Genomic DNA, 55,612 nt, shown 5'->3' on the forward strand with positions numbered 1-55,612 from the left:
GGCCGAGGAGAGCCGCGTGCTCGACCGCTGGCCCGACACCCCGGCCCAGCGGCTCCAGTCGTACAACTTCCCGGACCGGTACGTGCGGCACGCCGACTTCGACGTGCGCATCGACCAGAACGTCACCGGTCCGGACGCCCAGTTCCGGCTGCGGCGCGGCCTGGCGGGCTCCGGCACCGTCTCCTTCGAGTCGGTGAACTACCCCGGTCACTTCCTGCGGCACTCCGGCTACGACTTCCGGCTCGCCCTCGACGACGGCACCTCCCAGTTCGCCGCCGACGCCACCTTCCACCAGGTCGCCGGGCTCGCCGACGCGGGCTGGTCGTCGTTCCGGTCGTACAACCACCCCGACCGCTACATCCGCCACTACGCCTACGAACTCCGCCTCGACCCGGTCACCACCGCGACGGCCCGCAGCGACGCCACCTTCCGCGTGACGAGCTGACCCGCCGACGCCGAACGCGCCGCCTTCACCTCCGTCCCCGGCCCTGCCGACGCGTGCCGCTCGTTCCGTGCCGCGCCCTCGACCACCTGGAAGGACGTATGAGATTCCTCCGACGACGCGGGGCGGGAGTCGCCGTCGCGGCCGCCGCCGTCCTCGCCGGCACGGGCCCGGTCACCGCGGTGCCCGCGTCCGCCGCCACGCCGGGCAACTGGACCTCGGTCCAGCCCGGTGTCGCACAGACCGGCTGCGACGGCGTGCGCGCCACCGTGGCACTCGACGCGAACGGCGCCCTGTCGCTCGGCGCGACCTGGAACTGCCGCCAGGCCCTGGCGCCCGCCCCGATCGGACTCGTCACCGGCCAGACCGACTTCACCACCGGCATGGAGTTCGTCGGACGCACGGACACGCCCGTCTCGTACCGCTACGAGGTCGCGGCGGGCAAGTCCCGCGTCCGCACGCGGTCCGCGACCGAGACGAGACTGGTGTTCGCGAAGGGCTCCGCGCAGATGACCGTGCACGTCCGCACGTCCGCGGACGGTATGGCCCTGCGCTACGAGCTGCCGTCGGGTGCGACCGTGCTGCGCGAGGCGACGTCGTTCCAGCTGCCGGCCGACGCCCAGCTGTCCCGGCAGGTCTTCAGCCCCGATCACGAGCGGGGGTACGTCACCTCCACGGTCGCCGACACCCCTACCGGGTCCTACGACATGGGCATGTTGGCCCAGCAGTCCAACGGGGCCCGGGTGCTGCTCGCCGAGTCCGGTGTGGACGGCGGCTATGCGGGCGGCTGGTTCACCCACACCCAGGGCACCGGCCGGTTCACGGTCGCGCTGGCCGACGCGCAGATCGTGCGGACCGGCGCGTTCAGCACCGCGTGGCGCACCGCCGTCATCGGCAGCACGGCGACGGTCGTGGAATCCACGCTGGTCGACGACGTCGCACCCGCGTCGAAGGTCTCCGACACCTCGTGGATCAAGCCGGGGGTCGCCGCGTGGCCGTGGCTGGACGGCATGTGGGCCACCCAGCGCGACCTGGCCAAGCTCAAGCAGTGGGCCGACTACGCCGCCTCGCAGGGCTGGCCCTATCTCCTGGTGGACGACGGCTGGAAGGACAACCAGGCGATCATTCCCGAGCTGGTGGCCCACGCCCGCGAGCGCGGCGTGCGGATCATGCTCTGGTACCACTGGCAGGACCTGGACACCGCCGCCGAGCGGGACGCCGAGTTCACCAAGATCACCGGGTGGGGTGTCGTCGGCGTCAAGATGGACTTCATGGGATCCGAGAGCCGGGCCCGCCAGCAGTGGTACGACGCGGCCCTGGCCGACACCGCCCGGTACCGGCTGATGGTCGACCTGCACGGCTCGCGCCTGTCCGTCGGCGTCCACCGCACCTGGCCGCACGTGCTGACCAACGAGGCCGTCCGGGGTGAGGAGTACTCCGGCGGCCGGGACATCGGGCACGTGGCCGCGCTCCCGTTCACGCGCGGCGCACTGGGCCCGGCCGACTACTCGCCGATGAGCTTCCAGCAGCGCAACCCCAACAGCGACGCCGCCGAACTCGCCCTCGGCGTGCTCCTGGACAGCGGCATCATGCTGCCCGGCAGCCGCATCCCGGACTACCAGGCCCGGCCCGAGGCACAGCGGTGGCTGCGCATGCTGCCGACCGTGTGGGACGAGACGAAGTACGTCTCGGGCGACCCGCTCACCGGAGGGGTCATCGCGCGCCGCGACGGCGACCGGTGGTTCGTCGGCGCTCTGCGGCGCGGCGGCGCCACCACCGTCAGTTACCCGACCACGTTCCTCGGCTCCGGCACCTGGCACGCGGAGATCACCACCGATGGCTCCGACGGCCTGACCCGCACCAGCAAGGTCGTCCAGGCCGGTGACACGCTGAGCGTCCCGGCGGTCGCGAACGGCGGCCACGTGGTCAGGCTGACCAGGGTCGCGGCCCTCCCGGCCGGGAACCGCACGGTGACCGTCGCCGGCAGCGGCCACGTACTCGACGTGAAGGGCGCGAGCCTCGCGAACGACGCCGAGATCATCCGCTGGCCCGGCTCCGGCGGCGCCAACCAGCGCTTCGCGTTCGTGCCCCTCGGCGACGGCTACACCCGGATCGTCAACCAGGCGAGCGGCAAGGACGTCGTCATCCGGTGGGCCTCCCGCGACGCGGGCGCCAAGGCCGTCCAGTACCCGTACGAGGCCAACGCGAACACCAACGACGAATGGCTGGCGGAAGACGCGGGCAACGGCCGCATCCGGCTCCTCAACCGGCACAGCGGCCTCTACCTCACCGCGGGCGGCGCCCAGGGCGACCAGGTGGAGCAACGCCCGTTCGACGGCGCCGACCACCAGCTGTTCACCGTCTCGTGACGCCCGGCGCCGGGCCGCTGCACTGACGTGGACCTGCCTCACCCCTGTGGTCAGAGCCCACCCCTCACACCGGAGTCGTGGGCTCGAACCACGTGGGTTCGTCGGACAGGGCCTGCTTGATCCTCAGATGCGCGAACCCGTTCAGCTCGGGCAGCGCGTCCACGTCGAACCAGCCGACCTCCAGCGACTCGTCGTCGTTGACCCGTGCCTGGCCGCCGACGGCCCGGCAGTGGAACGAGATGTCCATGTACTGGCACGTGTCGCCGTTGTCGTACGTGACGGGCTGGAGGGCCTGGACGACGAGCACCCGCTCCACCACGCAGTGCACCCCCGTCTCCTCCTCGACCTCCCGCACGGCACACTGGGCGGGCTGCTCACCCGGCTCCGGGATGCCGCCGATCAGGGCCCACTCACCGGTGTCGGAGCGGCGGTTGAGGAGCACTCTGCCGTCGTCGTCGAGGACGACGACGCTGACGCCGGGCAGCCACAGCAGGTCGTTGCCGACGGAGGTCCGGAGCGTACGGATGAAGTCAGGAGTAGCCATGGCCCCGACCCTAACGGGCCCGGTCCGCGGCCCCGTTGCTGCTCCCGGGGCGCACGGCTACACCTGACCGGCGCGTCGCCCGCGCAGACCCGCCCCGATCGCCCAGCCCAGCCCGCCCGCGGCGAGCAGCACCAGCGCGATCTCGGGCAGGATGCCCAGCCGGGTGGCGGGCGTCTCGGAGGAGCGCAGCGGCACCTTCTGCACCAGCGAGTCGGCCACGAACATGCCGGTCCTCTGGGTGATCGTGCCGTCCGGCATGATGATCGCGCTGACGCCGCTGGTCACCGGCACGGTGACGGTCCGGCTGTGCTCCACGGCGCGCACCCGGGACATGGCGAGCTGCTGGTAGGTCATCTCGCTGCGGTCGAAGGTGGCGTTGTTGCTCGGCACCGAGATCATCTGCGCGCCGTCGGTGACGGTGTCGCGCACCGCCCAGTCGAAGGCGGCCTCGTAGCAGGTGGCCAGACCCACCTTGGCGCCGCCGACGGTGAACACGCCCGGCTCGCTGCCGCGGCTGAAGTCCTGGCGGACCATCGACGTCCACTCGGAGTTGATCGCCCCGATGAGGGAGCGCAGCGGCAGGTACTCGCCGAACGGCTGGATCTGCCGCTTGTCGTAGGTCTGCAGCGGGCCCTTGACCGGGTCCCACAGGATCTGCTCGTTCAGCAGCCTGCCGTCGCGCTGCACGACGCCGCCGACGGAGACGGGCACGCCGATCGCCCTGGCCGCCCGGTCGATGACCTCGCGGGCGTCGTCGTTGGCGAACGGGTCGATGTCGGAGGAGTTCTCCGGCCACAGCACGAAGTCGGGCCTGGCGACCTTGCCGGCCTTGACCTCGGCGGCCAGCCGCTCGGTCTCGCGCGCGTGGTAGTCGAGCACGGCCCGGCGCTGGGCGTTGAACTCCAGTCCCGCGCGCGGGACGTTGCCCTGGATGAGCGCGACGGTCACGGTGCCGTTCTCGGCCTCGTCGCTCACCAGCGGCCGGGCGGCCAGGGCGCCGGCCACCGGGACCGCCACGCTGAGCAGGGCGACCGCCGCGGCCGACCGTTGCACGGCCCGGGTGCGCCGCCGCTGCACGGCGAGGCGGGCCGCCTCGTACAGGCCGAAGCCGCACAGGACGACCGCGAAGCCCAGGACGGGGGTGCCGCCCACCGCGGCGAGCGGCAGGAAGACACCGTCGGCCTGCCCGAAGGCGATCTTGCCCCAGGGGAACCCGCTGAACGGCGCACGCGCGCGTGCCGCCTCCGCGGCGATCCACAGGGCCGCCGCCCACACCGGCCATCCCGGCAGCCTGGACATCGCGGCGGCGCCCGCGCCGACCAGTGCGACGAAGACCGCCTCGATCGCGACCAGCGCGAGCCAGGGTCCTGGGCCGACCTCCACGCCCGTCCACACCAGCAGCGGCAGCAGGAAGCCCAGGCCGAAGAGGTAGCCGAGGCCCAGGCCCGCCTTCCAGGTGCGGCCGCGCAGGACCCAGCCGAAGCCGGCGAAGGCCGGCAGGGCCAGCCACCACAGGGTGCGCGGCGGGAAGCTGACGTAGAGCAGCACTCCGGAGAGTGCCGCGGTCAGAGCCGGTACCAGGCGCACGAGTCGCGCCCCGCGCGGGGCGGGCGCGAGCGGCTCCACCTGGTCCGACTCGTCCACGGATGTTGCGGTGACGGTCACTCCGGGAGTGTACGGCGGCCGGGGAGGGCGCCGACAGCGCGGTCCCGGCACCGGCGGCCGCCCCACCTGCCGCAACGTTCCTGCGCTGTACGTCCACAAACCGCCCATCAGCGGTTACGGTGTGCCGGAGCATGTGTCGTACGAGCTGGTCGGGGCCGTGCGGGAAAGGGGTCCCGCGCAGGTCGGGGGCGACCGGGTTGCGGGGGTCGGGGTGGGTGGCACGGGGATGACGGCCGCGTCCGGTCCGGCGGACGAGGGCGACAGACGAAACGTTTCTGATATGGCGGGCGTGGTGGTGCTCGGCGCCTGTGCGGCCTGGGCCCTGATCACCGCCGGGGTGCGGGACGGCCGCCCCGAGGGCGTGCTGCTCGCCATCCTGGCCGTGGCCGCCGGGTACGCGGCGGGACGGATCTGCGGGGCGCTGCTGCCGGTCGCCGCGCCCGCCGCGGCCGCCCTGACCGGAGTGGGTCTGGCCGTCTCCTTCCCGCACCTCGCCCCCGGCCCGCAGTTGGACACGCCGCTCGGCCACGCCGGGGCCATGGCCGCCCTGCTCACCCTCGCCACGGGCGCCGCCTGCTGTGCCGCCTGGGCCGCCGGTGCGTCCGCCCTGCGGCTGGCACTGCGCGCGCTGGCCGTCGCCGTCGCGGTGACCGCGGCCGTCCTCGGCTCGACCACCGGTTTCGTCGTCTGCTTCGCGGTGCTGCTGTGCTCCCTCGCCGCCGGACGGATGCGCAGCCGCGGCCCGGGCATCGCGGGCCTGGCCCTGGCCGCGGCCCTGGTGACCGGTCTGACCTGGGCGGTCGCCGGCCATGCGGTGCCGGCCGGGATGGCCTCGTCCCTGGAGGGGCAGCTGACCGGGCATCGCCTCCGGCTGTGGCACGACGCCCTGCACCTGGCCCGCGAGGACGCCGTTCTGGGCGTGGGCCCGGGACGCTTCGGGGAACTCAGCCCGACCGCGACCAGCACCCTGCTCTCCGACGGCAAGCCGCATTCGGCGCCGCTTCAGCAGGCGGCCGAGCAGGGTGTCGTAGGAGTCGCCCTGCTGGCGGCGGCCTTCTGCTGGGTGCTGTACGCACTGTGGCGCACGCCGCGTCCGACACCCGTGGCGCTCACCGCGGGCGCGGCCCTGACCGGGCTCGCGGCGATCGCCACCGTAGGCAACGCGCTCAGTTTCACCACGGTGTCGGTGGGCGCGGGCCTGCTGGCCGGACTGGCCACGGCCCGCCCCCTGGCCGACGCACCGCCCGCACCGGAACGGAAGGCACGCCCGCGCGGCGACCGGTTGACGCCCTGAGCGGACCTGGCGAGTCCGACCGCGGTTCGGCGGCGCCCCGAAGGGGCACGGGGAACTGCGCGACCGGCCACCACGAGCCCGCGGGCAAGGACGACACACCGCGGCACGTCCGGCGGAGCGCTCAGCCCGCGTCCGGCGTGGCGTCCCTCCTGCCCCGTACGTCGGCGACGGCGTACGGCAGTCCGGGCAGGAGCAGCAGCGCGGCCGCCCACAGGGGCACCGTGAACAGCGTCCCGTCGCCGCCCAGCCACTGGGCGAGCAGCACCACGGGCAGTCCGACCACGCAGCCGACCGCCAGGGTCCTGCCGAACCCCAGGCTGCCGCGTCGCAGCTCCCAGACGACCGTGACCGCGGCTAGGACGGCCCAGAAGACGACGTCGTTGACGCTCACGGCCCGTTCGGTGGTCCACCGGAGCAGACAGGTGGCCAGCAGCAGCCAGCCCATCACGAAACAGACCATGGCCGCCGTGCGCAGCAGGCGGCGGGCGAACGGGGCACGGGCCCGCGCCCAGGAGGCGGCGAACCTCTTGACGTCGTCGCCCACGACGTCCCGGGGCGTACGGCCCGCGGCCGCCGCGTCCTCCAGATGCGCGGAGAGTTCGTCGAGCATCTCCCGGACGGATCCGTCGTCGATGCCCCGGTACTCCCAGTTGCTGCGGCAGACCGCGAGTACCTGCTCGTTCGTCATGGCGCGCTGGTCGGTCATGGTGCGCTCTCCCCCGTTGGTTCTGCGGCGGTCAGAATCCGCCCCACTCGCCCGCTGAAGGCGTGCCACACGGCCCGGCCGCTGGTCAGTTCGGCACGTCCCGCTTCGGTCAGGCGGTAGTACTTGCGCGGGGCGCCACCGCTGGCCGACGGGGCGCGGTACGAGGAGATGAGCTCCTCCCGCTCCAGCCGGGCGAGCAACGGATAGATGCTGCCTTCGCTCACGAGATCGAGCCCGGCGTCGTCGAGCGCGGCCACGAACTCGAAGCCGTAGCGCGGCCGTTCGGCGATCAGCGCCAGCAGGCACAGGTCGAGCACGCCCCGTAGAAGCTGACTGCGACGCTGGTCGCCACCGGCGGGCACCCCCTTTGTCATGCGGTACAAGATAGTCAGCCATTGTCATGCGACACAAGAGTCTTGCGGCGCACGACAACGAGCGGCGGTCAGGGGGTGGGGACGGGCGTGCGAAGATCCCGCCGTGACGATCACCCTGCACAACCTCGACGGCGAGCCTTCGCTGACCTTCCCTGCCGGTACGTCGGCCGCCGATGCCGCGGTGCGGGCTGCCGGGCACGAGCCGAACGGCTACTTCTGGGAAGGGCTGGTGGAGTTCGCCTGGCCGGACCTCGCCGAGCGCCTCGACTTCGACAGCGAGGGCGACATGTTCTGTGCGCTCGGGAGCCCGAAGGACCTCGCGCGGCTCAAGGACGTCCTGGAGCCCGTGATCGTGAGCCCCGACGCGGTGAGCGGGATCGTCGCCCGTGCCGCGGCGGAGGGCTTCGAGTTCGACGACCGACGGCGCCTCCGGCACCGTGGGGCTCAGCGGGTCACGAACGGCTCGGTCAGGTGCGGTGTCGCGAGGTGGAGGGTGCCGTCGGCCGGGTGGTGCAGCATCCTTTCCCGTGAGGACCTGGCCCGCTCGGCGTCCATCTCGTGGGCGTAGGCGAGTTCGGGGTGGAGCAGTTGGACGGCGTGCACGAGCAGGTCACCGGTGACGGCGACCAGGTCCCGGCCGGAGGTGACGAGCACGCTCTGGTGCCCGGGGGTGTGACCGGGCGTGGCCAGCACGCGTTCACCGCCGCGCAGCGGGGTGTCGCCGTCGAGCAGCCGCAGCTGGTCGGCCCTGCGGAGCGGGTCGATCACGGTGGAGCGCAGCTGCGGGTTGATGTCCTCGATCGCGTCGAGCTCGGCCCGCTGCAACAGGTACGCGGCGTTCGGGAAGTACGGCCGCGCCTGCTCGCCGCCGACGACGGCCCAGCCCACGTGGTCGGTGTGCAGGTGGGTGAGCACCACGGTGTCCACCTCGGCCGGGTCGATGCCCGCGGCGGCCAGCGAAGCCGGGAGTTCCCCGGGCACGGGCGCCCATGCGGCCGCCGGGCTGTCGGCCGGGCCGATTCCCGCGTCGACCAGCGTCACACCCCGGTCGCTGCGGATCGCGAACGCGCGGAACCGAAGCCACCAGCGCCCGTCGGCGTCGAGCGCGCCGGGATCGAACCGGTCCGCCGCCGCCCACTGCGCGGCGGTGGCCTCGGGGAACGCCTGCGACCGGGGCGAGAAGAAGGGGCCCGCGCCGTCGGCGAGCGCGATCACGGTGTACGGGCCGGCCTGGAGGGAAGGAGGCATCCTCCAGATGATGCCACCGGCGGGCGGCCCAAGATCGGGCGGGCTGGCCGGAGTTCGTCGACCACGCACGGGCCGGGGTTGCCTCGGTCGTGCGTCCGCTGCGGGAACCCGGTCACCGGACGCGGCCGCTCACTGCGTACGGCGCCGGTTTCAGTGCGCCGTACCCGGCGTCCCCGAGCGCAGCCGGTCCCTGATGACCCGGACCGCGGCCTCGGCGTCGTCGACGGTGACGGTGAAGGTGTGGCCGTCCCACAGCCGCAGCACGATCCCCTCACCCCGCCGTACGACGACGGCGGTGCCCTTCTCGGGCCGCCAGCGGTAGCCCCAGCCGCCCCAGTGGCGCGGGGTGACGACGGGGGCGAACTCGGCGCCCGCGACATGGGACAGGGGGATGCGGCGGCGCGGCACGCCCATGTGGCCGCAGCGTACTTCGAGGGACTCCTTGTCGACCCTCAGAGCCACGTGCACGAAGGCCAGGGTGCCGAAGAGCACCAGCAGCCCGGCCGCGATGCAGCCGACGACGGCCATGGCGAGCGGGGCCACGCCGGAGGTCCAGGCCGAGTCGACGGCCAGCTCGATGCCGAGCGCCATGCAGGCGGCTCCGACGAGCGCCAGCAGCCACTGGATCCGGTTCGTGGCACGCCCGGTCCAGACGTCGGGATGCGGCGTGTGCTCGCCGTGGGGGTGGTCCCTCATGCCTACGAGCGTACTCAGGTTTCGCTGTGCGGGTAGCGCGATGCACAGGGTGACTGGGCCGACCGGACCCCGGCGTGGCCGAAAACGCCGGTCAGGTCACCGGGCGGGGGCGGCCGCCCGCAGCAGCCGCCCCTCCTCGTAGGTGAGGGCGGCCTCGGGCAGCGTGCCCTCGCGTCCGCTCAGCAGCACCGTCAGGGTTCCCTCGGGGTCGGCCTCGGGGGCGGGCAGCTCGCCGAGGCGGCGCAGGGCCTGGGCGGCGACGGCCCCCGCGGAGCCGTGCAGGACCAGCGGCGGGCGGCCGGGGCGCTGCACGGCGGCCCGAATGCGTTCGGCGACCAGCTCGTAGTGGGTGCAGCCGAGAACGACGGTGGTGACGTCGTCGGGGGTCAGGGCGGCGGCCGCGGCGACGGCGGCGTCGATCGCGTCCTCGTCCGCCTGTTCCACGGCCTCGGCGAGCCCGTGGCAGGGCACCTCGGTCGCGGTCACGCCGCCGGCGAACTGCTCGATCAGTCCGCGCTGGTAGGGGCTGGCGGTGGTGGCGGGCGTCGCCCAGATCGCGAAGGGGCCGCCGCCGGCCGCGGCGGGCTTGATCGCCGGGACCGTGCCGATCACCGGGATGCCGGGCTCCAGGCGGGCGCGCAGGGCGGGCAGGGCGTGCACGGTCGCGGTGTTGCAGCCGACGATCAGGGCGTCGGGCCGGCGGGCGGCGGCGGCCTCGGCGACGGCCACGGCACGCGCGGTGAGGTCCTCGGGCGTGCGCGGTCCCCAGGGCATGCCGTCGGGGTCGAGGGAGAGGACGAGATCTGCGTCGGGTCGCAGTCGCCGTACCGCGGCAGTGGCCGCCAGCAAGCCGATTCCGGAGTCCATCAGCGCGATCTTCACCCGGCCACGATAGACGATGGCCCCGTGCGGGCCCCTTCGGTGGGGCAGACTGCGCGGGTGAGCGCCTTCGTGTGGATCGCCGTGGGATCACTGGCCGCCTGGCTGTGGCTGCTGCTGTGCCAGGGCTTCTTCTGGCGTACGGACGTACGCCTGCCCGCCCGGCGGGAACCGGCGCGGTGGCCGGACGTCTGTGTCGTCGTCCCCGCGCGCGACGAGGCGGCGGTGCTGCCCGACAGCCTGCCCTCGCTGCTCGCCCAGGACTATCCGGGCCGGGCGGAGGTCTTCCTCGTCGACGACGGCAGCACGGACGGCACCGGGCGCCTGGCGCGGGAGCTGGCCGAGCGGTACGGCGGGCTGCCGCTGACCGTGGACTCCCCGGGCGAGCCCCCGGCGGGCTGGACGGGCAAGCTGTGGGCGGTGCGCCACGGCATCGCGCTGGCCCGCGCGCGGGAGCCCGAGTACCTGCTGCTCACCGACGCCGACATCGCCCATGCGCCCGACAGTCTCAGGGAGCTGGTGGCCGCGGCGGACACCGGCGGCTTCGACCTCGTCTCGCAGATGGCCCGGCTGCGGGTGGCGAGCATGTGGGAGCGGCTGGTCGTGCCGGCCTTCGTCTACTTCTTCGCGCAGCTGTATCCGTTCCGCCGGATCGGCCGGAAGGGGACGCGGATGGCGGCCGCGGCGGGCGGCTGTGTCCTGCTGCGCACCGAAGCGGCCGAGCGGGCCCGCATTCCGGACGCCATCCGGCACGCCGTCATCGACGACGTGGCGCTCGCGCGGGCCGTGAAGGCCGGTGGCGGGCACATCTGGCTCGGGCTGGCCGACCGGGTGGACAGCGTGCGCCCCTATCCCCTCCTGCACGACCTGTGGCGGATGGTCTCCCGCAGCGCGTACGCGCAGCTGCGGCACAGCCCGCTGCTGCTGGCCGGTACGGTCGCGGGCCTGGCGCTGGTGTACCTGGTGCCGCCCGTGGCCCTGGTGGCGGGCGCGGCGGCGGGGAGCCCTGCGACGGCGGTGGCGGGCGGTCTGGCGTGGCTGGTGATGACCGGCACGTACGTCCCGATGCTGCGCTACTACCGTCAGCCGCTGTGGCTCGCTCCGCTGCTGCCGTTCACGGCGGCGCTGTACCTGCTGATGACGGTGGATTCCGCGGTGCAGCACCGCCGGGGGCGCGGCGCGGCCTGGAAGGGCCGCACCTACGCCCGTCCGGAGGCGGTTCCCGACGAGGGGTGAGCGCTCACTTGCGGCCGGGGGTCCAGTTCATGCCCCAGCCGTAGGCGTAGTCGACGGTCCGCTGCGGGCTCACCCCGCGTTCGGGCACCAGGTAGCGGGCCTCGCGCTGGACGACGAGGTCGCCGCCGTTGTTGGTGATCAGGGCGAGGGCGCACACCGTGGAGGGGACCGTGCACTCGTCGAGGGAGAAGTCGATCGGGGCGCCGAACTGCGGGGTCAGGGTGACCGTGGCGTGCAGGTCGGCGAAGGATCGCGCGCCCTCGTAGATGGTGACGAAGACGAGGATGCGCCGGAAGTACTGCTTGTGGTCGAGGTTGACGGACAGGTTCTCGCCGCTGGCCACGGCGCCGGTGCGGTCGTCGCCGTCGAGGTGGATGAACGGGGGCTGGTGGAGGGCGCCGAAGGCGTTGCCGAGGGCCTGGACGACGCCCTTGCTGCCGTCGGAGAGCTCGTACAGGGCGCACAGGTCGAGGTCGAGGTCGTTGTGCATGGCGACCGGGCGGCCCAGTTTGCTCGCCCATCCCGAGAACTGCTTGCGCACCTCCCAGTTGAGGTTCACGTGCAGGGTGCCGGAGGTTCCGCCCTGCTTGGTCAGCGAGACCGACGGTGCCGCCTTGGTGAGCGTGACCTTGGAGAGGCTGACCGGGGCGGCGGGGGGCGGCGCCTGCGGCATGGGCGGGGCGGCGGGCGGGGGCATGGTGACGGCGGGGGCGGGAGGCGTGGGCGCCTGGGGTGCGGGGGCGGCGGGGGCCGCCTGCTGGGGTTCGTCCACCGTGATGCCGTAGTCGGTGGCCAGGCCCTCGAGGCCGGTGCCGTAGCCCTGGCCGACCGCGCGGAACTTCCACGCGCCCTGGCGGCGGTAGAACTCGCCGAGCACGAAGGCCGTTTCGACGCTCGCGCCCGCGCTGTCGAAGCGGGCGGCCACGGTGCCCTGCGCGGCGTCCTTGACCTCGATGTACAGGTCGGGGACCTGGCCGAAGGAACCGCCGTCCGAGGAGGCGGCGAGGATCACCGTCTCGATCTCGGGCTCCACGCGCGCGAGGTCGACGAGGAGGGTGTCGGTCACCCGGCCGCCGGCGTCCCGCTTGCCCTCGTGGCGGACCGCGCCGGAGGAGTGGGCCGGCTGGTTGTAGAAGACGAAGTCCGCGTCGGAACGGACCTTTCCGCCGACGAGCAGCAGCGCCGAGGCGTCGGCGTCGGGCACCCCCGGCCCCGACCGCCAGCCCAATTCGACGCGCAGCGCCGTCGTCGGCACCGGAACATTCGATCCTTTCGGCATTGACATGTCCGCCCCCATCACGTGTCGGCACGCCAGGTCGGGCCCCGGCAGTCCATTCGTTGCTGTCCTGGGCCAACCTATTCCCCGGCGCGCGGAACTCCCATCAGGGGCACGGCAAGATCCGTGGTCAACCGCCGGTAACCCGCCCGGAACTCGGTCTTTACCCGATCCGAACGCCGATCGGCGCCCCTTTTTGCCAAGTTCGCTCACATTGGGGATCCCACGCCTCTGCCGACACGGAAAACAACCCTCTTATCGGTCTCCCCAACCAGCACATCGTGGGCTTACCTTATGTGCCATGACCTCCCCCCGCTCCACTTATGGCGGCGGCTACTACTCCGCCTCCTTCCCGGACACTCCGATCTACGACTCGCTCGTGGCCGAGCGGGGCACCCCGCAGATCGCCCCGATCCGGGTCCCCGCCGCCTACGACACGGGCAGCAGCCACCTGCCCGCGCTCCCGTCGGCGCTGCCCGCCCTCCCGGCGGCCCCGTCCCAGCCCTCGTACGGCTACCCGCAGGCGGCGCAGCCCGCCCCGCTGCAGCAGGCGCCGGCCGCCTACATCCCGCAGCAGGCGTCCGCGCCCCGCGGCTATCCCGGTCCGCAGGCCCAGCAACCGCGGCCGATGATGCCCGGCACAGGCTACGAGGCGATGCGCCCCGCGGCCCCCCGCCCGGCGCCGACGCCGTATCAGGACCCGTACAACAACCAGCAGTACCGCGGCTACTGACCTCTCCTGCGGCTCCTGAGCGCCTGCTGGCACGATGAGCTCATGGGGAAGGCAGAACTGCAGGCGATTCACGTCCATCCGGTCAAGGCGTTCCGAGGCACCGCGCCGAGGGAGTCCCTCGTGGAGCCCTGGGGGCTGGCCGGGGACCGTCGCTGGACGGTGATCGACGACGGGGGAAAGGTCGTCACACAACGTCAGCAGCCGCGCCTGGCGAAGGCCGCCGCCGAGCTTCTGCCCGGCGGCGGCCTTCGGCTGTCCGCGCCCGGCATGCCGCCGCTGACCGTGCCGGTGCCGCGCCCGGACAGCACCCTCGCGGTCCAGGTCTTCCGCGACAAGGTCGAGGCGGTCCTCGCCGAGGACGACGCCGCGCACGCCTGGTGCAGCACCTACCTCGGCGCCGACGTGCGGCTGGTGCACATGGACGACCCGGCCACCCGCCGGCCCGTCGATCCCGACTACGCGCGGCCGGGCGAGACCGTCAGCTTCGCCGACGGCTATCCGCTGCTGCTGACCTCGGCCGCGTCCCTGGACGCCCTCAACCGCCTGATCGCCCAGGGCGAGCACGCCGACGAGGGGCCGCTGCCCATGAACCGGTTCCGGCCGAACGTCGTCGTCTCCGGCGCGCCCGCCTGGGCCGAGGACGACTGGTCGCGCATCGCCATCGGGGATGTCGTCTTCCGGGTCGCCAAGATGTCGGGGCGGTGCGTCGTCACCACCGTCGACCAGGCCACCGCCGAGCGCGGCAGGGAGCCCCTGCACTCCCTCGGACGCCACCGGCGCAAGGACGGCAAGGTCGTCTTCGGGCAGAACCTGGTGCCGCTGACCGGCGGCACCATCCGCGTCGGCGACCCCGTCACGCCCCTGGCCTGACCGGGAATCTCCCGCTCCCCGCAGCCGGGCGGGAACCGCCGCCGCGGGGCCGGTCGTTGAGCGGGGCGCGAGCAGGTCATGAGAGGCTCCCGGCCGCAGGGGGTATCGCTCTCTCGTCGACCGGGCTCGCGCGTGAACGGCTCCGCCGGGGGCGGTCGCACAGCGGGAAGGGGGTGCAGGAGACGGTGCGAGCGATCAGCGGACTCTGGCGCTGGCGGCACAATCCGCTGCGCCGCGCGACCGACCTGGCCGAGGCCTGGCTGGCCGTGGCCGCCCTGCTGGCCGTGCTGGTCGCGGCCCCCGTGGCGGGCGCCGTCGTCGGCGGCCTCGCCCAGGACGCCCTGCAGGAGTCCGTGCGCCAACAGCGGTCCTCGCGCCACCTGGTGACCGCCACCGTCCTCGCCGAACTGGGCAGAGCGCCCCTGGACGCCGATCCCGAGGCCGCGGCGGGACGCGAGCCGCGCACCCGCGTCCAGGCCGACTGGACCGCCCCGGACGGCACCGCGCGCAGCGGCGCGGTCACGGCCGCCCTCGACGCCCCGCGGCCCGGCGACCGCTTCGCGCTGTGGACCGACCGTCAGGGCCGCCCGGCGGCCCGCCCGCTGGACTCCGCGACCGCCACCACCCACGCCGTGCTCGCCGGGTTCGGCGCGGCCCTGGTGAGCATCGGCCTGGTCGAGACGGTGCGCCGGCTGATCGTCTGGCACATGGTCCGCCGCCGGTACGCACGCCTGGAGCAGGCCTGGATACGCGTGGGCCCCGACTGGGGCCGGGCGGGCACCGGCTGCTGACGGCCTTCCGCCTCTGGTCAACCCGATGCGTGCGCGCACGCTACGGTGGACCGGCCGAGGTCCTCGGCGACCAACCCGCGGACAACGAGGTGGGGGCACAGCAACGCCATGGCACAGGGCACGGTCCAGGTGACGCACACCGGCACGTCGCGGTGGCGGCGCCGCACAGGTGAGTACGCATCGCTCGCCGCAGCCCTGGAGGCGGCGGCCGACGGTGATGTCCTCACCGTCGCCCCCGGCACCTACCGGGAGAACCTCGTCGTGCAGCGGGCGGTGACCCTGCGCGGCCCGGAGAACTCCCCCGGCTCGGTGCGGATCGCGCCCGTGGACGGAGTGCCGCTCACGGTACGGGCCTCGGCGGTCGTCCAGGACCTGCACGTGGAGGGCCAGGACGCGGCGGCGCCCGCCCTGCTCGTGGAGGAGGGCACACCGGAGCTGGCCGACATCCGGATCGTCACCCGCTCCGCGGCCGGCATCGAGGTGCGCGGCGGCGCCCGCCCCACCGTGCGGCGCTGCACGGTCGACAACCCCGCGGGCGTCGGCATCGCCGTACTCGACGGCGGGGGCGGGGTGTTCGAGGAGTGCGAGGTCGTCGCGGCCGGCCAGTCCGGCGTCGCGGTGCGCGGCGGGGCCCACCCCCGTCTGGAGCGCTGCCGGGTGCACCACACCTCGGGCGCGGGCCTGAGCGCGACCGGCGAGAACTCCGCGCTGGAGGCCGTCGGTTGCGAGATCTACGAGGTCCGCGGCAGCGGCGTGCAGATCACCGCCCGGGCCACCGGCCACCTCACCGACTGCGATGTGCACCGCACCACGGCCGACGGCGTCACCCTCGACACCGACGCCGTGCTCACGCTCGCCGACTGCCGCATCCACGACATCCCGGAGAACGCGGTCGACCTGCGTTCCCGCTCCGTGCTGACGCTGACCCGCACCAGCGTGCGGCAGTTCGGGCGCAACGGCCTGTCCGTGTGGGACCCGGGCACCCGCGTCGACGCCAACCAGTGCGAGATCTTCGACAGCACCGGCGACTACCCGGCCGTGTGGGTCAGCGACGGGGCGACCGTGGTGCTGGACTCCTGCCGGGTGCACGACGTGCCGGACGCCCTGTTCGTCCTGGACCGCGGCTCGCGCGCGGACGTCGTGGACAGCGACCTGTCCCAGGTGCGCAACACGGCCGTGTCGGTGAGCGACGGCGCCACCGCGCAGCTCGACGACTGCCGCATCCGGGACGCGGCGACCGGGGCCTGGTTCCGCGACCACGGCAGCGGCGGCACCCTCAACAACTGCTCCCTGGACGGCATGCAGACCGGCGTGATCGTCACCAAGGGCGCCGACCCCACCATCGAGCGCTGCACGGTCGACTCCCCCGCCGAGGCCGGCTTCTACGTCTCCGCCGGCGGCCGGGGCTCCTTCCTCGACTGCCGGGTCACCGGCAGCGCCGGCTACGGCTTCCACGTCATCGACGGCTGCCGCACGACGCTGAAGAAGTGCCGGACCGAGCGCTGCGCACGCGGCGGTTACGAGTTCGCCGACGGCGGCCCCGACCCGGCGTCCGGGACCGGGCCCGTGGTGGAGGACTGCACCGGCGACGAGAGCGGGGGGCTCAGGCAGCCGGCCGCGGTCCGCGAGACCGCCGTACAGACCCTCACGCAGTCACCGGGCCTGCTCGGCACGGTCCCCGGCCCGCGGCCGAGCGAACCGGAGGCGCCGGCCGAGCCGGTCCGCACCTCCAAGGACGTCCTCGGCGAACTCGACGCGCTGGTCGGCCTGGACAGCGTCAAGCGCGAGGTCCGCGCGCTCACCGACATGATCGAGGTGGGCCGGCGCCGCCAGCAGGCGGGACTGAAGGCCGCCTCCGTCAAGCGGCACCTGGTCTTCACCGGCTCCCCCGGCACCGGCAAGACCACCGTCGCCCGGCTCTACGGCGAGATCCTCGCCTCCCTCGGGGTGCTGGACAAGGGCCACCTCGTGGAGGTGTCCCGGGTCGACCTGGTCGGCGAGCACATCGGATCCACCGCGATCCGCACCCAGGAGGCCTTCGACAGGGCACGCGGCGGTGTGCTGTTCATCGACGAGGCGTACGCGCTGTCCCCGGAGGACTCGGGCCGGGACTTCGGCAAGGAGGCCATCGACACACTGGTGAAGCTGATGGAGGACCACCGCGACGCGGTCGTGGTGATCGTCGCCGGCTACACCGCGGAGATGGAACGCTTCCTTTCCGTCAACCCCGGTGTGGCGTCCCGGTTCTCGCGCACCATCACCTTCTGCGACTACGACGCGGGGGAACTGCTGCGGATCGTGGAGCAGCAGGCCGAGGAGCACGAGTACCGGCTGGCGCCCGGCGCTCCGGAGGCCCTGCTGAAGTACTTCACCGACCTGCCCAAGGGGCCCGCGTTCGGCAACGGCCGTACCGCGCGCCAGACGTTCGAGGCGATGGTGGAGCGGCACGCCAGCCGGGTGGCCCAGCTGGCGGAGCCCAGCACCGACGACCTGACCCTGCTCTACGCGGAGGACCTGCCCGAGGTGTCCTGAGCCCGCGGGGCCGGCAGCTCGGGCCGGAGGCGGGCCAGCAGCCGCGCGCGTTCCTCGGCGAACGCCGGGTCGGCCTGGTAGTCGGAGTGACCGAGGATCGGCGCGGGCAGCGGGTGCAGGTCGGTGCGGCCGTACGCCATCGGGTCCTTCAGCGCGGCACGGTCCACCTCCGGTCCGCAGTCGCCGGGCAGCCGCACCGGGCCGCCGATGGGGTCGGTGGGCCGGTGCAGATTGCGCCAGCAGTCCACCTCGTGGTGCAGGGCGCTGAGCGCGGCCGGGCCGAAGTGGGCCGGGAACCAGCGGCCGTACAGGCGCTCCAGGGGGGAGCCGTAGGTCAGCAGGGCGACCCGCTTGCGTACCGAGGGTTTCAGCTGCCAGGCGGCGGCCGCGGCCAGGACGCTGCCCTGGGAGTGGCCGGACAGCACGAGCCGGCCGCCGGTGGCGCGGGTCCAGGTGGCCATCCGCCAGGTCAGGTCGGGCACCGCGCGCTCGGCGTAGCAGGGCGGGGCGAAGGGGTGGGCGGCGCGCGGCCAGAAGGTGCCGACGTCCCACAGGATGCCGATGGTGCGCCGCGCGGAGGCGTCCTTGTAGGCGCGCCGGCCCCAGGTGACGAACAGTATGAAGCCCAGGCCGATCAGCCAGGAGCCCAGCGCCTGCGCGGTCTCGGCGGCCCCCTGGACGAAGTCGTGCGCCGGCTCGGCGGCCTGCGCGGGGGTCTCGTCGCTCGTCAGGGCGCCCACGAGGGCGGCCGCGCCCAGCAGCAGGGTGGAGGCGGAGACGACGGCGACCAGGAGCGGGCCCCGGTCGGTGAGGCCGGCCATCGCGCGCGTGTGGGCGATCCGGCGGGTGCGCGCGGGATCCTTGGGTTCGTCCGGGTAGTCCCGCTCCACCAGGGCGCGTTCGGCGCGGCTCAGTCGCCAGGTGTCCCGGCCGGCCCACAGGCACAGCAGGAGCACCAGGAGCAGCAGCGGCGGGATCACGGACGCCTGCCAGGTGAGCACGACCGGCGGTCCGTCGATGGACGCGCCGGTGCCGTCCAGCCAGTCGGACACGCGTTGGGCGACTCCGCCGGACATCACTCCGCCGAGGGCGCAGGCCAGCATGGCGACCGCGGGCCCGCCCTGGCCGTGCAGCGCCGCCCGCGCGTCGGGGTGAGTGCGGTGCAGGAGGTGGGCGATCACGCCCAGGACGATGACGATCAGGCCCTGCGCGAAGGCGAGGGCGCCGAAGGCCGCGTCGCCCGGCAGCCGGCCGCCGGACTCCCACCCCGGGCGCTCCCAGCCGGCGTACACCAGGGTCAGGGCCAGCAGAGCGAGCGCGGCGAGCGGCAGGCGTCGTACCAGGCGCCGGTCGAGTTCCCGGTCCAGGCGTCGCTCGCTGCGGCCCCGGCGGCACACGACCCACACCACGACGGCCGCTCCGGCGACGAGCGCCGCCTCCAGCAGGCGGCCCAGCGCGTCGAGGGCCGCCGGGCCGCCGGGACGGTGGTCGAAGGCGGCCGCCGAGGTGCCGACGGCCGCGGCGACGGTCAGCAGACCGGCGGCGGTGTGGGCGGCGCGCAGCCGGGCGACCAGGCGCCGGCCGTACCAGAAGCCGGGGCGGCCGAGCGCGGTGCGGTCGGTGTCCTCGTCGGGTTCCCGCTCACGGGTCAGCGGCTGCTGGGACTCGTAGGCGCTCCAGGTGCGGTGGGAGAGGTACCAGAGCAGGCCGGTGAGGGCGAGGGGGATCAGGGCGGCCAGGGCGAGGCGGCGGCCGGGGCGGCTCCACCAGCCGCCGGCGGAGTCCTCGGGGGTGAGGAAGCCCAGCCAGGAGTGCCGGTCGGCGCACGCGCGGGTGCCCGCGCACTGCCAGGCCGCCAGGTCGAGCGCCACCTCGCAGGCCGCCGCGACCAGCAGGACCGTCAGCGAGAGCCCGGCGAGGCGGACCAGCAGGCCGTAGAACCGGACGGTGCGGGCCCGCCCGCGGGTGCTGGGGCGCATCCAGTGGGCGAGGTTCACCACCATGAACGGCAGGAGCAGCAGCCACAGGGCGCGGGCCCCGTTGCCGGAGGTGAGGTTGCACCAGACGTACGCCTCCGGCACGGGCCTGCCGCGGTAGTCCTCCGGCCGGGACTCGGCGTCGGCGTCGTCGGCGCGCCGGAAGACGGCCGCCGTGTCGTCGCCGGTGATCCGCACGGTGCGCGGATCGTCCAGCATCTCCTCGGGGGTGGTGCCGCCCACCCCGTGGACCAGGAGCTCCAGGGCGGTTTCCGCCTTCTCGGTGCCCTCGGTCTTCTCGGTCTTCTCGGTCTTCTCGGTTTCCCCGGTCCGCGGGGCGTTCGAGGCGTCTTCCGGCGCACGCTCCACTGTTCGCACTTCCCCCGTGACGAGCCGTCGGCTTGTGTCCGTGCGGGCACAAGGATCTCCGCTGCGGGGGCGGCGCACACCCGTCGTCACCGAATCTCCCCGATCCGGGTGACCGGCTTCGGGCGGGTGGCATGCGCGCGTCGGGCCGGTCGGTGGCGCGTCGTGTACCACGGCGTGCGAGGATGGGACGCCCGCGCACCCGGGACCGGTGAGAACCTCCTCGTCGGAACAGGCGCGCAGGGCGTGTCGGACGGCCCCAGGCGAAAGGAACCGGAGCGTACGTGAGTGAGAATCAGAACCTCCTCGCGGAGCAGCGGCGCTCCCTGATCCTGGACGAGGTCCGACGCCGCGGCGGGGTCCGGGTCAACGAGCTCACCCGCAAACTCGGCGTGTCGGACATGACCGTCCGCCGCGACCTCGACGCGCTGGCCCGGCAGGGCGTGCTGGAGAAGGTGCACGGCGGCGCGGTCCCGGTGGTCGAGGCCAGCACCCACGAGCCGGGCTTCGAGGCCAAGTCGGGCCTGGAGCTGACGGCCAAGGAGGACATCGCGCGCGCCGCGGCGCAACTGGTGGCCCCGGGGGCGGCCATCGCGCTGTCGGGCGGTACGACGACGTACGCGCTGGCGCATCAGCTCGTCGAGGTGCCCGACCTCACCGTGGTCACCAACTCGGTGCGGGTCGCCGACGTCTTCCATGTCGCGCAGCGCACCTCGGGCCCGCGCCAGGGCGCCGCCACGGTCGTCCTCACCGGCGGGGTGCGCACCCCGTCCGACTCGCTCGTCGGCCCCGTCGCCGACCAGGCCATCGCCGCGCTCCACTTCGACGTGCTGTTCCTCGGGGTGCACGGCATATCGGTCGAGGCCGGGCTGTCCACGCCGAACCTGGCGGAGGCGGAGACCAACCGCCGCCTGGTGCAGTCGGCGCGCCGGGTCGTGGTCGTCGCCGACCACACCAAGTGGGGTGTGGTGGGCCTGAGTTCGTTCGCGGCCCTGGAGCAGGTCGACACGCTGGTGACGGACGGCGGGCTGCCCGCCGAGGCGCGCGCGGAGATCTCGGAGCATCTGCGGCGGGTACTGGTCGCGGGCGAGCCCGAGGACGGTACAGACAGCTGACGCACTGTCAGCTAGGGTGACGCCTCCGGCCACCACCGGCCCTTGAGGGGGTTGCGTCCATGCTCCGCCAACTCCGGCCAGAAGGACCCGACTTCGTCGCGTCCGCCCCGGTACGGCTCGTCTTCGCCCGGGAGATCTCCGCGCCCCCCGAGGCCGTCTTCCACGCCCTCGCCGAGGACACGCCCGGCTGGGCGGAGTGGTTCTCGGCGGTGACACGGGCCGTCCCGGTGGACGACCCCCGTCCCGGACGCGAGATCACCCTGCGCGGCGGCATCCGCTTCCAGGAGCACATCCTCACGGCGAAGGCTCCCGAGGTCTACGCGTACGGCGTCGCCGCCACCAACGCGCCCGGCCTGCGCGCCCTCGTCGAGGAGTGGCACCTCACCCCGGCCGGGACGGGCACGCGGGTGCGGTGGACGTTCGCGGCGGACGGGACGGCAGCCCTGCGGGTCCTTCTGAAGGCCGCCCGGCCGGGCCTCGGACGCGCCTTCCGGGACGCGGTGACCTCGCTGGACCGGCGGCTGGCCGGGTGAGGCGGGGGCGGCGGAAACCCGCCACCCCGGCGGGTCAGGACGGCCAGACGCCCGTCTCCAGCAGGGACTCGATCGCCGTCGTGTAGGGGGCGATGTCCAGATTCTGCTCGGCGAGCCAGGTGTCGGAGTAGTACTTGTCGAGGTAGCGGTCGCCCGGGTCGCACAGCAGAGTCACCACGCTCCCCCGGCGCCCCTCGGCGACCATCTCGGCAACGATCTTCAGGGCGCTCCACAGGCCGGTGCCGGTCGAACCGCCCGCCTTGCGGCCGATGGCCTGCTCCAGCGCCCGTACGGCGGCGACGCTCGCCGCGTCCGGCACCTTCATCATCCGGTCGATCGCCCCGGGCACGAAGCTCGGCTCCATCCGCGGTCTGCCGATGCCCTCGATGCGCGAGCCGCAGTCGCAGGTGACGTCCGGATCGCCGGTGGTCCAGCCCTCGAAGAAACACGAATTCTCCGGATCGGCCACACAAATGCGAGTGTCGTGCTGCATGTAGTGGACGTAGCGGGCGATGGTCGCCGACGTGCCGCCGGTGCCGGCCGTGGCCACGATCCACGCGGGCTCGGGGAACCGCTCCAACTCCAGTTGCCGGAAGATGGATTCGGCGATGTTGTTGTTGCCGCGCCAGTCCGTGGCCCGTTCCGCGTAGGTGAACTGGTCCATGTAGTGGCCGCCGGTCTCCACCGCGAGGCGGGCGGACTCCTCGTACATCGTGCGCGGGTCGTCCACGAAGTGGCACTGCCCGCCGTGGAACTCGATCAGGCGGATCTTCTCGGCGCTCGTCGTGCGCGGCATGACGGCGATGAAGGGCACCCCGATCAGCTTCGCGAAGTACGCCTCGGAGACGGCCGTCGAGCCGCTGGACGCCTCGATCACCGGGCGGCCCGGCCGGATCCAGCCATTGCACAGGCCGTAGAGGAACAACGAACGGGCCAGCCGGTGCTTGAGGCTGCCGGTCGGATGGGTGGACTCGTCCTTCAGATACAGGTCGATCCCCCACTTCTCCGGCAGCGGGAAGCGCAGCAGGTGCGTGTCGGCCGAGCGGTTGGCGTCGGCCTGGACCTTGCGCACGGCTTCTTTCAGCCAGCCGCGGTAGGTGACGTCACTGTGGTCGACATCGAGGGTTGCGCCGGTCCGGGTCTGCCGAGGGGTGCTCACGGCGGGGCTCCTTACGCTTCACGCCGAGGCCGCCTCGCGCGGCCGGCGCCCCGATCATAAACACCTTCCGCACGCTCCTCACCTGCATAAACACGTCTTTGAGCACCTCAAAGACCACCCTGGGGTCACCGCGCCGGGCGGCCGCTGGGGGCGCATTCGCCGAGTGCTCCCTCAGCTGCCGGGGCCGGGCCGTCGCATGCACTGGTGCTGGGCGCCGGGGGCGTGCAGACTGCACCGAACGGGGGCGCACACTGGATCACGACACGAGCCGGACCTCGGGCCACACGGCGCACGGTCCGGGAAACCGACGCGCACAAGGGGGCGGGGCGGCATGGCGGAGCCGGAGTTCACGGCCACGGGCGTGCGGATCGGGAAGCGGCTGCGCTCGCTCACCCGGGCCGGACAGGTCCGGATCAGCGGTGGTCGGCTCGAACTGCTCACCAGCTACGGAAGCGAGATCGACAGTGCGCCCGTGCAAACGGTACGGGCCTCCAAGCCCTGGTTCGCCCCGGACGACCGGGCGCTGGCCGACCTCAACGGCAAGCGGTACCTGCTGACCCTGGGCGACCACGACCCGGCACCGGGCGAACCCGGTCCACCCGCCGCACGCCGGTTCATCGAGGCCGTACGGAAGGCTGCGGGGCGTAGCCGCTGAGCCACCGCGAGTTGCGGGGTTTCACCCCTTGCGTCACGCTGGTAACACGTCACTCTGGGTTTACCGGCGATAACGCTGCGAACCAGCCCGCCGGCCACGACAGCAGGCGGCCGTTGCACTCAGGCACTCTGCTGGTTCGATCCGAACTCCTGTTCTTCCGGACCTCAAGTCGGGGAGTCGCAGCCGTGATCAGTCACCCAAGCAGGCACTGCACGGTGGAGCTTCAAGCCCTGCCGTCGCGGATCGGCCAGGTCCGCAGAATCCTTTCAGCGCAGTTGCGCTACTGGCATCTGGATCCTCTGATAGACCGGGCGGCGCTCGGTGTGACCGAGCTCCTGACCAACGTCCACCAGCACGCACAGCCCGACAAGACGTGCACCGTGGAGATCGAGCTGCTGCTCGACCGGCTCATGGTCTCCGTGCACGACCACGACCCGCGTCTGCCGGTCGTGGAGGACATGGAGGACGTCGCACCGCTCGCCACCTGCGGGCGCGGCCTCGCGATGGTGGCCGCCGTCAGCGAGAGCTGGGGTGTGCGGCCCGACGGCGAGTCGGGCAAGGTCGTGTGGTTCACCCTGCCCACGCCCGCCTCCGCACGGGCCGCGGCGGCCCGGCCGCCGCGCCGCAAGGCCGTCGAGAAGCCCGCGCGCCGGTTCACGGAGGTCGAGCATCGAGTCGATCTGCGCCGCGCTCCGGAACATGCTCCCGCCCGGTCGGCCGTTGCCGGCTGACCGGGCGGTGACAGGTCAGATCTGACGGGCCGGTTGCCCGCGGAGCGCGCGCCCGCCTTCCCGCGGCCACCGGGCCGTGGGCGGCCGTGACCACCGTACGGCCGAGGCGCATGGACGGTCTCGCCGATGACGCAGACGGCCGCGACGGCCGGGGCGCCCAGCCGGTCCCGAGCGAGGCGGCCGTGAGGAAGCCGAGGCGAGGCTGCGGGAGCGCCACCCACCCGCGTCCACCCCTCCGAGTGCGTCTTGCGCGTGCCGCAGCGAGGCGGGCGTGAGGAAGCCGAGGCGAGGCTGCGGGAGCGCCGCTCGGTCGATGGGCGCGCCGACCCGCGTCCACCCCTCCGAGTGCGTCTTGCGCGTGCCGTGCGGTGATGCCGCGAACGACGTCTGCCCCGAACTGCGGCGGGGAACTGGCGGCCAGCCCCCGCCGCACGGTTCAGGGGCGGCCTCTAGCCCCGGCCGGTATGGCGGAGGACGGCGTCGGCGAGGTGGGCGTCCAGGGCAGCGGGCAGGGTGTGCCCCATGCCGTCGATCAGGACCAGGCGGGCGCCGGGAATGGCGGACGCCGTGGCCTCGGCGTGTGCGGGCGGGAACATCGGATCCTCGGTGCCGTGCAGGACCAGGGTCGGTGCGGTGACGGAGGCCAGGTCGGCCGTGGAGTCACCGCCTGCGGCGCCGGCATAGGTGTGGTTGAGCGGCGCCCGCAGGTCGCGGGCCCGTTCGTACACCCGCCGTTCCATCGCGCGGTACTCGTCCTCGTCGAACGGCAGCACCGAGCCGTGCAGGACGCGCCACAGCGGGAGTCTGGTGGCGAGGTACTCCTCAAGACCGGCCCCGGGCTCGGGGAAGGTCGACATGAGGGCGGCGAGCAACTCGGGTGTGGGCGGAGGCAGTTCGCCGGGGAGTGGAGGTTCGCCCGCGAGGGCGCGCTGCACCGCCGCCGCCGTGTCCGTGCCGAGGGGCTGGGACGACAGGCTCGTCAGGGTCAGCACCCGGTGCGGGTGGGTGACGGCCAGCCGCTGGGCGATGACGCCACCGAGGGACGCGCCCACGAGGTGCGCCCGTTCGACGCCGAACGCGTCCAGGACGGCGAGCGCGTCGTCGGCCATGTCGGCGATCGTGTACGGCCGCGTGGCGAAGTCGACGGTGGAGGAGCGGCCGGTGTCGCGGTGGTCGTACCGGATCACCCGCAGCCCCCCGTCGACCAGGCGGCGGACCAGGCCGTCGTTCCACTGGACGCCTTGGGCCTGCGCGCCCATCACCAGCAGCAGCGCCGGGTGTTCCGGATCGCCGAAGTCCTCCGCCCACAGGGTGAGGTCGCCGGCGCGGACGGTGTGCTCGCGGCCGGTCGGGCGGTCGTTCGTCAGTGTATTTTCCTGCATGGTCATTCAGGATAATGGTCAGGGTCCGGAGCCGCACCGGTTTTTCCGCCGGCTCCGTAGGCTGATCTCCATGGCCGGAGTCAAGGGACAGGTGCAGAAGCGGGGCGTGGAGCGGCGCCGCGCCATGGTCGACGCCGCGATCGAGTTGTTCGCGCGGCACGGGGTGCGCGGCACCGGAGTGGCGGCCGTCGCCGAGCGGGCCGGGGTCACTCCCTCCGCCCTCATCCACCACTTCGGCAGCAAGGACGCACTGGTCCGGGCCGTACTGGAGGAGGCCGACCGGCGCGCTCTGGAACGGCTGTCCGCCGCGCCGGACGCCGAGCCCACCCTCGCCCAGGCCTTCGAGTGGTTCGTGCGGGACGCCGAGCACACGGCCGCCGCCGAGCGCGAGCTGGCCGCGCTGCACACCACGCTCACCGCCGAGAACCTGGAGCCCGGCGCCGCGCTCCACTCCTGGTTCCGGGACCGCGGCCGGGCGCTGCGGGCCCATCTGGTCGCCCTGTTCACGCGTGCCGCGGCCGACGGCTCGGCCCGCGCCGATCTGGATCCGGCGGTCCTGGCCGTGGAGACGGCCGCGTTCCTCGAGGGGGCCCATCTGCTGTGGCTGCTGGATCCCGAGCAGGTGGACCTGACCGCCGTGCACCGGAGCTACTTCGCGGGACTGGCCGCGCGGTTGAGGCCCTGACCTCACCGGTCAGCACACCTGCGATCACCGGGATGCCGGCACCGACCACGGACAGGATCCGCACGCTCGCTCAGGCCTACCGGCCGTTCGGCGAGGCCGACGCCACCGGGACCTCGCCGCTGTCCGCGCGCGTCGCCGTTGCCCTGAGCGTGTCCGACGAGGCGCTGCGCGCCATCCAGGCGGCTCCGGCGCGCAGGCGGCACCCCACCGTGATCCTCGCCCCGCTGCACGACCTCGCTCTGGCCGGTCGTGCGCCGCGGCCCATGCCGCCGGGGACGGCGACGCGGTCGCCGAGGCCGCGATCGGCACGCTGCCGCGCATCACCGCCACCGTCGCGGCCGTCGCCGCGCGCCGGCCCCCGCGGACCGACGAGACCGGACGCTGCGCCGTGCTGTATCCGGCCCTTCCCGAAGCGGCACGCCGCGCGGACGCGCCCGCGGTCGGCCTGATCGACGTGGGCTGTTCGGCCGGGCTCAACCTCACCGTCGACCGTGTCGGCATCACGTACAGCGACGGCCGGTCGCCGGCGACCCGTCCTCGCCCGTGCAGTCGTCGGCTTCCCTCGTGGGGGAACGGCCCGTCCCCGCACGGGCGATGCCCGAGGTCGTCACCCGGATGGGCCTCGACGTCGATCCGTTCGACGTGACCGACGCGCACGACGCCCGCCGGCTGCGCACCTGCCCGGGGCTCGACCGGCGGGAGCCGATCGCACGGCTCGACGCGGAACCGGCGTTGGCGGCCACGGCCCCTCCCCTGCTGCCGCGAGGGGATCCCGTCGAGGTCCCGGCACGGCTGCCGGAGCCGTTGGTGAGCCGGACCGTGGCCGTCACCGAGCCGGCGTTCGTCACCGCCCGGGGCCGGGTGGACCCCGGCCTGGACGGGCCGTTCGTGCTGCCTCACCCGGGGGCTGGTCCGGGAGGCCGCGGACCGGTGGTTCCGCGCCCGCGGCCCGGTGCCGGAGGTGGCCTGCGAGCCGGACGGGCACGAGGCGCTGCTGACCCTGGTGGCCCTGGGCTGCGGCACGGGTGTCGTACCCCGGCTCGTGCTGGAGCGCAGTGCCGTCCGTGACCGGCTGTCGGTGCTGCCCGTGGATCCGCCGCCGTAGTCGTTCCCCATCGGGCTGTGCGTACGGCGGGCGGATCTGCGCCGGCCGCTGGTGGCGGCCCTGTGGAGCCTGACGGACGACCAGCGGCCGGGCCGGTCCGCCACCGTCTACCGGGGCGGCGGGCCGTCCGCCGGGAAGTAGCCGCCGGTCGGGCCGTCCGGCCCCGCCCGTGTCATGCGGACGAGGGTCATCGACCGTCCACAGGTGGGGCGGCTGACCCTGGACTGCGACGTCCTCACCGCGCGGGGCGGGGATCTGCGGATCGTGGTCCGCACGGCCGAGCCGGGATGCGCTGATCGGTGTCCTGTGCGGTCGGTCACCTGTCGGCGAGGGCGGACAGCGGGTCGTCCAGCACCGGCTGCCACGCCAGTTCGGCGGCGCCGACGAGGCTGTTGTGGTCCAGGGTGCAGGCGAGGATAGGGACTCCGCCGCTCTGGCCCCACAGGCTGCGGTCCGCGACGACCGCGCGCAGTCGCTCGGGGTCGGCGTCCAGGAGGGTGCGGTGCAGGCCGCCGAGGATGATGCGGTCGGGGTTGAGGATGTTGACCAGGCCCGCCAGGCCCAGGCCGAGGCGGTCGATCAGCGCTTCGACGGCCCGGCGTACGGCCGGCTCGGTGGCGTGGTTGCGGACCAGGTCGTTGGCCTGCTGGAGCAGGGACACCACCGGTCCGGGCTCGCGGCCCGCTGCGGTGAGCAGGGCCAGCGGGTCGGCCTCGACGTCGAGGCAGCCGCGGCTGCCGCAGTGGCAGGGGCGACCCTCGGGGTTGACGGTGAGGTGGCCGACCTCCAGCGCCAGTCCTGAACTGCCCGTGTGCAGGCGGCCGTCCAGCACCAACGCGCCGCCCACGCCCCGGTGCCCGGTGGCCACGCACAGCAGGTCCCGCGCGCCGCGTCCGGCGCCGTGCCGGTGCTCGGCGAGCGCGGCGAGGTTGACGTCGTTGGCGGCGAACGCCGGTCCGGTGATCCCGGCCGCGCGGATCCGCTCGGCGAAGATACGGCGGACGGGCGCGCCCACCGGCCACGGCAGGTGCAGCGGGTTGAGGGCCAGCCCGTCCGGTTCGGCGACCGCCGACGGTACGGCGAGCCCGGCGCCGACGCAGCGCCGCCCGCTGCCGCGCAGCAGTTCGGCCCCGGCTTCCACCACGGAGCCGAGCACCTTGGCGGGGTCGGCGTCGACGGTCTCGCGGCCCGGCGCGGTGGCGACGATCCGCCCGCCGAGGCCGACCAGCGCGGCCCGGAACCCGTCGGAGTGCACCTGGGCGGCGAGGACGACCGGTCCGTCCTCGGCGACCGACAGCCGGTGCGAGGGCCGGCCCTGGGACCCGGCCGCCGCGCCGGGCCGGGCGTCGACCCGGATCAGCCCGAGCGCCTCCAGTTCGGCGGCGACCGCGCCGGCCGTGGCCCGGGTCACGCCGAGTTCGGCGGTGAGCACGGCCCGGGTCGGGGCACGGCCGGTGTGCACGAGCTCCAAAGCGGGCCCGAGCGCACCGCGTCCCCGGTCCAACCGCGTCCTGGAGGTGGTCCCTTCCCCCGCCGGCCGGGGGTCAGCCTTGCCGCTCATGTGGGCGAGTCTCCCATGATCCGCTCGTGGTCCGGTCCGGGGCCCACCCGGCATGATCCGCCGGGCAGGAGCTACAGGCCACTGACCCGGAGCGTGATGTTCAGCCGCCCGGTGAGCCGCAACTCGGGCGGGGCGGTGCCCGGGTGCACGCGGGGCACGCCGTGGTAGGCGAGCCTGGACGCGCCGCCGAACACGAACAGGTCGCCGCTGCGCAGCTCGACGTCGGTGTAGGGGCGGGTGCGGGTCTCGGTGTTGCCGAACCGGAAGACGCAGGTGTCGCCCAGGCTCAGGGACACCACCGGCGCGTCGGCCTGCTCGTCGCTGTCGCGGTGCATGCCCATGCGGGCGTCGCCGTCGTAGAAGTTGATCAGCGCGATGTCGTACGGCTGGGTCGTCGTCCCCAGCGCCTCGCGCACGGCGCTCCGGCCCAGCTCCCCCAGCCAGTGCGGGAACGGCTTCACCGGGGCGCCGTCACCGTCGACGACCGTGCGGGCGTAGCCGTACGGATACCAGTGCCATCCCAGGCACACCTGTCGGGCGGTCATGGTGCCGCCGCCGGGGGTGCGGACCGTGCGCAGGCCTGCGGGCGGGCGGGCCCACTCCCGGCAGGCCTCCACCAGTTCGCGCTGGCGTGTCGCGTCGAGCCAGTCCGGCAGGTGGACGGCGCCCGGTGCGACCTCGGTACGGGCTCTGGGGAACAGCTCTGCGGCCATGGGGCCATGCTGCCCGACCACCGGGGAGCGGGCAGGCCCCCGCGACCTCGCGGGGGAAGCGGGTCTTGCCCCGGCCCCCACGTCGACGCGGCCTGAGCTGCGGCTCCGCTAGCCTTGACGCACGATGAACGACCGTATGACGACCCCCTGGGGCGAGTTCGCGCTGGCCCGTTTCCCCGAGGACCCGCGTGACAGGCTGCGTGCCTGGGACGCCTCCGACGAGTACCTGCTGCGGCATCTCGCGGACGAGGGGACCCCGCTGTCCGGCACGGTCGTGGTCGTCGGTGACCGCTGGGGCGCGCTGGTCACGGCGCTCGCCGCGCACCGGCCGGTGCAGATCACCGACTCGCATCTCGCGCAGGAGGCGACCCGCGCGAACCTGGAGCGGGCGGGCGTCGAGACGGGGGCGGTGCGGCTGCTGACCACGCAGGACCCGCCGCCCGGCCGGATCGACGTACTGCTGGTGCGGATCCCGAAGAGCCTGGCGTTGCTGGAGGACCAGTTGCTGCGGCTGGCGCCCGCCCTGCACGCGGACACCGTCGTCGTCGGCACGGGCATGGTGAAGGAGATCCACACCTCGACGCTGAGGCTGTTCGAGCGAATCGTCGGGCCGACGCGGACCTCCCTGGCCGAGAAGAAGGCGCGGCTGGTCTTCAGCACGCCGGATCCCGCGCTGAAGCCCGGCGACACCCCCTGGCCGTACCGGTATGCGCTGCCCGAGGGCATCGGTGCGGTGTCGGGGCGCACGGTCGTCAATCACGCCGGGGTGTTCTGCGCCGACCGGCTGGACATCGGCACGCGGTTCTTCCTCGCGCACCTGCCGGGCAGCGAGGGCGCCCAGCGGGTGGTGGACCTCGGCTGCGGCAACGGCGTGGTGGGGACGGCCGTGGCGCTGGCCAATCCGCAGGCCGAGGTGCTGTTCGTCGACGAGTCGTTCCAGGCGGTGGCGTCGGCGGAGGCCACGTACCGGGCGAACGGGGTCCCGGGCCATGCCGAGTTCCGGGTCGGCGACGGGCTGGCCGGGGTGCCGGCCGACAGCGTGGACCTCGTACTGAACAATCCGCCGTTCCACTCCCACCAGGCCACCACGGACGCCACCGCGTGGCGGATGTTCACCGGGGCGAAGCGGGCCCTCAAGCCGGGCGGCGAGCTGTGGGTGGTCGGCAACCGGCACCTCGGCTACCACGTGAAGCTGCGGCGGCTGTTCGGCAACAGCCGGGTGGTGGCCGGTGATCCGAAGTTCGTGGTGTTGCGGGCCGTCAAGCGGTAGGCGCGCGACGCCGGGCTCACCGGATCGTCAGGGTGCGGATGAGGTGGGCGACCGTGTGCACCATCGCCTCCCGGCCGACGCTGAGGTACTTGCGGGAGTCGACGGCTTCCGGGTGGGCGGCGAGGAAGGTGCGGATCGCGCCGGTCATGGCAATGTTGAGAGCCGTGCCGACGTTGACCTTGGCGATGCCGCCGGTGACCGCCTTGGTGAGTTCGTCGTCCGGCACGCCGGAGGAACCGTGCAGGACGAGCGGTACGTCCAGGACGGCGGCCAGGCGTTTGAGGCGCTCGTGGTCGAGGGCGGCGGTGCGGGTGGTCATGGCGTGCGTGCTGCCGATGGCGACGGCGAGCGCGTCCACGCCGGAGTCGGCGACGAAGGCGCGGGCCTGGGCGGGGTCGGTGCGGGCGCCCGGGGCGTGGGCGTCGAGGGCGGGCCGGCCGTCCTTGCCGCCGATCTGGCCCAACTCGGCCTCGATCCAGAGCCCTTGGGCGTGGGCCCAGTCGGCGGCGACCCTGGTGGCGGCGAGGTTCTGGGCGTACGGCAGACGGGCGGCGTCGTACATGACGGAGCTGAATCCGGCGCCGGGCGCCTGGCGCAGCAGCTCGTCGCTCTGGACGTGGTCGAGGTGCAACGCCACGGGCACGTCGGCGCGTTCGGCGGCGGCGACGGCGGCGCGGGCGAGCGGCAGGAGGCGGCCGTAGCGGAACTTGACGGCGTTCTCGCTGACTTGGAGGACGACGGGGGTGTGCACGGACTCGGCGCCCGCGACGACGGCCTCGATGTGTTCGAGCGTGATGATGTTGAAGGCGGCTACGGCGGAGTGCTGTGCGGCGGCGCGGGTGACGAGTTCGCCGGTGGTGACGAGGGGCACGGCGGGTCCTTCCGTGGGCGTCAGTCGGCGAGGACGACCGAGCGGGTGAGGTGGCGCGGCCGGTCCGGGTCGAGGCCCCGCGAGCGGGCGACGGCGACGGCCAGGCGCTGGGCACGGATCAGGCCGGCGAGCGGGTCGAGGGTGTCCGCCACCCAGGTGGCGCCGGTGGCGCGGACCTGCTCGGCCAGGCCTTCGGGGGCCTCGCCGAGCATCCAGGTGGCCGTGTCGTGGGTGGTGATGCTGATGGGGCCGTGCCGGTACTCCATCGCCGGGTAGGACTCGGTCCACGCCTGGGCGGCCTCGCGCATCTTCAGCGCGGCCTCGTGGGCGATCCCCACCGTCCAGCCGCGGCCGAGGAAGGTGAACTGGGCGCGTTCGGCGAGGCCTTCGGGCAGCGGGGTGCGCAGGGCGGTGCGCGCGTCGGCGACGACGGCGTCGGTGTGCAGGCCCAGGTGGGCGCGGAGCAGGGTGAGCGCGGTGGTGGCGAACCGGGTCTGCACCACGGAGCGTTCGTCGGCGTAGTCGAGGACGACGACGTCGTCGGCGGCGGCCGTCACGGGGGTGGCCGGGTCGGCGGTGACGGCGGCGGTGCGAGTGCGCCCCTTCAACTCCCCGAGCAGCGTGAGCACTTCGGTGGTCGTGCCGGAGCGGGTGAGGGCGAGGACCCGGTCGTAGGCGCGGCCGTGCGGGAACTCCGAGGCGGCGAAGGCGTCGGTCTCGCCCTGGCCCGCGGCCTCGCGCAGCGCCGCGGCGGACTGCGCCATGAACCAGGAGGTGCCGCAGCCGACGATCGCGACCCGCTCCCCCGGTGCCGGCAGCGCCCCGCGGTGCGCGGGCGCCTGCGCGGCTGCCCGTGCCCAGCACTCCGGCTGCGCGGCCAGTTCCTCTTCGACGTGGGTCATGGCTACCCCTCCCCAACTTTTGCTTGTTCCTGCAACATACTGCGAGGTTTCAAGCAGAATCAAGCAATCAGTGGGTGCGCTAAGGTCGCCGGAAGATCGAGGAACGGAGGCTGCGGATGTCGCGCGACGCCCGCTGGAAGACGCTGCTGGAACTGCTCGTCGAGCGCGGCCGGCTGGACGTCGAGGAGGCGGCGGCCGAGCTGTCGGTCTCGGCCGCGACGATCCGGCGTGACTTCGACCAGCTCGCCGAGCAGCAGATGCTGGTGCGCACCCGGGGCGGCGCGGTCGTGCACGGGGTCTCCTACGAGCTGCCGCTGCGCTACAAGACGGCCCGGCACGCCTCGGAGAAGGAACGCATCGCCAAGGCGGTGGCCGCGCTGGTCGCACCCGGTGAGGCGGTGGGGCTGACCGGCGGCACGACGACGACCGAGGTGGCCCGCGCGCTGGCCGTGCGCGGCGAGCTGGCGTCCGGCTCGCCCGCGCTGACCGTCGTCACCAACGCGCTGAACATCGCCAACGAGCTTGCCGTACGCCCCCAGTTCAAGATCGTGGTGACCGGCGGGGTCGCCCGCCCGCAGTCGTACGAACTCATCGGACCGCTCGCGGACGGCGTGCTCGGGCAGATCACGCTCGACGTGGCGGTGCTCGGCGTCGTCGCCTTCGACGTCACGCACGGCGCGGCGGCCAACGACGAGGCGGAGGCGGCGATCAACCGGCTGCTGTGCGAGCGGGCCGGGCGCGTGGTGGTCGCCGCGGACTCCAGCAAGCTGGGCCGCCGGGCGTTCGCCCGGATCTGCGCCGCCGAGGCGGTGGACACGCTCGTGACCGACACGGCCGCCGCACCGGAGACGGTCCGGCGCTTCGAGGAGACGGGCATCGAGGTCGTCACGGTCTGAGGCCGTTCCCGGCCCGGGGGCGCCCGTTCCCGCCTACGCTGGGACTCCAGGCGCATGTCGGGGGCCACGGGAGGCTGCGATGAGCACAGCACCGAGCGACCAGGAGTTTCCGGGGGAAACGCGGTACCTGCCGATCGCCGAGCACGGACTGATCGGCGATCTGCGCAGCGTGGCCCTGGTGGGCACGGACGGAACGATCGACTGGTACTGCTGCCCGTCCTTCGACGCCCCGAGCGTCTTCGCCGCGATCCTGGACGCGGAGCGCGGCGGCTGCTTCGAGCTGGCGGCCGCCGTCCCGGCCCGCACCAAGCAGTTCTACTTCCCCGACACCAACGTCCTGATCACCCGGTTCTTCACCGAGGACGGCGTCGGTGAGGTACAGGACTTCATGCCCGTCGACGGTGCCTCGGTCGAGACCGAACGCCACCGGCTGATCCGGCGCGTGCTGTGCGTGCGCGGCTCCATCCCCTTCCGCACCCGGGTCGCCCCGCGCTTCGAGTACGGCACCCAGCGGCACAGCGTCCGGATGGACGGCGACGTCGCCGTGTTCGAGTCCGCCAAGCTGTCGCTCGGGCTGACCGCGACCGTGCCGCTGGAGGCCGACGGCCCCGACGTACGGGCGGAGTTCAAGCTCGCCGAGGGCGAGTCCGCGGTGTTCGCGCTCGACCAGGTCGGCGGCGAGGTGTCGCCCCGCCGCTGCCCGAGGGCGGAGGCGGAGGAGCAGTTCAACTCGACGGTGGCGTACTGGCGGCACTGGCTGTCCGCGTCCAAGTACCGTGGCCGGTGGCGGGAGATGGTGCACCGCTCGGCGCTCACGCTGAAGCTGCTGACGTACGCGCCCAGCGGGGCCATCGTCGCCGCGCCGACGACCAGCCTGCCCGAGGAACTGGGCGGGGAACGCAACTGGGACTACCGGTACGTGTGGGTGCGCGACGCCGCGTTCTGCGTGTACGCGCTGCTGCGGCTGGGCTTCACCGGCGAGGCCGAGGCGTTCATGAAGTTCGTCACCCGGCACATCAGTCCCGGCGACGGCAAGCCCTCGGGACCGCTGCAGATCATGTACGGCATCGACGGCCGCACCGATCTGACCGAGCGCGAACTCGACCACCTGGAGGGTCACCACGGCTCCGCGCCGGTACGGATCGGCAACGCCGCCGCCGAGCAGCTCCAACTCGACATCTACGGCGCCCTGATCGACTCGATCTACCTCTACGACAAGTGGGCGCAGCCCATCTCCAGCGACCAGTGGGACGACGTGTGCGCGCTGGTCGACTGGGTCTGCGAGCACTGGGACCAGCCGGACGAGGGCATCTGGGAGACCCGGGGCGGGCGCAAGAACTTCCTGTACTCGCGCCTGATGTGCTGGGTGGCGATCGAGCGGGCCATCCGGATGGCCAACCGGCGCGGCCTGCCCGCCGACATCGTCCGCTGGCGCAACTGCCGGGACACCATCTACCGGCGGATCATGGACAAGGGCTGGTCCGAGACCCGTCAGGCGTTCGTCCAGCACGAGGACGACGACGTGCTCGACGCGGCCGTGCTGATGATGCCGCTGACGAAGTTCATCGCCCCCACCGACCCCAAGTGGCTCTCCACCCTGGACGCCCTGACCGCCGACCTGGTCTCCGACTCGCTGGTCTACCGCTACGACCCGCAGGCCAGCCCCGACGGGCTGCACGGCGACGAGGGCACGTTCTCGATCTGCTCGTTCTGGTACGTCGAGGCCCTGGTGCACGCCGGACGCGTGGACGAAGCCCGGCTGGCCTTCGAGAAGATGCTCACCTACGCCAACCATCTCGGCCTGTATGCCGAGGAGATCAGCCACACCGGTGAGCAACAGGGCAACTTCCCGCAGGCGTTCACCCATCTCGCCCTGATCAGCGCCGCGTTCAACCTGGACCGGGCGCTGGGATGACGAGGCGGGCCGGCGGGCTCGTCCGCCGGCCCGTCAGGGCCCGGGGCATCAGTGTCCGTGACCGGACTCGTCGTGCCCGGACTCCGGCTCCCCCGCCGGGGCCGACGCCTGCGGTGCCGCCGCTCCGGCCCGGACCGTGAAGGCCGCCGTGCGGACCTTCCCGTCGTGCTTGAAGTCGAGGAAGAGGCGGTAGTCGCCGACGCTCGGGGCGGTGGCGGTGAAGGAGATGCCGGGACCGGACGCGGTCCTGCCGTCGCCGGGTTCGCCGTTGGGGTGGACGTGCAGGTAGGCGAGGTCGCCGGAGCGCAGGGCGACCAGGTGGCCGTAGGCGCCGAGGTAGGGCTGGAGGTCGGTGACGGGCTTGCCGTCGCGTGAGACGTTCAGCTTCAGTTCGCTCCCCGCGCCGGGGCGCAGCGTGCCGTCCAGGGTGACCTGGTAGCCGTCGACCTCGGCGGTGGCCCTGGCCGCGGGCAGGCGCTGGGGCTCGTACGACCCGGACGCGGCGAGGTCGGCCCCGAGGGTGAGGTTCTCGGCGCCCTTCTTGGCCGGGGTGAAGTCGGCGAAGACCCGGTAGCCGCCCGCGCGGGGCAGGTCGACGGGGGTGCTCCAGGTTCCGTCGGCGGCGCGGGTGGGGTGCAGGTGCCGGTAGGTGACCAGGTCGCGCGAGGCGATGATCAGGTGCAGTTCCTTGTCGTGCTCGCGCTCGTACGCGGTGACCGCGCGGCCCCTGGCGTCCCGTATGACGAAGCGCAGGTCGGTGCGCTCGCGGGCGGTGACGGCCGGGGTGCGCAGGTCGAGGGTGTAGCCGGCCTCGGAGATCTGGAGTCCGCCGGCCGGTTCCGTGCCGTGCCCGCCCTCCGCCGCGTGCCCACCGCCTTCCTCCGGGGCCGGTGAGGGCTCGGCGTGGCTTTCGTGGCGGGCGGGCGCGGGGTCGTCCGTGACGGAGCCCACGCTCTGGCCGACTCCGTAGGCGGTGCCGAACGTGGCGGCCAGCCCGGCGGCGAACGCGGTGATCTTCAGTCCGGCGTGCATGACGGTCTCCTGGGTGTCAGGGCCTCCCTGCGAGGCCTTTCCATGCGGCTCACCATACCCCTAGGGGGTATAAAGTCAACCCGAGTCCGGGCTTGCGTTCAGTACCCCCCAGGGGTATACATGGTGTCCGGCAAGGATACCCCCAGCCGGTATCCCGCCCCCCATGGACCACGCACTCGGGAGGAACCCCATGTCCACGACCGCGACCTCGTCCTGCTGCTCCCCCTCCGGCACCTGCTCGACCGCCTCCGCGACGCCCGCGCAGACGGCCGCCGCCGTCACCACCACCTACGCCGTCTCCGGCATGACCTGCGGCCACTGCAAGGCCACGCTCACCAAGGTCATCGGCGAGTTGGACGGCGTGACCGGCGTCGACGTCGACCTCGGCACCGGCCTCGTCACGGTCACCAGCACCACGGAGCCGAACGACACCCTCGTCGCCGAGGTCGTCGACGAGGCCGGCTACGAGCTGACCGGCCGGGCCTGACCGCACCGCCCCACCGGGCCTGACCGCACTTCCCCTCCCCCGCCGGGACCCGCCCCGCCCGGGTCCCGGCCTCCGTCCCGTACGAGGAGCAGACATGACCACCAGCGTGACCACCGACGTCGAACTCGCCATCGGGGGCATGACGTGCGCCTCGTGCGCGGCGCGGATCGAGAAGAAGCTGAACCGGATGGAAGGGGTGACGGCGACCGTCAACTACGCCACGGAGAAGGCGAAGGTGAGTTTCGGCGGGGATGTGTCGGTGCCGGATCTCATCGCGACGGTGGAAGCGACCGGGTACACGGCCCAGGAGCCCGTGCCCGAGCCGGAGGCCGTGCCGGAGGCGGTCGTCTCCGACGAACTGCGGCCGCTGCGGGAGCGGTTGGTCACGGCCGTGGTGCTGGCGGTGCCGGTGATCGCGATGGCGATGGTGCCGGCGTTGCAGTTCGAGTACTGGCAGTGGCTGTCGCTCACCCTGGCGGCGCCGGTGGTCACCTATGCCGCCTGGCCCTTCCACAGGGCCGCCTTCACCAACGCCCGGCACGGTGCGGCGACAATGGACACGCTGATCTCGGTGGGCACCTCGGCGGCGTTCCTGTGGTCGCTGTGGGCGCTGTTCTTCGGCACCGCCGGCACACCGGGGATGACCCACCCCTTCGAGCTGACCATCGCCCGCAGCGACGGCGCCGGGAACATCTACCTGGAGGCGGCGGCCGGAGTCACCGCGTTCATCCTGGCCGGCCGCTACTTCGAGGCCCGCTCCAAGCGCAAGGCCGGCGCGGCCCTGAAGGCGCTGCTGGAACTGGGCGCCAAGGACGTCACCGTGCTGCGTGACGGCCGTGAAGTGCTCATCCCGGTGGGTGAGTTGGGGGTCGGGGACCGGTTCCTGGTGCGACCGGGCGAGAAGATCGCCACCGACGGGGTGGTGGTCGAGGGCTCTTCCGCGGTGGACGCCTCCATGCTCACCGGCGAGTCCGTGCCCGTGGAGGTCTCCGTGGGGGACACGGTCACCGGCGCGACCATCAATGCCGGCGGGCGTCTGGTGGTGGAGGCCACCCGGATCGGGACCGACACCCAACTGGCCCGTATGGCACGGCTGGTGGAGGACGCGCAGAACGGCAAGGCTGCCGCCCAGCGTCTGGCCGACAGGATCTCCGCCGTGTTCGTGCCCGTCGTCATCGCCCTCGCGCTGGGCACCCTGGGCTTCTGGCTCGGCAACGGCGCCGGTCTGACCGCCGCGTTCACCGCCGCCGTCGCCGTCCTGATCATCGCCTGCCCGTGCGCCCTGGGCCTGGCCACCCCGACCGCGCTGATGGTCGGCACCGGCCGCGGCGCCCAGCTCGGCATCCTCATCAAGGGCCCCGAAGTACTGGAGTCCACCCGTCGCGTCGACACCATCGTGCTGGACAAGACCGGCACCGTCACCACCGGCCGCATGACCCTCCTCGCCGTGCACACCGCCGACACCGCGGACGAGGCCGACGTGCTGCGCCTGGCCGGCGCCCTGGAGCACGCCTCCGAGCACCCCGTCGCCCGCGCCGTCGCCGACGCCGCCGCGGCCAAGCTCGGCACCCTGCCCGCCCCGGAGGACTTCGCCAACGTCGCCGGTCTCGGCGTCCAGGGCATCGTCGACGGCCACGCCGTCCTCGTAGGCCGCGAGCAGTTGCTCAACGAGTGGGCGATCGAGCTGCCCGCCGAGCTGGCCCGGGCCAAGGCCGAGGCGGAGGCGGCAGGCCGCACCGCCATCGCGGTCGCCTGGGACGGCGAGGCCCGCGCGGTCCTGGAAGTCGCCGACGCCGTCAAGGACACCAGCGCCGAAGCCGTCGAGAGGCTGCGCGCGCTCGGCCTGACGCCGATCCTGCTCACCGGCGACCACCAGGCCGTCGCCGCGTCCGTGGCCGCCCAGGTCGGCATCGACGCCGAGCACGTCATCGCCGAGGTGCTGCCCCAGGACAAGGTGGACGTCGTCAAGCGCCTGCAGGCGGAGGGCCGTTCGGTCGCCATGGTCGGCGACGGTGTCAACGACGCCGCCGCCCTCGCCCAGGCCGACCTCGGCCTGGCCATGGGCACCGGCACCGACGCCGCGATCGAAGCCGGTGACCTCACCCTCGTGGGCGGCGACCTGCGCACCGCCGCCGACGCCATCCGGCTGGCCCGCCGCACCCTGGGCACCATCCGCTCCAACCTGTTCTGGGCCTTCGCCTACAACGTCGCCGCCCTTCCCCTGGCCGCCGCCGGCCTCCTCAACCCGATGCTCGCCGGAGCGGCCATGGCCTTCTCCTCCGTCTTCGTCGTCGGCAACAGCCTCCGGCTGCGCGGCTTCCGGCCCACCCACCACTGACCCACCGACCGGGAGCGGTCGACTCCGTCAGCCCCTTCGAGGCGGCCGGCGGAGTCGGCCGTTCAGTCCGCAGCCGCCACCCGCCCGAGCACCAGCAGGTAGGGAACCTCCAGCACGAGCGTGCCGTCCTGCGCCCGGTTGTTCTCCTCGAACAGCCCGGCCAGAGCGGCACGGGCCCGGTCCCAGCGCCCGGCGGCCTCAAGGGCCGCGCGGTGGGCGCGCAGGGGGCCGGGCTTGTTCTCGAAGACCCGTACGGCGTGTTCCACACCGGGGTAGACAACGCGGACGTGGCACACCTGCATCCGGACGGTGACGGGCAGCGGCGCGAACCAGGCGCCCACCCGGTCGGGGTCGCCCCACTGGGTGGGCGGCAGGGACTTCGGGCGGTCGTCCAGGTGGGCCAGGACCGTCGGGGCGATGCGGCCCATGACGCCGTCGGGTGTCCAGGAGGCGACGGCGACCACCGCCCGCGCGCGGCAGACCCGGACGAGTTCGGCGGCGGCGCGTGCGGCGTCGGGGGCGAACATCACGCCGAAGGTGGACAGGACGAGGTCGAAGACTCCCCTCGGGAACGGGAGCGCCAGGGCGTCCCCGGCGACGAAGTCCGCCCGGTGCGCGAGGCCGGACGTCCGTGCCCGCTGCGCGGCGATCCCCAGCAGGCCGGGCTCAAGGTCCAGTCCTACGACCGGGATTCCGGCGCGGGCCGCGGCGAGCGCCCCCGGTCCGGATCCGGTGCCGACGTCGAGGGCGCGGAGGGTGGCGGGCGGTGTCGTGCCGCCGAGTTCCGCCACCGCGGCCCCCACCACGTCCCGCGCCGCATGCGCCCACGCGTCGCCCGCGCTCGCGTAGTCGCCGCCCCGCCAGCCTCCGCTCACTCCCCCTCCCCCGGCGCCGCCCGCCGCACCGTGACCCCGTCCGCGCCGAGCCTCTCGGGCAGATCGGCCAGCGCCGGCAGCCGCTCGATGTGGTGCACCCCCGTCGGCAGCGCCCCGGTCAGCACCTCGCCCGCCACCTCGGCGGCGACCAGGCCGGTCACCCGGCTCTGCTCGCGCCCGGCGAGGACGAACGCGGCATGCCCGTCCCCGTCGTACGCGTCGGCGCGCAGGGCGAATCCGTCCCCGCCCAGGTGTACGCGGGTGAAGGCGGCGGTGAGCAGGCGCCGCAGCCCCTCGCGGCGGGCGCCCCCGGTCCGGCGTACGGCGAAGAGGGCGGCGGTCAGCAGCGGGGAGTCGAGGCACAGCCGTGTCGTCACCCGGGGGACGCCGAGTGTGCCGCGCAGGGTGTGCTGGTCGGAGAACGGGAACGGATGGGCGGTGCGGACGCCGTGGCCCGGCAGGCTCACCTTCCGCGGGCGGTCCGTCACCGGCTCGGCAAGGCCCGCGACGGTCCAGCGCACCGCGTCGGTGCCGTGGCGCTCGCCGGAGCCGAGGAGCACCGTCAGGTCGAGCCGGTCCGCCCCGCCGAGCGCCCGGTGGGCCCGCAGGGCGAGCAGGTTGGTCAGGCCGGGGGCGACGCCGACGCTCAGTACGGCCGTGGCGCCGGACTCGACGGCGAGGGCGTGCAGGCCGGACACGGCGTCGAGCAGGCGGTACGAGGCGCCCACGTCCACCAGGTGGATGCCGCGTTCCAGGCAGGCGCGGGCGATCGACGCGTCCGCGGGTTCGACGCAGAGCACCACCGCGCCGACGTCGCCCAGTTCGTCGAGCACGCGCCGGAAGTCCTCGGGGTCGCCGACGTCGGCCCGCACCCCGCCGAGCCGACGGGCCCGCTCCCCGTCGCGTCCGGCGGGGAGCACCCGCCCCGGGAACCGCTCCGCCAGCCGGGAGGTCACCGTGGCGCCCACGGCGCCGTAGCCGCCGACGACGAGGATCCGGCCCTCGGGGGACCGCTTTTTCACTGTAGTCATACTCCAGTGACTTACACTGTAGTCTCACTACAGTCAAAAAGGTCGATCCCGGAAGGCAGCACCGTGGCAGCGCCCCTCACCCGTGCCGAGAAGACCCGGCGCACCCGACGGCGGATGCTCGACGCCGCCGCCCTGCTCTTCGCCGAACGCGGCTGGGCCGGCACGACCGTGGAGGACATCGCCCGTACCGCCGAAGTCGGCGTGCAGACCGTGTACTTCACGTTCGGCACCAAGCGCGCCGTGCTGAAGGAGGTCCTGGACACCGCCGTCGCCGGTGACACCGACCCGGTGGCCACCCTGGACCGGCCCTGGGCGCGCGAGGTCCTCGACGCGCCCGACCCGGCCGCCCAGCTCGCACTCCAGGCCGCCGGCGCCCGCCGGGTGCTGGAGCGCGCGGCGCCCCTTCTGGAGGTGGTGCGCGGCGCGGCGGCCGCCGACGCCGAGCTGGCCGAGCTGTGGCGGACCAGTCTGGAGCAGCGGCACACCGTTCAACTCCGGTTCGCCGAGGCCCTGCTGGCCAAGTGCGGCGGACGGCTGCGCGACGGCCACGACGCCGCTTCGGCCGCCGACGTCGCCCTGGCCGTCCTCGGCCCGGAGAGCTACGGCGTGCTCGTCACCGCCCGCGGCTGGTCGCCGGAGCGCTGGCAGGAGTGGGCGGCGGACGCGCTGCAGCGCCAACTCCTGCCCTGAGCGGGCGTTCGCCGGCCATTCACGGCGCCCTCATGTCGCAGGGGTTGAGCGCACGCGCCACCGGACTAACGTCTGGTGGTCGTCGCCCCTACCCACACGATCGAGGTCGCGATGAACTCACGCCCTGTCCTCGCCGGCCTGGCGCTGGTGCCGCTGCTCCTGTCCCCGGTGGCCGCGCACGCCACGACCGGCGCGCCCCCGCAGAAGACCCGGTTCGACCTCCAGGCCCACCGCGGCGGCCTCGGGATGACCACGGAGTCGTCCCTGGAGGGCTTCGCCAAGGCGCTGCGGCTGGGCGTGTCCACGCTGGAGCTGGACACGCAGATCACCAAGGACGAGAAGGTCGTCGTCACCCACGACCGGCAGGTCAGCGCGGCCAAGTGCCGGGACACCGGGCCGCTCGTGCCCGGCGACCCGATGTACCCGTACGTCGGCAAGTACATCAAGGACCTGACGCTCGCTCAGATCAGGACCATGAACTGCGGCTACCAGCAACTGCCCGGCTTCCCCGAGCAGGAGCGGATCGACGGCCTGAAGATGATCGAACTGAAGGACGTGCTGAACCTGGTCAAGCGCTCCAGGGCACGTCAGGTCACCCTCAACGTCGAGACGAAGGTGGAGGCGGGCGCCCCCGAACAGACCGCGCCGCGCGAGCTGTTCGTGCGCCGGGTCCACGAGGAGATCCGCGCGTCCGGCATCGAGAAGCAGGTCACCGTCCAGTCCTTCGACTGGGGTGCGCTGAAGGCGATGCACCGACTGGCGCCCCGCCTGCCGTTGGTGGCGCTCACCAACTACGACTTCCTCCAGGTCGGCAAGCCCGGCGCCTCCCCGTGGCTGGGCGGCATCGACGTCGACGACCACGACGGCGACTTCGTGAAGGCCGCCGCCACCCTCCCCGGCGTCACCACCCTCTCCCCCAACTACGGCTTCCCGCAGAACGGCACGGTCGGCGACCCCGGTTTCCGCTTCTACGCCGACGCGGCCATGGTCGACGCGGCACACGCCCGCGGCCTGAAGGTCGTCCCCTGGACCTGCGACGACCCGGCGACCGTGGAGGCGCTGATGGACGCCGGGGTCGACGGCATCATCACCAACTACCCCGACCGGGTACGGCAGATCATGGCCGACCGCGGCATGCGCCTGCCCAAGGCGTACCGGCCGCGCTGACCGGCGGCCGGGTCCGCCGTGGTCAGACGCGCTCCAGGGGGCGGTGCGGGCCGCTGGGAAGCTCCACGTCGATCGTGTCGCCGGGACGCACCACACCGCCTTCCCGCACGATGCTCATGATTCCGGCCTTGCGCACGACGGCCCCCGCCTCGTCCCGCCCGACGACCTGCTTCAGCAGCCCGTCCTGGAAGTTGTCGATCTGCAGACACGGATTGCGCAGGCCGGTGACTTCCAGGACCGCGGAGTCGCCGAGGCGCAGCACGGCGCCGACCGGCAGGCCGAGCAGATCGATGCCGCGCGTGGTGATGTTCTCGCCCAGTTCCCCGGGCGCCACCTTGAACCCTTCCTCGCCGACCTCGGCGAAGAGTTCCTCGTGGATGAGGTGCACCTGGCGCAGGTTCGGCTGGGTGGGGTCCTGCGCGACGCGCGAGCGGTGCTTGACCGTCACACCGGCGTGCACGTCCCCCTCCACACCGAGTCCGGCGAGCAGCGTGATGCTGTCCCGGTTCGGCTTGGTGAACGAGTACTCCCCGTTGCTGCTGACCGCGACCACTGTCCCGCTCATTGTCCGGAACCCCCCTCATCTCCGACCATGATCGACCGCGAGTCTAGTCCCCACCCCGCCGGTCGCGGCAGGCCAGGGGCGGTCAACGCGCCCGGTACGGCAGCGTCGTCCCCGGCAGTGCGTACTCGTCGCGTCTGCCGCACATGCCGAAGCCGCCGCGCCGGGAGGGCGCCGCTTCGTACGCGGTCGCCTCTTCGAGGTACGCCGGCTCGCCGGACGTCAGGGCGTCCAGGTGGGCGCCGGTGCGCTCCGCGGTGGCCAGGGCACCCGCCTGCCACAGCTCACGCCAGTGCGGCACCTTGTCGCGGACCAGGTGGGCGGCGGCGCGCTGGAAGGCCAGGTAGGGGCCGTTGTCGCCCGCGGCGAGGGATTCCCGTAGCGGGAGGTAGCCCTCGACGGCGAGGTCCCGGCGGCGGCGGGCGGCCTCGGCCGTGTCGGGGCCCGTGCCGGGCGGGAGGGTGGCGGCGGCCGCGTAGCGCTCGGGGTCGGACAGCACCTCGGGCGGGAAGGTGAAGACCGCGTCCCCGGCCTCGGGCAGCCCGCTGTTCTGCATCAGGACGGTGATGCGCAGGTCGCCGCCCTGCACCATGCGGTGCACGGTGCCGGGCGTGAACCAGGCCACCGAGCCGGGCTCCAGGGGGATGTCCCGGTAGCCGTCGGGGCTCAGGGTCTGCACGGCGCCCCGGCCGCCGGTGACGACGTAGGCCTCGGTGCACACCAGGTGCAGATGCGGGCTGCCGCCGCACACGCCGTCGGCAGCCTCCCAGTCGTAGGCGCTCAGGTGGGACAGGCCGACGGCGCCGGGCAGGGGGTGGGGCAGTGCGGGCTTCACCACGGCAGCGCCTCCAGGTGCGCCGCCACGCGTTCCCGGTCCCAGGCGCCGTCCGCGATCACCACCCGGTAGCGGTAGCCGAAGGTCTCCTCCGGCGGCAGCTCGAACTCCTCGAAGAAGGCCCAGGAGAACGCGACCGTGGGGAAGGGCTCGGAGCGCACGAACCAGTGGGACTCGTGGATGGCGTCGCGGTTCTCCGGGGCGTGTGCGAAGACGACCGTGGAGTGGGCGTCGACGTCGTCGTGCTCGGCGGTGAAGGCGAGCCAGGGGCTCTGGCTGCCCATGAGCTTGTCGGCGTCCGCATCGGTGTCCGGGGCGAAGACGGTGCCGCCGGTGTAGTCGCGCGGTCCGCGCCACTGGAGGCCGGTGTAGCCGGCCATCTCACGGCCCGCCGTGGTCGGCGAGCCGAAGGCGAGGGGCTCCTCGCGGAGGTTGGTGAGCCGGATCGACCAGTCCAGGGCCCAGGTGCCGGCCGTCTCGTCCACCGAGTGGACGGTGAGGCCGCGCTCCTCGCGTGCCCATTCCCGTCCGTCGTTGGCGACCCAGGTCAGGTCCTCCGCGACGGTGAGGCGGTCGTCCTCGGCGGCGATCAGCGGGAAGCCGTCGTGCCGCATCGAGCCGACCCGTTCGGGCAGGCGCAGATAGCCCTGGCCGTGGACGTAGCAGTTGCCGCCCCAGAAGTTCTGGCCGGACAGATGGCTCGCGGTCATCTGCAGGCCCTTGTGCCAGCGGTGGTCGTTCGGGCGGTATCCGGTGACCGTGCGCCCGGCGAGGGTGCGCAGGGGGTGGGCGTAGGGCTTGCGGGACTCGAAGGCGTCCGGGTCGGGGCGGTAGACGTAGCGGAGGATCTCCGTGCCGTTGGCCGCCGCGACCGCGATGTGCTCGCCGTGCGCGTGGCTGACTCGGATGCTCATGCGCGCTCCTTGGGGGCCCAGTCGGGGTGGTCGCCGTGCATCGCCTCGTAGAAAGGGTCACCCGGGCGGATCTCGCCGGAGCGCACCGGCAGGCCGGTGAACGCCGCCTTGTACAGGGCGGCGGCGAATTCGAGCGTGGCGCGGGCCTCCGGGCCGCTGCCGGGCGGCCGTACGCCGGCGTCGTAGGCGTCGAGCAGGCCGCCGAGCTGGGCGGTGTGCGAGCTGGGCACGTCGGCGGCGGGCGCGCCCCAGGCGGCGGCGCGGGCGGCGGGGACGTGCGGGGCGGGGGTGTAGGCCCAGTCGGTGTTGCGGTGGCCGTACAGGTGGGTCAGCTCGACCGTGGCGTCGGCGCAGTCGATGCGGATGCGGCTGACCTCGTCCGGGGACAGGACGCTGTTGACCACGGTGGCGAGGGCGCCGTTGGCGAACCGCACCAGGGCGGTGGAGACGTCCTCGCTCTCGGTGTCGTGGACCAGCCGGGCGGCCATGGCGCGCACCTCGTCCCACGCGCCGAGCAGGTGCAGCAGCAGGTCGTACTGGTGGATGCCGTGTCCCATGGTCGGTCCGCCGCCCTCGGTGGCCCACCGGCCGCGCCAGGGCACCGCGTAGTAGGCGGCGTCGCGGTGCCAGGTGGTCTGGCAGTGCGCGACCAGCGGGGCGCCCAGTTCGCCGCCGGCGATCAGTTCGCGGGCGTGCTCGGCGCCGGAGCCGTACCGGTGCTGGAAGATCACGGAGGCGTACCCGCCGGAGGCCTCCTCGGCCGCCGCGATCTCGTCGTACTCGGCCAGCGACAGCGTCAGCGGCTTCTCGCACAGCACCCACGCGCCCGCCTTGAGCGCGGCCACCGTCTGCTCCCGGTGCAGGGACGGCGGGGTGCCGATGAGCACCAGGTCGGGGCGTACGGCGTCGAGCATCGACTCGACCGAGGTGTAGCCGGCGACCTGGTCGCCCGCGAGGTTCCGGAAGGCGTCGAGGCGTTCGACGTCGACGTCGACGGCGGCGACCAGTTCCGTCCGGTCGGCGTGCGCGGTGAGCGCGGCCAGGTGGCTGCCGCTGACGATGGCGCCGGTGCCGACGACGGCGACGCGGCGGCGGGCGGGGTGCCCAGGGGGCAGGGACATGCGGCGCTCCTCGAACGGCCGACGGACATGCCAACAGAAAGCGCTTGCTCTCAGAGGTCGACCCTAAGACGCCGGAGAATGTCCGAACAACCCCCCGCAGAGACATTGACGAGCGTTTTTCTCACGTCAGAGGCCTTGGGGCTCACGTCAGACGCTTCGGGGCTCACGTCAGACGCCGTGCGGCTCACGTCAGACGCCGTGGGGCTCACGTCAGACGCCGTGCGGCTCACGTCAGCGGCACCGAGAGGGCCGGCGAAGGCCGCTCGCCGCTCCTCCTGCCCCCTGCCGCCCCCTACTGCCCCAGCGGCGCCGGAGGTGTGGTGTCCCGGACCGCCGGGGCGGGGACCGCGGGGCGTGCCGTCGCCACCCGCTCCTTCGTCAGGGCGCCGACGACCACCCGGGCCAGCAGCGGGTCGGCCGGCAGGACGTGGGAGGCGAACCAGCGGGCGGCCGCCGGAGCGGGGGACGGCTCGACGAACTCGCCGCCCGCGTAGTCGTCGAGCGGGGGGTCGTAGACGTAGCCGCACACCATGCCGTGGTCGACCAGGCGCTCCAGGAGGGCGTCGCGGCCGTGGACCAGGAGCGGAACCCGGAAGAGCGGGAGCGGGCCGTGGTGGACCGTCCGCTCGTGCAGCGGCGCGGGGGCCCAGGCGGTGCCCGCGAGCAGCAGGACGCCGGCTCTGCGCCGGGCGAGGTCCTCGTCGAGGCGGGCCATCCGCAGGCCCAACTGTCCGCGGACGAAGGAGCCGTGGCGGGTGCGGAAGCCGTGCAGGTCGACGCGGACCCAGGGTTCGTAGGCGGTCAGGCTCGGGGCCGAGCGGGCGCTGTCGGACAGGCGCGGGGCGTGCAGTTCCATGCGGAAGTCGTCGCGTTCCAGCAGGCCGAGGTGTTGCATCGTGCGCCACACGGGGCGCACCAGGCGCAGGGTGCGAACGGCGGAGCGGGCCAGGGGGCGCAGGGTGACGGTCAGGTCCTCGCGCAGGCGGCGCGGGGCGAGCAGGTCGTCGCGGAGCAGTTCCAGTTCCCGGCGGGTGCGCGCGTCCTCGACCGCGAGGAAGCCGCCGGCCATCGCCGCCACGTGCTTGGAGAGGCTGAAGGCGGCCGCCGTCCCGAAGGTCCCGATCGGCTGTCCGTCGACGTGGCTGCCGATGGCGTGCGCGGCGTCCTCGATGAGCGGGATGCCCAACTGCTCGCAGCGGCGGCGCAGTTCCACGACCCGGTCGGGTACGCCGTAGAGGTTGGTGGTCAGTACGGCGTCGACCTCGCGCCAGGTCGAGTCGGGGACGGCGGCCGGGTCGATGTTGCCGTCCCACACGGAGACGGGTGCCATGACCGGGCGCAGTCCGGCGGCCAGCACCACGAAGAGGATCACGTCGTCGTTCACCGGCGACATCAGCACCCGTCCGCCCGGTCGGCACCAGCGCCGTAGCGCGAGGTAGAGGGCCAGTCTCGCCGAGGGGGTGTAGACGCATTCGCGTCCGAGCCGCTTCGTCATCGTCGCGGCCAGCCGCGCTCCGTACGGCATGAGTTCTTCCGTTCTTCCGGAGGGAGTTGGGGACGGGAACATGGCGCGGAGCGGTTCGGGGCGCGCCGGGGAGAGCTGTGGGGCCGACCGCTCAGGCCCGGTGCGCGGAGCGCAGCGCGCCGACCGTCTTCAGCAGCCGGTCGGCGGGCTCGCGCAGCGCGGGATGGGCCAGGACCGTGTTCCGCAGCCCGCGGACGGGCCTGCGCCACATGCGGTGGACGGCGGCGACCGGGTGGGGGCGGACGGCGAACCCCTCGCCCACGCGCAGTTCGCGCGTCTTGAGCCAGTCCTTGTACTCCTTGTCCCCGCGCCCGAGGTCGACGACCCGCACGCCGTGCCGGGCCGCCGCCTCCGCGGTGCGCAGGTGCATCATCAGCCCGGGCGAGTAGTAGTGGAACGCGGGATCGTAGGCGGTGAACCAGGCCGCGAGCACGGTGCGGGAGCGGGGCCCGAAGTGCGCGGCGACCGGCCGGTCCCCGGCGTAGAGGACGGAGAGCACTCCGGTGAAGTGCTCCTCCTGGAGCCGGAAGAGGTCGTGCACCAGGTGGACGATCCAGGGCCGGGCGAACCGGTCCATGCGTCCGGTCCTGCGGTACTGGGCGGACTTCCACTCCATCAGCCGGCGCAGCATCCGCGGGTCGCGCTCGTCGAAGACGAACCGCACCTCGCCGACGTCGCGCGCGAGCCGGCGTTCCTTCTTCAGCGTCGACTTGGCCTGTCCGGGGTAGGCGGCGCGCAGCCAGGCCGCGTAGTCGCCGTCGCCGGGCCTGAGATCGATCACCGGCGAGGCGAACATCCCGGTCACATGGCGGCCGAACGGCTTCTGCTCCTCGACGAGATGGTCGAACTCGAAGCTGGCGAGCCCGCAGGCGCGCAGCAGTTCCTCGGTGTCCCAGATGATCCCGGGCCGGTGCACGAGCGCCTGGCAGTCGGAGAGGCCGAGGCCGACGGCGCGTCCGATGCCGAGGAGGTTGCGCTCGTAGGGCAGGAAGCCGACGGGTTCGCCGTGTTCGTGCAGGACGGCGATCTGCACCCCGCCGCGGTGCCTGCCGATGCCGGCGGCGAACTCCGGCGACAGGAAGGGATTGGCGTACTCGGGCGACTCGTCCATCGCCCGGTGCCAGGCCGCGCGTTGCGCGGCGCTCAGGTCCTCGGGCCGGTGGACGGTGATGTCCGTTCCGGCGGCCCTCTTGGATCGTCCGGTCCTGCTCGTGGACCGTCCGGTCCTGTTCGTGGACCGTCCGGTTCTGCTCATGGCTCGCATGGGCGACCGCTCCCCCCAGTTGCCCCCGTGGCGCTGTCCGCACCACGCCCCTCTTCCGTCGGCTCGGACGGGTGCACACCGGCCGGCGTCCGAACCTTCGGCAGGGATCAAACGTGGCGAAAGGGCATGCACACTGTCAAGGGTGCCGGTCGTAACGGACGGACAGGTTTCGGATATCCCTCCCCGCCACCCGAGGCACCCTTCTGCTCAACTCACCTCTCCCGTAACGTCGTTGCGGATTGTCACGAGCATGACTACGAAGGGGTTCCGATGGGCAGAGGTCTGCTGTCACTGGTGCTTGCCACGGTCACCGGAGCCGCGCTGCTGGCGGCACCGGCCTCCGCGGCACCGCCGCCTCCGCCGGAGGACGTGTACCGGCCGGTGCGCGGACCCGCGGCGCCGGCGGAGTACCGCTATCTGCAGAAGACCCTGCCGGGCGAGTCGATACCCCGGCACGCCCATGAACTCGCCGCGGCCGAGGCGCGCGCACTGCCCACCGTGGGCAAGCGCTGGAAGAGCGTCGGCCCCACGAACATAGGCGGCCGGATCGTGTCGCTCGCGCTCGACCCGAAGCGTGCCGACACCTTGTACGCGGCGGCGGCCAGCGGCGGTCTGTGGCGCAGCACCGACGCCGGTTCGACGTTCCACTCGGTGTGGCCGGACAGCTGGACCCAGGCCATGGGCGCGGTGGCCACCGCGCCGGACGGCACCCTGTACGTCGGCACCGGCGAGGCCAACCCGGGCGGCGGCAGCATCACGTACGAGGGGACCGGCCTGTACCGCAGCAAGGACGGCGGCCGCACCTGGCAGCGGCTCGGGCTGCGCGACTCGGGCGCGATCGGCGCGATCACCGTCGACCCGGCCGACCCCCGCCGCATCTACGTCGCGGCCGCCGGTTCCCTCTACAACGGCGGCGGCGACCGCGGCGTCTACCGCACCGAGGACGGCGGCGCCACCTGGGAGCGCATCCTCACCGGCGCCAACGAGTTCACCGGCGCCACCGAGATCATCAAGGACGGCGACCGCCTGTACGCCGTGATGTGGGACCACCGCCGCCGACCCGACCTGCGCACCTACGGCGGTGTCGGCTCGGGCGTCTTCCGCAGCGACGACGACGGCGAGAGCTGGCAGCGGCTGGAGGGCGGACTGCCCGCCCGGGGGCCCGACGTGGGCCGGATCGGCCTCGCCGTCGCGGGCGACCGGCTCTACGCGATCGTCAACAAGGCCGACGGACCCTTCGAGGGCTTCTACGCCTCCTCCGACGGCGGCGACAGCTGGACCCGCACCCCGGACAACGCCGACCTCACCGCCTCCCAGTCCAGCTTCGGCTGGTGGTTCGGCAAGGTGTGGATCGACCCCCGCGACACCGACCACGTACATGTGGCCGGCGTCGCCCTGCTGACCACCAAGGACGGCGGACGGACCTGGACGGCGGACGACACCAGCATCCACGTCGACCACCACGCCATGGTCTGGGACCCGCGCCGCCCGGGCCGCGTCTACCTCGGCAACGACGGCGGGGTCTACCGCTCCGACGCCGACGGTGACGGCGGCTGGGTCAAGGCCCGCCACGAGCCGTACACCCAGCTCTACAGCGCCGCGATCAGCCCGCAGGACGTCACCCGGATCTCCGGCGGCGCGCAGGACAACGGCTCGCTGCGCTCCTGGGGCGGGGACGGCTTCAACGAGTACCTCGGCGGCGACGGCGAGGAGAACCTGATCAACCCGACCGACGTGAACAACGTCTTCGCCTGCTACCAGTACGGCAACTGCTTCCGCTCCACCGACGGCGGCGACACGCTCACGTACTTCGCCAACGCCACCACCTTCAAGCGCCGCAACTGGTTCACGCCGATGGCCTTCGACCCGCGCGACCCGAAGATCCTCTACTACGGCTCGGAGGTCCTCAACCGCTCCACGGACGGCGGCGTGACCTGGCGGCCCATCAGCCCCGACCTCAGCGGCGGCCCGGGCGCCGACCCGATCTACACCAACTACGGCACGATCACCTCGATCGCCCCGGCCTCCGACGGACGCACGGTGTACGTCGGCACCGACGACGGCCGCGTCTGGGTCACCAGGAACCTCGGCGCCACCTGGACGAAGCTGGCGGAGGGCCGCCCCTGGGTCACGCGCGTGGTCGTCGACCCGAGGAACCCCGACCGCGTCTGGACCACCCACTCCGCCTACCGCTCCGGCTCCTCCCTCCCCCACGTCTACGGCAGCACCGACGGCGGCGCCCACTGGCGGAACCTGTCGGGCAACCTCCCCTCGGCCCCCGTCAACGACCTGGTCGTCGCCCGCGGCGGCACCCTGCACATCGCCACCGACCAGGGCGTGTTCACCAGCCCCACCGGCGGCCGCCACTGGCTCCGCCTCGGCCGCGGCATGCCTGCCGTGCCGGTCGACGACATCGAGTACGACCCGGGCCACCGACGGCTGGTGGCGGCGACGTTCGGGAGGGGGTTCTACGAACTGAGCGTCAACTGACCGCCGCCCGGCTGCCCTCGGCGCGCATGCCGGGGGCAGCCGCGGCCTTCCTCAGCGTTCCACCAGCGCGAGCACCCGGGCGGGGGATCCGGAGCCGGTGACGATGGGCAGCGGCCCGGCGATCACGACGCAGCCGGTGGGCGGCAGCAGGGCCAGGTTCTGCAGTTGGGTCAGTCCGTACTTGTCGCTGCCCATGAGGTACGCGTGGCAGGGGAAGGGCGGGTCGAAGGCGTGCGCGCGTCCGGCGTCCGTGCCGACCGTCTCGACGCCGAGGCCGATCACCGGCGACTCCTGGGCCAGCCACCGGGCGCAGTCCGGCGAAAGGCCGGGAGTGTGCGGGCCGTTGTCGTCCGCGTTGAGGAACTCCTGCTGGGACTGGGCACGGGCGTCCCAGCCGGTGCGCAGCAGCAGCCAACCGCCTTCCGGCAGCGGCCCGTTCTCCGCCTCCCAGGCCTTGACGTGGTCCACCTCGACGACGAAGTCCGCGTCCCGCTCCGCCTCGGCGGTGAAGTCCAGCACGGCCGCGGGCGCGATCAGGCGACGCGCGGGCACCGACGCCACGTCGGCGAGGTCCTTGCCGGTCACCCAGTGGTTCGGGGCGTCGAAGTGGGTGCCGGTGTGTTCGCCGGTGCGGAAGTTGTTCCAGTACCAGTCCGGGCCCCGGTGGTCGTAGCGGCTGATCTCCTGCAGTTCGAACGTCGCCGTCTGCCCGTATCCGTGCGGGAGTTGGATCAGTGGTGTCGCCGCCGACAACGGGGCGGTGAGGTCGACGACTTCGATCGCCCCCTGCCGCAGGGCGGACACCAGCGAGGCGAGGACGGACGGCTCGGGCATGACGGCCTCCAGACACCATTCGGAACACCCAGGATGGAGCGGTTCCGTGGCCCGCACCATGGAGCGGCACGGTCTTGAGCGCCCCTGCGGTCGCTTCTGTGCAACCGACGGCCCGCGACGGCCGTCTCTCACAGCGAGCAGAGGGGGGACGATCTTCCCCCGGTAAGGCAGCAGGAGGCACACATGGCCATGGTCGGCCTGTTCTGGATCACCGAGGACGCGGTGTACGTGGGAGCCGAGCCCACCGGCACGGCCTCGGGGGTGCGGCTGTCCGCGGACGGGGTCGACGTGCTCGGCCCGGAGGAGGACTCCGGCTCCTGGGGCTGGGCCGAGGTGCTGCGGATCGAGGCCGGTGACGTGGCGGTACGGCCCGCCGTGCGCCGCTGGGTCTCCAGGGCCGTCGACGCGGTGACCGTCGCGGTGACTGGGGACGGCGACCTGCCGCCCGCGTTCACCGTGCGGGTCGCCACCGCCGACGGGGTGTCCGAGGTCGGCGTGCTGGCGGCGGTCGCCGGAGGGATCTACGGCCCGGTGGAGTACGAGCTGTCCCGCACGCTTCTGAACCGGCTCGTCGACGGCCGCGCCGACCTCGGCGACCTCCTCGCCTGGCGCCGGGAGCGCGCCGACGACAGCACGCCGGGCCGGGAGGAGCGCGAGTCGCTGCTGCTGAAGTGGACCGGCGACCGCGACCCGTCGTGACCGGGCGGTCTCAGCGCACCAGGGCGGCGATGTGGGCGGTGACCGTGTCGAGGATGCCGCTGAAGGCCGTTTCGTCGCCGAGCACCAGGTAGTTGAGGGTCAGGCCGTCGGTCATGGCGGCCAGGTAGCGGGCCAACTCCGGTACGGGCACCCGGAGTTCGAGGTCCATCGTCCGGGCGAGCTGCTCGATGAGGTGGGTGTAGGCCTCGCCGTACAGCTCGTACTGGCGCCTGGCCAGGTGCTCGAAGCCGGGCTGGCGCAGGGCGTACTGGGTGAGTTCGTAGGTGAGCATGTGCTCGTCGGGGTGGGCGCGGACGTGGTCCCAGTACGCTTCGAGGCCGGCCCGGACGGTCTCCTGGAGGCTGGCGCGGGGGCGGATGGCGTCCTGCACCAACGTCACGTAGTGGTCGGTGATGGTGGTGATGACGGACTCGATCAGGGCCTGCTTGGAGTCGAAGCAGTAGTGGACGACGCTCAGGGAGACACCCGCCTCGGCGGCGATGGCCCGGGTGGTCGTCTTGGCGACGCCGTCCCGGGCCATCGCCCTGATCGCGGCTTCCGTCAGCTGTCGTCGTCGTTCGGCCGACGGCATCCGTGCCATGTGCGCTGCTCTCTCCCGCCCGCCGGTCAGCTGCTGTGGACGCCGACCTCGTACAGCGAGTATCCCCAGTCGGTGCCGCGTTGCAGGCCCTGGATACGGACGTACCGGGCCGGTGTGCCGTCGAAGCGGGCGGTGTCCAGGCCGCCGTCGCCGGCGGTCGTGGACCACGCGGTGTGCCAGGTCGCGCCGTCGGTGGACAGGTCGACGCGGTAGGCCCTGCCGTAGGCGCGTTCCCAGTCGAGGGTGACGCGGGCGACGCGGTGGGTGGCGCCGAGGTCGATGCGCAGCCACTGGTCGTCGTTCCAGTCGCTGGCCCAGCGGGTGCCCTTGTCGCCGTCCACGGCGCGGGACGGGGCGTAGCTGGTGAACGGGTTCCACTCCGCCGAACTGGCCGTGGCCGGGGCGTTCTTGGCGAGGTTGACCGAGGCCTGGTGCCGTTCGGAGGCGCCCCAGGTGTCGAGGTAGGACTCGGCGCCGCGGAAGAGGTCGTTCACCACGTCCTGGCCGCCGACCCGCCGGATGTCCTCGATCCAGTCCGGGACCAGGCCGTAGTGCGCGGCTCCGTCGGTGTTGAGGTCCCACGTCCGCTGCCCGGTGGTCTGCTTGTCGATCACGGAGCCGCCGTCGACGCTGCGGTAGGGGTAGATCACCTTGTTCGGGGCGTCGGCTCCGCGCGGGGCGGGCCAGCCGCCGACGCCGTTCATGTCGGTGCCGTAGCCGTAGCCCACGCCGTACTTGTCGCGCAGGGCGTCGGTGCGCTTCGCCTCGGCGCTGAAGCCCTCGGAACCGTGCATGTACTGGGCGATGAAACCGCCGAGGCCGTAGACGCGTTCGGTCCAGTTGAGGTCCATCCAGCTGTGCGAGGAGAGCACGCCGGGGTAGGAGGCGGCCTCGAAGATGTCGAGCACCCGGCCGGTGGCCTTGACGCTCATGTGGTCGATCTCCAGCATCATCTTGCGTTTCATCATGCCGCGCACGGCGTACTCGCCGAGGTCGGTGAGGCCGCGGACGTTGCACTGCGCGTCCTGCTTGTACGAGGGGACGTCGACGTCCTCGGGCAGCTCCTTCTCGGCCTCCGGCGCCGAGGCCAGGCCGATGGGGTTGTCATGCTGCGGGCCGGTGCACTTCTCGGTGCGCCAGAAGGTGCCGGTGGACAGGAACTGGCCGACGTTGATGGCGGTTCCGAGGGCACCCTCGTCGAAGCGGACGCCGCACAGGGCGTTGTCGAACTTGTGGCACAGGAACATGCTGCGTACGCCCAGCGCGTACAGCTCGTCGAGGCCCTTGTCGATGTCCGCCCTGCTGCACTGCGGAATGTCCAGCACCTGCTTGCAGCCGAAGGGCTCGGAGGTCTCCACGCCCAGGATCACGGCCAACTTGCCCTGCTCGATGACCTGTCGGGCCTGGGCGCTGTCGGTGACGATCCGGAACCAGCCCTTGCCGGTGCCGCCGTACATCTTGTCGATGTAGGCCTGCAGGTCGTACGTCAGCTTCGCCTGGAGGCGGATCGAGGTCATCTCGTCGCAGGTGCGGTCCTTGAAGAAGTACACCGAGCAGATCACGCCGTTGGTGACCAGGTCGTTGACGAGGACGCGCTGACCGCCGCGCCAGGCGCGCTCGATCCAGGCGTAGTAGTTCTGCTGGTGGGTCAGGGAGT

The 55,612-nt window shown here is 73.2% G+C and carries 50 protein-coding genes and 3 pseudogenes (1 of these 53 cut by a window edge); 26 read left to right on the plus strand and 27 right to left on the minus strand.

Annotated features, from left to right (window positions below):
- Both ICC28_RS17425 and ICC28_RS17430 read left to right on the plus strand, forming a co-directional pair.
- Window positions 1-445: AbfB domain-containing protein (locus ICC28_RS17425; protein ID WP_188289508.1), on the plus strand; the 445-nt coding region annotated here is incomplete at its 5' end.
- A 98-nt stretch (window positions 446-543) separates the two neighbouring features.
- Window positions 544-2,811: a glycoside hydrolase family 97 catalytic domain-containing protein gene (locus ICC28_RS17430; RefSeq protein WP_188289509.1), complete on the plus strand. Its 2,268-nt coding sequence runs from the start codon at window positions 544-546 to the stop codon at window positions 2,809-2,811.
- A 64-nt stretch (window positions 2,812-2,875) separates the two neighbouring features.
- Here ICC28_RS17430 and ICC28_RS17435 read toward each other — a convergent pair whose 3' ends face one another.
- Window positions 2,876-3,355, minus strand: coding sequence for an NUDIX hydrolase (locus ICC28_RS17435; RefSeq protein ID WP_188289510.1), 480 nt, complete (start codon window positions 3,353-3,355; stop codon window positions 2,876-2,878).
- A 57-nt stretch (window positions 3,356-3,412) separates the two neighbouring features.
- Window positions 3,413-5,020 carry an apolipoprotein N-acyltransferase gene (gene lnt / locus ICC28_RS17440; protein ID WP_188289511.1) on the minus strand — a complete coding sequence of 536 codons (1,608 nt, stop codon included), beginning with the start codon at window positions 5,018-5,020 and terminating at the stop codon, window positions 3,413-3,415.
- Window positions 5,021-5,300: 280 nt separating this feature from the next.
- Here lnt and ICC28_RS17445 point away from each other — a divergent pair, with 280 nt between their 5' ends.
- Window positions 5,301-6,314 carry an O-antigen ligase family protein gene (locus ICC28_RS17445; protein WP_223189024.1) on the plus strand — a complete coding sequence of 338 codons (1,014 nt, stop codon included), beginning with the start codon at window positions 5,301-5,303 and terminating at the stop codon, window positions 6,312-6,314.
- A gap of 121 nt (window positions 6,315-6,435) precedes the next feature.
- Here the strand turns inward: ICC28_RS17445 and ICC28_RS17450 are convergent, their stop codons facing one another.
- Window positions 6,436-7,020 (minus strand): hypothetical protein, encoded by a 585-nt coding sequence (locus tag ICC28_RS17450; RefSeq protein WP_188289513.1) that lies wholly within the window; start codon window positions 7,018-7,020, stop codon window positions 6,436-6,438.
- The gene (locus ICC28_RS17455; protein WP_188289514.1) at window positions 7,017-7,394 is read right to left on the minus strand and encodes a PadR family transcriptional regulator; all 378 of its coding nucleotides are present in this window, start codon (window positions 7,392-7,394) and stop codon (window positions 7,017-7,019) included. Before ICC28_RS17455 ends, ICC28_RS17450 begins: the two co-directional genes overlap by 4 nt.
- On the opposite strand from ICC28_RS17455, the pseudogene ICC28_RS40590 reads away from it, so the two are divergent.
- Window positions 7,393-7,746: pseudogene (locus ICC28_RS40590) on the plus strand (Imm51 family immunity protein); the annotation flags it as partial. The gene ICC28_RS17455 and the pseudogene ICC28_RS40590 overlap by 2 nt on opposite strands.
- A gap of 92 nt (window positions 7,747-7,838) precedes the next feature.
- On the opposite strand, the gene ICC28_RS17460 reads toward ICC28_RS40590, so the two are convergent.
- The 3 genes from ICC28_RS17460 to ICC28_RS17470 form a co-directional block, all read right to left on the minus strand.
- Entirely contained in the window at window positions 7,839-8,642 is an 804-nt protein-coding gene (locus ICC28_RS17460) for an MBL fold metallo-hydrolase (protein ID WP_188289515.1), read from the minus strand.
- 150 nt (window positions 8,643-8,792) lie between these two features.
- Window positions 8,793-9,338: a hypothetical protein gene (locus ICC28_RS17465; RefSeq protein WP_188289516.1), complete on the minus strand. Its 546-nt coding sequence runs from the start codon at window positions 9,336-9,338 to the stop codon at window positions 8,793-8,795.
- Between the two features lie 96 nt (window positions 9,339-9,434).
- Window positions 9,435-10,220: a glutamate racemase gene (locus tag ICC28_RS17470; protein ID WP_188289517.1), complete on the minus strand. Its 786-nt coding sequence runs from the start codon at window positions 10,218-10,220 to the stop codon at window positions 9,435-9,437.
- 39 nt (window positions 10,221-10,259) lie between these two features.
- On the opposite strand from ICC28_RS17470, the gene ICC28_RS17475 reads away from it, so the two are divergent.
- Entirely contained in the window at window positions 10,260-11,453 is a 1,194-nt protein-coding gene (locus ICC28_RS17475; RefSeq protein ID WP_188289725.1) for a glycosyltransferase, read from the plus strand.
- A gap of 4 nt (window positions 11,454-11,457) precedes the next feature.
- Here ICC28_RS17475 and ICC28_RS17480 read toward each other — a convergent pair whose 3' ends face one another.
- Window positions 11,458-12,732, minus strand: coding sequence for a TerD family protein (locus tag ICC28_RS17480; RefSeq protein WP_188289518.1), 1,275 nt, complete (start codon window positions 12,730-12,732; stop codon window positions 11,458-11,460).
- Between the two features lie 298 nt (window positions 12,733-13,030).
- Between ICC28_RS17480 and ICC28_RS17485 the strand changes: the two genes are divergently transcribed.
- The 4 genes from ICC28_RS17485 to ICC28_RS17500 all read left to right on the plus strand — a co-directional run bounded on the left by ICC28_RS17485 (window position 13,031) and on the right by ICC28_RS17500 (window position 17,655).
- A complete protein-coding gene (locus tag ICC28_RS17485) occupies window positions 13,031-13,462 on the plus strand; it encodes a DUF6643 family protein (protein ID WP_188289519.1) in 432 nt (143 codons plus the stop codon).
- A 42-nt stretch (window positions 13,463-13,504) separates the two neighbouring features.
- Entirely contained in the window at window positions 13,505-14,332 is an 828-nt protein-coding gene (locus tag ICC28_RS17490; RefSeq protein ID WP_188289520.1) for an MOSC domain-containing protein, read from the plus strand.
- Window positions 14,333-14,517: 185 nt separating this feature from the next.
- Window positions 14,518-15,123: a hypothetical protein gene (locus tag ICC28_RS17495; protein ID WP_188289521.1), complete on the plus strand. Its 606-nt coding sequence runs from the start codon at window positions 14,518-14,520 to the stop codon at window positions 15,121-15,123.
- Window positions 15,124-15,231: 108 nt separating this feature from the next.
- Complete coding sequence (locus ICC28_RS17500) at window positions 15,232-17,655, plus strand: right-handed parallel beta-helix repeat-containing protein (RefSeq protein WP_188289522.1); 2,424 nt, start codon at window positions 15,232-15,234, stop codon at window positions 17,653-17,655.
- On the opposite strand, the gene ICC28_RS17505 is transcribed toward ICC28_RS17500, so the two are convergent.
- The gene (locus ICC28_RS17505) at window positions 17,625-20,000 is read right to left on the minus strand and encodes a hypothetical protein (protein WP_188289523.1); all 2,376 of its coding nucleotides are present in this window, start codon (window positions 19,998-20,000) and stop codon (window positions 17,625-17,627) included. The genes ICC28_RS17500 and ICC28_RS17505 overlap by 31 nt on opposite strands.
- A gap of 281 nt (window positions 20,001-20,281) precedes the next feature.
- Between ICC28_RS17505 and ICC28_RS17510 the strand changes: the two genes are divergently transcribed.
- Window positions 20,282-21,112: a DeoR/GlpR family DNA-binding transcription regulator gene (locus tag ICC28_RS17510; RefSeq protein WP_188289524.1), complete on the plus strand. Its 831-nt coding sequence runs from the start codon at window positions 20,282-20,284 to the stop codon at window positions 21,110-21,112.
- A gap of 59 nt (window positions 21,113-21,171) precedes the next feature.
- On the plus strand, window positions 21,172-21,645 hold the full coding sequence (locus tag ICC28_RS17515) for an SRPBCC family protein (protein WP_188289525.1): 474 nt from the start codon (window positions 21,172-21,174) through the stop codon (window positions 21,643-21,645).
- Between the two features lie 34 nt (window positions 21,646-21,679).
- Here the strand turns inward: ICC28_RS17515 and ICC28_RS17520 are convergent, their stop codons facing one another.
- The gene (locus tag ICC28_RS17520) at window positions 21,680-22,804 is read right to left on the minus strand and encodes a PLP-dependent cysteine synthase family protein (protein ID WP_188289526.1); all 1,125 of its coding nucleotides are present in this window, start codon (window positions 22,802-22,804) and stop codon (window positions 21,680-21,682) included.
- A gap of 331 nt (window positions 22,805-23,135) precedes the next feature.
- Here ICC28_RS17520 and ICC28_RS17525 point away from each other — a divergent pair, with 331 nt between their 5' ends.
- Together ICC28_RS17525 and ICC28_RS17530 are read left to right on the plus strand one after the other, a co-directional pair.
- The gene (locus tag ICC28_RS17525) at window positions 23,136-23,459 is read left to right on the plus strand and encodes a hypothetical protein (RefSeq protein WP_188289527.1); all 324 of its coding nucleotides are present in this window, start codon (window positions 23,136-23,138) and stop codon (window positions 23,457-23,459) included.
- A 185-nt stretch (window positions 23,460-23,644) separates the two neighbouring features.
- A complete protein-coding gene (locus tag ICC28_RS17530) occupies window positions 23,645-24,190 on the plus strand; it encodes an ATP-binding protein (RefSeq protein ID WP_188289528.1) in 546 nt (181 codons plus the stop codon).
- 449 nt (window positions 24,191-24,639) lie between these two features.
- Here ICC28_RS17530 and ICC28_RS17535 read toward each other — a convergent pair whose 3' ends face one another.
- The gene (locus ICC28_RS17535) at window positions 24,640-25,572 is read right to left on the minus strand and encodes an alpha/beta fold hydrolase (protein WP_188289529.1); all 933 of its coding nucleotides are present in this window, start codon (window positions 25,570-25,572) and stop codon (window positions 24,640-24,642) included.
- 70 nt (window positions 25,573-25,642) lie between these two features.
- Between ICC28_RS17535 and ICC28_RS17540 the strand changes: the two genes are divergently transcribed.
- The 4 genes and pseudogenes from ICC28_RS17540 to ICC28_RS41530 all read left to right on the plus strand — a co-directional run bounded on the left by ICC28_RS17540 (window position 25,643) and on the right by ICC28_RS41530 (window position 27,362).
- A complete protein-coding gene (locus ICC28_RS17540; RefSeq protein WP_188289530.1) occupies window positions 25,643-26,257 on the plus strand; it encodes a TetR/AcrR family transcriptional regulator in 615 nt (204 codons plus the stop codon).
- Window positions 26,258-26,289: 32 nt separating this feature from the next.
- Window positions 26,290-26,502: pseudogene (locus ICC28_RS41520) on the plus strand (DUF2332 family protein); the annotation flags it as partial.
- A gap of 74 nt (window positions 26,503-26,576) precedes the next feature.
- Window positions 26,577-26,992 (plus strand): annotated as a pseudogene (locus tag ICC28_RS41525) (DUF2332 family protein); the annotation flags it as partial.
- 226 nt (window positions 26,993-27,218) lie between these two features.
- Window positions 27,219-27,362 (plus strand): hypothetical protein, encoded by a 144-nt coding sequence (locus ICC28_RS41530; RefSeq protein ID WP_188289745.1) that lies wholly within the window; start codon window positions 27,219-27,221, stop codon window positions 27,360-27,362.
- Between the two features lie 316 nt (window positions 27,363-27,678).
- Here ICC28_RS41530 and ICC28_RS17555 read toward each other — a convergent pair whose 3' ends face one another.
- Window positions 27,679-28,923 (minus strand): ROK family protein, encoded by a 1,245-nt coding sequence (locus ICC28_RS17555; RefSeq protein WP_188289531.1) that lies wholly within the window; start codon window positions 28,921-28,923, stop codon window positions 27,679-27,681.
- 71 nt (window positions 28,924-28,994) lie between these two features.
- The gene (locus ICC28_RS17560) at window positions 28,995-29,636 is read right to left on the minus strand and encodes an alpha-ketoglutarate-dependent dioxygenase AlkB family protein (RefSeq protein ID WP_188289532.1); all 642 of its coding nucleotides are present in this window, start codon (window positions 29,634-29,636) and stop codon (window positions 28,995-28,997) included.
- A gap of 136 nt (window positions 29,637-29,772) precedes the next feature.
- Between ICC28_RS17560 and ICC28_RS17565 the strand changes: the two genes are divergently transcribed.
- A complete protein-coding gene (locus ICC28_RS17565; RefSeq protein WP_188289726.1) occupies window positions 29,773-30,906 on the plus strand; it encodes a methyltransferase in 1,134 nt (377 codons plus the stop codon).
- A gap of 16 nt (window positions 30,907-30,922) precedes the next feature.
- On the opposite strand, the gene ICC28_RS17570 is transcribed toward ICC28_RS17565, so the two are convergent.
- Together ICC28_RS17570 and ICC28_RS17575 are read right to left on the minus strand one after the other, a co-directional pair.
- Entirely contained in the window at window positions 30,923-31,777 is an 855-nt protein-coding gene (locus ICC28_RS17570) for a class II fructose-bisphosphate aldolase (RefSeq protein ID WP_188289533.1), read from the minus strand.
- Between the two features lie 20 nt (window positions 31,778-31,797).
- The gene (locus ICC28_RS17575; protein ID WP_188289534.1) at window positions 31,798-32,679 is read right to left on the minus strand and encodes an SIS domain-containing protein; all 882 of its coding nucleotides are present in this window, start codon (window positions 32,677-32,679) and stop codon (window positions 31,798-31,800) included.
- A 116-nt stretch (window positions 32,680-32,795) separates the two neighbouring features.
- Between ICC28_RS17575 and ICC28_RS17580 the strand changes: the two genes are divergently transcribed.
- Together ICC28_RS17580 and ICC28_RS17585 are read left to right on the plus strand one after the other, a co-directional pair.
- Window positions 32,796-33,575: a DeoR/GlpR family DNA-binding transcription regulator gene (locus ICC28_RS17580; protein ID WP_188289535.1), complete on the plus strand. Its 780-nt coding sequence runs from the start codon at window positions 32,796-32,798 to the stop codon at window positions 33,573-33,575.
- Between the two features lie 79 nt (window positions 33,576-33,654).
- Window positions 33,655-35,490: a glycoside hydrolase family 15 protein gene (locus ICC28_RS17585; RefSeq protein WP_188289536.1), complete on the plus strand. Its 1,836-nt coding sequence runs from the start codon at window positions 33,655-33,657 to the stop codon at window positions 35,488-35,490.
- A 48-nt stretch (window positions 35,491-35,538) separates the two neighbouring features.
- Here the strand turns inward: ICC28_RS17585 and ICC28_RS17590 are convergent, their stop codons facing one another.
- On the minus strand, window positions 35,539-36,522 hold the full coding sequence (locus ICC28_RS17590) for a hypothetical protein (protein ID WP_188289537.1): 984 nt from the start codon (window positions 36,520-36,522) through the stop codon (window positions 35,539-35,541).
- 190 nt (window positions 36,523-36,712) lie between these two features.
- Here ICC28_RS17590 and ICC28_RS17595 point away from each other — a divergent pair, with 190 nt between their 5' ends.
- Window positions 36,713-37,009: a heavy-metal-associated domain-containing protein gene (locus tag ICC28_RS17595; RefSeq protein ID WP_188289538.1), complete on the plus strand. Its 297-nt coding sequence runs from the start codon at window positions 36,713-36,715 to the stop codon at window positions 37,007-37,009.
- A gap of 94 nt (window positions 37,010-37,103) precedes the next feature.
- Window positions 37,104-39,347 (plus strand): heavy metal translocating P-type ATPase, encoded by a 2,244-nt coding sequence (locus ICC28_RS17600; protein WP_188289539.1) that lies wholly within the window; start codon window positions 37,104-37,106, stop codon window positions 39,345-39,347.
- A gap of 62 nt (window positions 39,348-39,409) precedes the next feature.
- Here the strand turns inward: ICC28_RS17600 and ICC28_RS17605 are convergent, their stop codons facing one another.
- Both ICC28_RS17605 and ICC28_RS17610 read right to left on the minus strand, forming a co-directional pair.
- Entirely contained in the window at window positions 39,410-40,222 is an 813-nt protein-coding gene (locus tag ICC28_RS17605; RefSeq protein WP_188289540.1) for a class I SAM-dependent methyltransferase, read from the minus strand.
- Window positions 40,219-41,253, minus strand: a complete 1,035-nt coding sequence (locus ICC28_RS17610) for a saccharopine dehydrogenase family protein (RefSeq protein WP_223189025.1) — start codon at window positions 41,251-41,253, stop codon at window positions 40,219-40,221. Before ICC28_RS17610 ends, ICC28_RS17605 begins: the two co-directional genes overlap by 4 nt.
- A 63-nt stretch (window positions 41,254-41,316) precedes the next feature.
- Here ICC28_RS17610 and ICC28_RS17615 point away from each other — a divergent pair, with 63 nt between their 5' ends.
- On the plus strand, window positions 41,317-41,943 hold the full coding sequence (locus tag ICC28_RS17615; protein WP_317454038.1) for a helix-turn-helix domain-containing protein: 627 nt from the start codon (window positions 41,317-41,319) through the stop codon (window positions 41,941-41,943).
- Window positions 41,944-42,054: 111 nt separating this feature from the next.
- On the plus strand, window positions 42,055-43,110 hold the full coding sequence (locus ICC28_RS17620) for a glycerophosphodiester phosphodiesterase family protein (RefSeq protein ID WP_188289541.1): 1,056 nt from the start codon (window positions 42,055-42,057) through the stop codon (window positions 43,108-43,110).
- 22 nt (window positions 43,111-43,132) lie between these two features.
- On the opposite strand, the gene ICC28_RS17625 is transcribed toward ICC28_RS17620, so the two are convergent.
- The 6 genes from ICC28_RS17625 to ICC28_RS17650 all read right to left on the minus strand — a co-directional run bounded on the left by ICC28_RS17625 (window position 43,133) and on the right by ICC28_RS17650 (window position 49,322).
- Window positions 43,133-43,675 (minus strand): MOSC domain-containing protein, encoded by a 543-nt coding sequence (locus ICC28_RS17625; protein ID WP_188289542.1) that lies wholly within the window; start codon window positions 43,673-43,675, stop codon window positions 43,133-43,135.
- Between the two features lie 82 nt (window positions 43,676-43,757).
- Window positions 43,758-44,510: a cupin gene (locus ICC28_RS17630; RefSeq protein WP_188289543.1), complete on the minus strand. Its 753-nt coding sequence runs from the start codon at window positions 44,508-44,510 to the stop codon at window positions 43,758-43,760.
- Entirely contained in the window at window positions 44,504-45,421 is a 918-nt protein-coding gene (locus ICC28_RS17635) for a PmoA family protein (protein ID WP_188289544.1), read from the minus strand. The genes ICC28_RS17630 and ICC28_RS17635 overlap by 7 nt, the downstream gene beginning before the upstream one ends.
- Window positions 45,418-46,542, minus strand: a complete 1,125-nt coding sequence (locus ICC28_RS17640) for a Gfo/Idh/MocA family protein (protein ID WP_188289545.1) — start codon at window positions 46,540-46,542, stop codon at window positions 45,418-45,420. The genes ICC28_RS17635 and ICC28_RS17640 overlap by 4 nt, the downstream gene beginning before the upstream one ends.
- A 292-nt stretch (window positions 46,543-46,834) precedes the next feature.
- Complete coding sequence (locus ICC28_RS17645; protein ID WP_188289546.1) at window positions 46,835-48,067, minus strand: DegT/DnrJ/EryC1/StrS family aminotransferase; 1,233 nt, start codon at window positions 48,065-48,067, stop codon at window positions 46,835-46,837.
- A gap of 91 nt (window positions 48,068-48,158) precedes the next feature.
- Window positions 48,159-49,322, minus strand: a complete 1,164-nt coding sequence (locus ICC28_RS17650) for a GNAT family N-acetyltransferase (protein ID WP_223189026.1) — start codon at window positions 49,320-49,322, stop codon at window positions 48,159-48,161.
- Window positions 49,323-49,601: 279 nt separating this feature from the next.
- On the opposite strand from ICC28_RS17650, the gene ICC28_RS17655 reads away from it, so the two are divergent.
- On the plus strand, window positions 49,602-51,821 hold the full coding sequence (locus ICC28_RS17655) for a WD40/YVTN/BNR-like repeat-containing protein (RefSeq protein WP_188289547.1): 2,220 nt from the start codon (window positions 49,602-49,604) through the stop codon (window positions 51,819-51,821).
- 51 nt (window positions 51,822-51,872) lie between these two features.
- On the opposite strand, the gene ICC28_RS17660 is transcribed toward ICC28_RS17655, so the two are convergent.
- Complete coding sequence (locus tag ICC28_RS17660) at window positions 51,873-52,655, minus strand: cyclase family protein (protein ID WP_188289548.1); 783 nt, start codon at window positions 52,653-52,655, stop codon at window positions 51,873-51,875.
- Window positions 52,656-52,838: 183 nt separating this feature from the next.
- Here ICC28_RS17660 and ICC28_RS17665 point away from each other — a divergent pair, with 183 nt between their 5' ends.
- Entirely contained in the window at window positions 52,839-53,354 is a 516-nt protein-coding gene (locus ICC28_RS17665) for a hypothetical protein (protein ID WP_188289549.1), read from the plus strand.
- 10 nt (window positions 53,355-53,364) lie between these two features.
- Here ICC28_RS17665 and ICC28_RS17670 read toward each other — a convergent pair whose 3' ends face one another.
- Window positions 53,365-53,955 (minus strand): TetR/AcrR family transcriptional regulator, encoded by a 591-nt coding sequence (locus tag ICC28_RS17670; RefSeq protein ID WP_188289550.1) that lies wholly within the window; start codon window positions 53,953-53,955, stop codon window positions 53,365-53,367.
- 26 nt (window positions 53,956-53,981) lie between these two features.
- Window positions 53,982-55,612: the 3' portion of a discoidin domain-containing protein gene (locus tag ICC28_RS17675; protein WP_188289551.1), read on the minus strand. Its footprint extends 427 nt past the window's final position; 1,631 of the gene's 2,058 nt are visible here — the last part of the coding sequence; the start codon falls outside the window, past its right edge; it ends in the stop codon at window positions 53,982-53,984.

This window comes from Streptomyces sp. TRM68416 (assembly GCF_014596915.1).
Lineage (GTDB): Bacteria > Actinomycetota > Actinomycetes > Streptomycetales > Streptomycetaceae > Streptomyces.

Excerpts from the sequence above, each read along its gene's own strand:
- ICC28_RS17430 (WP_188289509.1), top strand. The coding sequence starts at position 544 with ATGAGATTCCTCCGACGACGCGGGGCGGGAGTCGCCGTCGCGGCCGCC.
- ICC28_RS17435 (WP_188289510.1), bottom strand. The coding sequence starts at position 3,355 with ATGGCTACTCCTGACTTCATCCGTACGCTCCGGACCTCCGTCGGCAAC.
- ICC28_RS17445 (WP_223189024.1), top strand. The coding sequence starts at position 5,301 with ATGGCGGGCGTGGTGGTGCTCGGCGCCTGTGCGGCCTGGGCCCTGATC.
- ICC28_RS17450 (WP_188289513.1), bottom strand. The coding sequence starts at position 7,020 with ATGACCGACCAGCGCGCCATGACGAACGAGCAGGTACTCGCGGTCTGC.
- ICC28_RS17455 (WP_188289514.1), bottom strand. The coding sequence starts at position 7,394 with ATGACAAAGGGGGTGCCCGCCGGTGGCGACCAGCGTCGCAGTCAGCTT.
- ICC28_RS17460 (WP_188289515.1), bottom strand. The coding sequence starts at position 8,642 with ATGCCTCCTTCCCTCCAGGCCGGCCCGTACACCGTGATCGCGCTCGCC.
- ICC28_RS17465 (WP_188289516.1), bottom strand. The coding sequence starts at position 9,338 with ATGAGGGACCACCCCCACGGCGAGCACACGCCGCATCCCGACGTCTGG.
- ICC28_RS17480 (WP_188289518.1), bottom strand. The coding sequence starts at position 12,732 with ATGCCGAAAGGATCGAATGTTCCGGTGCCGACGACGGCGCTGCGCGTC.
- ICC28_RS17485 (WP_188289519.1), top strand. The coding sequence starts at position 13,031 with ATGACCTCCCCCCGCTCCACTTATGGCGGCGGCTACTACTCCGCCTCC.
- ICC28_RS17490 (WP_188289520.1), top strand. The coding sequence starts at position 13,505 with ATGGGGAAGGCAGAACTGCAGGCGATTCACGTCCATCCGGTCAAGGCG.
- ICC28_RS17500 (WP_188289522.1), top strand. The coding sequence starts at position 15,232 with ATGGCACAGGGCACGGTCCAGGTGACGCACACCGGCACGTCGCGGTGG.
- ICC28_RS17515 (WP_188289525.1), top strand. The coding sequence starts at position 21,172 with ATGCTCCGCCAACTCCGGCCAGAAGGACCCGACTTCGTCGCGTCCGCC.
- ICC28_RS17525 (WP_188289527.1), top strand. The coding sequence starts at position 23,136 with ATGGCGGAGCCGGAGTTCACGGCCACGGGCGTGCGGATCGGGAAGCGG.
- ICC28_RS17535 (WP_188289529.1), bottom strand. The coding sequence starts at position 25,572 with ATGCAGGAAAATACACTGACGAACGACCGCCCGACCGGCCGCGAGCAC.
- ICC28_RS17540 (WP_188289530.1), top strand. The coding sequence starts at position 25,643 with ATGGCCGGAGTCAAGGGACAGGTGCAGAAGCGGGGCGTGGAGCGGCGC.
- ICC28_RS17555 (WP_188289531.1), bottom strand. The coding sequence starts at position 28,923 with ATGAGCGGCAAGGCTGACCCCCGGCCGGCGGGGGAAGGGACCACCTCC.
- ICC28_RS17560 (WP_188289532.1), bottom strand. The coding sequence starts at position 29,636 with ATGGCCGCAGAGCTGTTCCCCAGAGCCCGTACCGAGGTCGCACCGGGC.
- ICC28_RS17565 (WP_188289726.1), top strand. The coding sequence starts at position 29,773 with ATGACGACCCCCTGGGGCGAGTTCGCGCTGGCCCGTTTCCCCGAGGAC.
- ICC28_RS17575 (WP_188289534.1), bottom strand. The coding sequence starts at position 32,679 with ATGACCCACGTCGAAGAGGAACTGGCCGCGCAGCCGGAGTGCTGGGCA.
- ICC28_RS17580 (WP_188289535.1), top strand. The coding sequence starts at position 32,796 with ATGTCGCGCGACGCCCGCTGGAAGACGCTGCTGGAACTGCTCGTCGAG.
- ICC28_RS17585 (WP_188289536.1), top strand. The coding sequence starts at position 33,655 with ATGAGCACAGCACCGAGCGACCAGGAGTTTCCGGGGGAAACGCGGTAC.
- ICC28_RS17590 (WP_188289537.1), bottom strand. The coding sequence starts at position 36,522 with ATGCACGCCGGACTGAAGATCACCGCGTTCGCCGCCGGGCTGGCCGCC.
- ICC28_RS17595 (WP_188289538.1), top strand. The coding sequence starts at position 36,713 with ATGTCCACGACCGCGACCTCGTCCTGCTGCTCCCCCTCCGGCACCTGC.
- ICC28_RS17600 (WP_188289539.1), top strand. The coding sequence starts at position 37,104 with ATGACCACCAGCGTGACCACCGACGTCGAACTCGCCATCGGGGGCATG.
- ICC28_RS17610 (WP_223189025.1), bottom strand. The coding sequence starts at position 41,253 with ATGACTACAGTGAAAAAGCGGTCCCCCGAGGGCCGGATCCTCGTCGTC.
- ICC28_RS17620 (WP_188289541.1), top strand. The coding sequence starts at position 42,055 with ATGAACTCACGCCCTGTCCTCGCCGGCCTGGCGCTGGTGCCGCTGCTC.
- ICC28_RS17625 (WP_188289542.1), bottom strand. The coding sequence starts at position 43,675 with ATGAGCGGGACAGTGGTCGCGGTCAGCAGCAACGGGGAGTACTCGTTC.
- ICC28_RS17635 (WP_188289544.1), bottom strand. The coding sequence starts at position 45,421 with ATGAGCATCCGAGTCAGCCACGCGCACGGCGAGCACATCGCGGTCGCG.
- ICC28_RS17640 (WP_188289545.1), bottom strand. The coding sequence starts at position 46,542 with ATGTCCCTGCCCCCTGGGCACCCCGCCCGCCGCCGCGTCGCCGTCGTC.
- ICC28_RS17645 (WP_188289546.1), bottom strand. The coding sequence starts at position 48,067 with ATGCCGTACGGAGCGCGGCTGGCCGCGACGATGACGAAGCGGCTCGGA.
- ICC28_RS17650 (WP_223189026.1), bottom strand. The coding sequence starts at position 49,322 with ATGAGCAGAACCGGACGGTCCACGAACAGGACCGGACGGTCCACGAGC.
- ICC28_RS17655 (WP_188289547.1), top strand. The coding sequence starts at position 49,602 with ATGGGCAGAGGTCTGCTGTCACTGGTGCTTGCCACGGTCACCGGAGCC.
- ICC28_RS17660 (WP_188289548.1), bottom strand. The coding sequence starts at position 52,655 with ATGCCCGAGCCGTCCGTCCTCGCCTCGCTGGTGTCCGCCCTGCGGCAG.
- ICC28_RS17665 (WP_188289549.1), top strand. The coding sequence starts at position 52,839 with ATGGCCATGGTCGGCCTGTTCTGGATCACCGAGGACGCGGTGTACGTG.
- ICC28_RS17670 (WP_188289550.1), bottom strand. The coding sequence starts at position 53,955 with ATGGCACGGATGCCGTCGGCCGAACGACGACGACAGCTGACGGAAGCC.